Source organism: Zafaria cholistanensis (assembly GCF_008580665.1).
Classification (GTDB): domain Bacteria; phylum Actinomycetota; class Actinomycetes; order Actinomycetales; family Micrococcaceae; genus Zafaria; species Zafaria cholistanensis.
In genome coordinates this window covers 1-41,102 of sequence record NZ_BKDJ01000019.1, presented here as the reverse complement: position 1 = coordinate 41,102, position 41,102 = coordinate 1, and the positions used below count along the sequence as shown (strand labels likewise).

Sequence of the window (41,102 nt, the reverse complement as noted above, 5' to 3'; positions counted from 1 at the left end):
CCCCGGCGGACGCGCCGCGGACGGGCGCACCGGACACCACCTGGCCCGGCCCCGCGCGGCGCGGCCCCTACGGCGTGCACCCCCTCCGCCGTCGTAGGGGGCTAGTCGGCGATGTAGAAGAGGCGTTTGTTGGCGAATTCGTCCATGGCCAGGGGGCCGAGTTCGCGGCCGAAGCCGGAGCGCTTGATGCCGCCGAAGGGCAGGTCCGCGCCTTCGCCGGCGGCGGTGTTGACGTTGGCCATGCCGGTTTCGAGGCGGGCCGCGAGGCGGGCGGCGCGGTCGGGATCGGTGGAGAACACGGCGCCGCCGAGGCCGTAGGGGGTGTCGTTGGCCAGGGCCAGGGCTTCTTCGTCGCTGGAGACTTTATAGACCACGGCCACGGGGCCGAAGAGTTCTTCCCGGTAGGCGCGCATGTTCTCGGTGATGCCGGTCAGCACGGTCGGTTCCAGGTAGGCGCCCGGGCCTTCGAGGGCGCGGCCCCCCGCGTGCAGGGTGGCACCTTTGTCCACGGCGTCGCGGATCTGTTCGGCCAGGCCCTCAACGGCGGTCCGGGAGGACAGCGGGGCGAAGGTGCCTTCCTTCTCCTGGGCGGGGTCTCCGGGAGTGAGCCCGTTGGCGTGGGCGGTGAGGGCGGCGACGAATTCGTCGTAGATGTCCTCCATGACGATGATGCGTTTGTTGGAGTTGCAGGCCTGGCCGGTGTTTTCCATGCGGGTTTCCCACGCGGCGGCGGCGGAGGCGGCCACGTCGGCCGTGTCCAGCACGATGTAGGGGTCGGAGCCGCCGAGCTCCAGCACGGCTTTTTTCAGGTTCTTGCCGGCGAGTTCGCCGATGGCGGCACCGGCGCGTTCGGACCCGGTCAGGGACACGCCCTGGATGCGCGGATCGGCGATGATGTCCGCGATCTGGGCGTGGGTGGCGAACAGGTTCACGTACACGCCCGCCGGCACCCCGGCGTCGTCCATGATCTTCTGGATGGCCAAAGCCGAACGGGGGCAGGATTCGGCGTGCTTGAGGATGATGGTGTTGCCCAGCACCAGGTTCGGCGCGGCGAAGCGGGCCACCTGGTAGTAGGGGTAGTTCCACGGCATGATGCCCAGCAGCGGGCCCACGGGCAGTTTCTGGATCATCGCGCGCCCGCCCCCGATGGGCTTGATCTCCTGGTCCGCGGCCAGGGCCGGGCCCTCGGTGGCGAAGTATTCGAAAATGTCCGTGCAGAACTCGGCCTCGCCCTTCGACTGGGAGAGCGGCTTGCCCATTTCCCCGGTGATGATGGCGGCCAGTTCATCGGCGCGTTCGGTGAAGAGCTGGCCGATGCGGTGCACCACCTTGGCCCGTTCCTGGATCGGAACTTCCCGCCAGGAACGGTACGCGGCGTCCGCGGCCGCCAGGGCCTGTTGGACCCCCGCGTCGGTGGCCGGGGCAAACTCCTCCACCACCTCACCGGTAGCGGGATTCACGACACGGTAGGGGGAAGTAGTCACGACGAAGGCTCCAATCTGCGGTGGAACGGACGGACGCTGCGGGTGCGGTGCCGCCTGCGTGGCGCACCGCACACCCCTATAGTTGTCCCAAACTGCGGATTTGGAAAGTTGCCCGGCTCAGGAGGGGGCTAATCCGTTGCCCAGCCGCCCGTTTTTCCCGGAATGTATCGAGTTTCCGCAGTACGGCCACCGAATCGGTTGAAGCCGGCACCCGAAGAACTGGATCCAGGCCCACGCCGGCCAGGGATGGCGCCAAGACGGGGCGCTAGGAGTGGCGCTTAATGCGCTCGGCCGCGGCGGCGGCGGCCTCGTTGAGCGCCGCGACGATCTGCGGCAGGCGTTCGCGGTCGTAGCGCGCAGCGGGGATGGCCACCGCAAAAGCGGAGACGGGGCGTGCCCCCGCGGGGATGGCGACCCCGAGTGCGGCCACGCCGGGGCCGATCTCGTCGAAGCTGGTCCCGTAGCCGGTCCTGTGCACCGCCGCCAACTGCCGTTTGAGAGTGGACGGGTGCGGTTCATCCGGGCCCGCCTCCGCGTACAGGGCATCAATGGCTTCGTTGGGCAGCAGGGACAGCAGTGCCTTGCCGGCGGCAGCCTTATGGGCGGGAAAGGTTCCGTCCAGGGGCAGGGAAACCCGCAGGCTCTGCGCGGTGTCCTCGATGGAATCCAGGAACCGGATCGACCGCTTCTGCAGCACCACCAAAGCCACGGTTTCCCCCAGGGCCTCGTGCAGTTGCTCCAAGGCGGGACGGGCCAGGGCGCGCAGCGACGAGTGGGCGATCGCGGTGGGGGATCCCGCGCCGAGCTCAGGCCCGGCCAGATAGCGGCGGTCCCTGTCCTGGACCGCGAAGCCCCGGAAGGTCAGGGCCGTCAGGATGCGGTGGGCGGTGGAGGGGGCGACCCCCAGCAGTTCCGCGGCGTCGGTGACGGTCAGCGCGCCTTCATGGCGCAGGACCTGTGCCAACTGCAGGGCCCGGTCGACCGACTCGATGGGAGGCTGCGGCCCTTCAGGGGCACGCGGGGCCGGTCCCTGGGGGGCATCGCGTGCACCGGCGAGCGCGGCCCGATCGTCCGGTGGAGTGGCAGCGTGGTGTGCAGACCGTGGCATGGTCCAAGAATGCCATGCGGAACGTCCACCGCAACCGTTAGCCGAAGGATTACCCGGCAGGGATTTGGGGGTCCTAAAAGAAGCACCGGCCCCAGCGGATGGCGAACCGACTGCTCCGCTGCGGCCGGTGCTTCAGGGCACCGGCACTTTGAGAAGGTTTTCCAACCCCAGGACTTCCCCTGTGAGCGGGCTGAAAACACTGTTTAAGAGTCTTGGGAAGAAGTCGTGCGGGCAGCCTCAGTAGTTGGACGGCGGATCGGAGGCCGGGAACGATTCCTCCCCCCACTCCTCGACCTTTTCCTCGTCGCTCATCTGCCGGGCGCCGGCTTCCCGTTCCCTGTCGTGGTCGCGTTCGGCGCTGGCCCAGTCCTCGGGCAGGTCCTTCGCGTGCGACAGGACCTCAGTGTCTTCCGGGCTGGTGTCTTCCGGGCTGGTCTCGTCGGGGGCTTCGCTCATGGGGTCCTCCTGGATCGCGTCGCGGTCGTAGTGACACCAGTCTGGCCCGGCCGCCGCGGCCTGTCGAGGGACCGCCTGGCCTCCGGAAGGGCCGGCCCGGGTGCCCGCCTCCGCTGATCAAAGGGGTGAGCACCGCTTAAAGGGGTGAGCACCGGCCGGACGACCCGTTGGGGGGGATGGTCGCTGATTCCGGCCGGTGCTCTCATCACTCGCACCTTCAAGAGGTAGTAATGACTTTAGGAACCGAAGCTGGAGGCAACCTGAAAAACCCTTTAGAGCAGCGTGTGAGTGCGGGAGGGACCCTGGCCCCGGGTGCCCGGAGAGGCCTGCGGGGAAAGGGCGGGGCCCTAAGCTGTGACGGTGCCTTTCGTGACGAACCCCCTGGATGGAACCCCCATCGCATACGACGACTCCGGCGGGGACGGGCCCGCCGTCGTGCTCCTGCACGGTTCCGCCCTTTCCCGCGCCATCTGGCGCGGGCTCGGCTATACGCCCGCGCTTGCCGGCTTCCGCACGGTGCGGATCGACCTGCGCGGCCACGGCCGCAGCGGGAAGCCCCACCACCCCGACGCGTACCGAATGCCGCTGGTGGCCGCAGACGTGACTGCCGTGATGGACGGGCTGGGGCTCGAGGCGGCGCACGTGGTGGGATACTCGTTCGGCGCGCGCGTGGGTTTCACCCTTGCCGCCACGGTGCCCGGGCGCATCCGCACGCTGGCCACGCTTGGGGGCACCTACCGCGCCCAGGCGGGGCAGATTGCGCAGCTGTTTTTCGACGGCTACGCCCAGGCGCTGCGCGATGGCGGGATGCCCGCCTTCGTGGCGGGCCTCCAGGGGGCCGGGTGGACCGTGGACCCGGCCACGCGCGCGGCATTCCTGGCCAACGATCCGCTGGCCCTGGCCGCCTACTTCGAGCGGACCGAGGTGGAGCCGGGCCTGAGCGAGTTCCTGCTGCCGCAGCTGCGCCTGCCCGCCCTGCTGCTTGCCGGGACCCGGGACGGCCAGCGGCTGAGGGAGTCCCGCCAGGCGGCGGACCTGATGCCCAACGCGCGGTTTGTCGAGCTGCCGGGCCGCACGCACGCCGGGACGTTGGCGCCGGCCGGTCCGGTGCTTGGGCACCTGGTGCCGTTCCTGGAAGGGAACTGGCGCCCCAACGGGAACTAACCGGCGAAGGCGGAGATCCCGGTGATGTCCCGCCCAATGATCAGCGCCTGGACAGTCTCGGTGCCCTCGTAGGTGTGGATGGCCTCAATGTCCGCGAGGTGCCGGGCCACGCGGTTCTCCAGCAGGATCCCGTTGCCGCCGAGCAGGTCGCGGGCGTTGGAGGCGATCCGCCGTGCGGCGCGGGTGCAGGTGTACTTGGCGAGCGAGGCCTGGACGGGGGCGAGGTCCCCGGCTGTCTCCAGCCGTGTCATCTGCGCCGCCATCAGCTGCATGGTGGCCAGCTCCGAGCGCATCCGGGCCAGCCGCTCCTGGATGATCTGGGAGGCCGCCAGCGGGCGGCCGAACTGCATGCGCTGGGCGGCGTACTGCACTGCCGTCTCGTAGCAGGCGGTGGCATGCCCGACGGCGGACCAGGCCACCCCCAGCCGGGTGGTGACCAGGATTTTGGCGGCGTCCCTGAAGCCGTGGGCGCCGGGGAGCGCCATGGCGTCCGGCACGAACACGTCCTCCATCCGGATGTGGGCCTGCCAGACCGCGCGCAGGCTTAGTTTGCCCCCGATGGTGGTGCCGACGTAGCCGGGGGAGTCCTGGGGAACCAGGAATCCGCGCACGGCGCCGCCGTCGTCGCGGGCCCAGACGACGGTGAGCGCGGGGATGCCCCCGGCGCCCAGCGAGCCGTTGCCGATCCATTTCTTCTCGCCGCTGATCCGGTACCCGCCCCGGACGCGGACGGCGCGGGTCTCCAGCGAGACGGAGTCGGACCCGTGCGTGGGCTCGGTGAGGGCGAAGGCGCCGAGGACTTCCGCCGCCGCCAGGCGCGGGACCCACTGGGCAACCTGCTCAGGAGAGCCGCAGGTGGCGATCGAGCGCAGCACCAGGCCCGCCTGCACGGCGGCAACCGTGGCGACCGACCCGTCCCCCCGGGAAAGTTCCATGTTCACGAGCCCGGCCGCCAGCGTGCTCATGCGTGCGTAGCCCTCCACCTCCAGGCCGTCGCGCAGCAGGTCCAGTTCGCCCAGCCGGCGGGCCAGGTCCAGCGGGTAGGTGGCGGCATCCCAGTGGGCGTCGATAACGGGGCGCACCTCTTCCAGGCAGAAGCGCCGGGCCCGGTCCCAGTACGCACGATCCGCCTCGGGAACGTCGCGGAAGACTCCGGCGGGATCGGTGTCCACCTCGCCCCAGAGCCGGTACTCCGGTTCGCTGACCCCGGAGGGGAAGCCCCCAGCGGGGCTGTCCTGCGTGGGCATGGGCCGTCCTTTCCCGAAAGGGGCGTGCGCCACCAGCTTCGGCGATACTCGGTACCACCGTCAAGGTATTCGGTTTCAGGGCAGGGCAGGGCAGGGCAGGGCAGGGCAGGGCAGGGCAGGGCAGGGCAGGGCAGGGCAGGGCAGGGCAGGGCAGGGTGTGGGGCGCAGCTACCCGAGGGCTTCGCGGACGGCCTGGAGGATGGATTCGGTGCCCGCGCCCGGATCGAGCACGGCGACCACGACGGCGGGCCGTCCCGGGGTGCCCTGGGGCTCGGCGGGAGCGCCGGCCTGTCCGGGGACCTGCCCGGCCAGCCACGGTCCGAACAGGCCGCACAACTCGTCCAGCCGGGCCTCCAGCTCAGGGCGGATGGTCTCCGCCGGGGTCCGCAGCCAGCGCCGCAGGTGGTCGTTGTGCACGGCGACCACGGCGGCGGCGAACGCCGTGGTGGCCGCCCGGCGTCCGGCGTCGTGCTCCACCCCGCCCAGGGCGCGGCCCAGGAAGGTGCGGAAGGCGTGCTCGTAGCGGTGGGTGCTGACCAGTTCCCGGTCGCGCAGGGCGGGCACCTTCTGCAGCAGCCGGTGGCGCAGGAGCGCGGCCTCGCGCTGGGCCGTGTGGTGGTCGAACACCGCCAGGGCGGCAGCGGCGACGGCGGGGCCGGGGGAGCCGCCGCCGGCGAGCACTTCGCCGACCCGGGAGAGCACCAGCTCCTGGTCGGCGAAGACCATGTCCTCCTTCGAGCCGAAGCGGCGGAAAAAGGTGCTGCGGCTGATGCCCGCGGCGGCCGCCAGCTGGTCCACGCTGGTGGAGTCGAAGCCCTGCTCAAGCAGCAGGCGCAGGGCGGCAGCGGGCACGGCGGGGGCGGCGGTCATGCCGGTGAATCTAACACGGGCCCTTGTCCGCAGCCCTTTCGCCGGGCGCCGGGCGCCTGCAATGATGCACTCGGCGGCGCGGCGGAAAGAGGCGGAATGCTGGACATCAACGAGGTCCTGGCCAAGTACGGGACCGGCGACCACGGAGGCTTCCACGTCCGCGTGAATTTCGTGGCCAGCCTCGACGGGGCGGTCACCCGGGACGGGCTCTCCGACGGGCTCAACAACGAGGACGACCTCATCGTCTTTTCCGCGCTGCGCCGGCTGAGCGACGTCGTGCTGGTCGGTGCCGGAACGGTGCGGGCGCAGAATTACCGCGCGCTGCGTTTGTCCTCCGAGTCCGTGCGCTGGCGGCAGGAGCACGGGTTCCCGCCGCACCCGGTGCTGGCGGTGGTCAGCGGGGACCTGGACCTGGACCCGGGACTGCGGATCTTCGCGAACCCGCCGCACCGGCCCCTGGTGTTCACCACCGCCGCGGCCCCGGCCGGGCGCGCCGCCGACCTCGCCGACGTCGCCGAGGTCATCCGCTGCGGGGAGCCGGCCGGGGGCATCGACGTCGCGGCCATGCTGGGAGAACTGGAGCGGCGGGGGCTGCGGCGGGTGCTGTGCGAGGGCGGCCCGCGCCTGTTCACCTCGCTGCTGGCCGCGGACCGGGTGGATGAACTGTGCCTGACGCTTTCCCCCTTCCTGGAGGCGGGGACGGCCGGGCGGATTACCGCGCCCGGCCCCCATGCCGGCTGGCCGATGCGGCTGGGGCATTGCTTCGCAGCCGGCGACATGCTCTTCCTGCGCTACTTCAGGGACAGGTCGGCTGGGCCGGCCTAGCTGTACCGACCTAGCCCCGCGGCTGGACCGGCGCCTCGGCAGCCCACCGGGTGCGCGCCACCTGGACCGCCTCCGCCAGTTCGGCCAGGCGGTGGGCGCGGGCGGATTCGGCGGGCGTGAACGGCTCTCCGGGACGGTGGGCCAGCAGCGGTTCCCCGCTGGCCGTGGGCAGGCTCAGCAGCGTTCCGGCCGCCCGGGCGGCCGCAAGGTCTTCCGGGCCGGGAAGGGGCCCCGGCGTCACGGCCGGCGCGGTGGGGGACACGGCGATCCCCGGCGCGTGGATGCGGGCGCCCAGCAGCTCGGCCAGCGCCTCCGGCAGTGACTGCGGTTCCGCCGCCACGCGGGCGGCCAGCCCCAGGCTGCGGGTCTGCGCGTCCCCAAGTGCCATCGGAGAGGTTGGCCAGGCGGCCCCGTCCCGCGCCCCCGCCCCCCGCAGGGCTCCGAGCAGGTCTTCCTCCCTCAGCCCTGCCGGGGCGGACAGGACCAGTTCATCGAGGACGTGGGCGGTTTGGCCGCCGAGCGGATGCACGTGGATGACCAGGATGTTGGCACCGACCACGGCCAGGCCGTGCGTCACCCGCTCCAGCGCCCCGGCCCGGTCCGGCAGGGTGAAGCGTACGCGCCACAGGGCCTGCGCCTCGTCGATCTCCTGGCGCCGCTTCAGTTCCGGGGCGTGGAGGAACCCGCGCAGCAGGCGGGCCGCGGACGGTTCGGCAACCCAGATGGCCAGCACCGTCGCGGTGACGGTCAGGAGCAGGACCTTCAGGAGCAGGGGCAGGTGCAGCCCGACGATCAGCGCGTGGACCGCCAGTTCCACGGGCAGGACCGCCGCGACCAGCGCCAGGGTGCGGCGCAGCTGGGCCGGTTCGGGCAGCTGCCCGCAGTCCGGGCAGGCGAGTGGATGGCCGTGGTGGGGGCGGGAGTGTCCGGTGAGCCGCTTCATGGCTCCAGCCTGCCCCGGCAGTGTCACCACCGTGTTGCGTGCCGGTCACGCCCCTGTGAGGGTTCCGTTCCGCCCGCGCGGCAGCGTGCCGGGGATGGCAGCGTGCCGGGGATGGCAGCGTCGCGGGGGCGCCCCCGGCGGGCCGCGCTCCCTACCGGGTGCGCACCTTTCCCTCGATGCAGGTCACGGCCTGCCCGGCGACCCAGATGCCTTCGGTGTCGGTGGACACCTCGATGAGGCCGGCGCGCCCCAGGCGGGTGCCCTGGCGCACGGTGTAGTGCTCCGGGGCGAGTCCATCGCGGGTTAGCCAGACGGCGAACCCGGCGTTGAGGCTGCCCGTGGCCGGGTCCTCCGGGAGCCCCTCGCCCGGAACGAACGCACGCACCTCAAAGTCGGCCGGGGCGGAGGCGACGACCGACTGGAAGGCAGTGCCGGCCGGCAGGCCGGGAGCTTCCGGGGCAGGCAGCGGCTCGAGTTCGGCCCGCGCGCCCTTGCGGCGCACGGGGCGGGGGGACTCCCGGTAGGGGACCGCGTGCGCTCCGTGGGAGGCGTGCGGGCCAATCACCCCCACCTCCAGCCCTTCCAAAACCGCGAAGTCCGGTTCCAGCGCCAGCACCAGTTCCGCGTCGCGCAACAACAGCCCGGCCCATTGCGGGCCGTTGGCAATCCACTGGTGGGCCACCACGTCGGTGCGCGCCAGGCCCAGCCCGGCCAGGGCCCACTCCAGCACGTCTTCCTCGAGCGGGCCGGTGCGCACCAGGGGCGGTGCCTTCAGCGCCAGCCGGTGCCCGCCGCCGTCGTCCGCGGCTTGGGCCCGGACCTCGATCAGGCCTGCCGGGCATTCCTGGACCACGACGCCGGGGCGGGCCGGCGCGCCGCCGGCCTCCAGCCAGGCGTGGGCCGTGCCGAGCGTCGGGTGGCCGGCGAAGGGCAGTTCCGTGGTGGTGGTGAAGATGCGCACCCGGTAGTCCGCGCCCGGCTGCGTGGGCCGCAGGACAAAGGTGGTCTCCGCCAGGTTCATCCAGTTGGCGAACCGGAGCATCTCCTCCTCGGCCATCCCGTCCGAATCCAGGACGACGGCCAGGGCATTTCCGAAGTACGGGGTCGCGGTGAAGACGTCGACCTGTTTGTAGGGGCGCAGGCTCATGGGAGCCATCGTGGCACATCCGGGGCGGCCGGTTGGACCCGTGGGCCCGGGTCACCCGACGCAACCGGCTTCCGGCCCGGGGAGGGGTTTGGCAGGCTGGGTCCATGAGTGTCATCAAGATCAACGCCATCACCGTCCCGGCCGACTCCGGCGACGAGCTTGCCCGCCGCTTCGCCGCACGCGCCGGCGCCGTCGACAATGCCCCCGGCTTCGAGGGATTCGAACTGCTCCAACCCACCGACGGGCGCAGCGTCTGGCTGGTGCTCACGCGCTGGGCCGACGAGGAATCCTTCGAGGCATGGACCAGGTCCCGCGCCTTCGCCCACGGCCACGAGCAGGGCGCCGGCCGCGGGCAGGGTGCCGCCCACGGTGCGGAGACCCCCAGCGGGGAAGATTCCGGTGGCAAAGGTCACGGGGGCGAGGGCCGCGATGGGGCACGCAAGCCCCTTGGGCTGGCCGCCGAACTGTGGTCCTACCAGGTGGCCGACCTCTCCGCACCCCGCGGCGAGTAGGGGGAATTCGGCTCCGGAAGCACCGGCCGCACAGCGGCAGGTGCTTCCGGGCACCTTCCCTTCAGAAAAGCTTTGGTTACGTTTCGATTAAGGTTTTACTCAGATTCGTGTGGAACGCTGGAAAAATGCTTGCCCTTGCTCCCACCCCCGCGCCGCCCACGCCTGCGCCGTCCGGGGACTCCCTGATGCCAGAAGACACCCTGACGCCCACGGTCAATGACGTCGTGGGAGACCTCACTCAAGCCGCCGGTACCGATGCGCTGCCCGAACCGTTCCGGCCGTGGTTTGCGGTCATCATCGCGGTAGTCGCCTCCGTCCTCATCGTGACTATCGCGTTTACGGCCCTGGGCGGGGTCCTGCGCAAGCACCCGACGCTGCGCAAGGACACCGCAAAGGCCCGCGTGCCCGCGACCCTGGTGCTTTCCTTCGTCGGGTCGCTGAGCGCACTGGAGGTCACCACCCCGGACGCGGACTGGCGCCGACTGGTGGATTTCCTGCTCCTGTCCGGACTGATCTGCAGTGTCGCCTGGCTCATCACGGTGCTGCTGCGCCTGCTTGAGGCCGAGCTGCTGGCCAAGCGCCGCACCAGCATCGCCAACGACCGCCGCCTCGCCAAGGTGCGCACCCAGGTGTCGCTGCTGCGGCACGTGGCCAACGCCGTCGTCCTGGTGCTTGCCGGGGCGGCGATCCTGCTGCTCATCCCGCAGGTGCGGGCCTTGGGCGCCGGTATCCTCGCCTCCGCGGGTCTGATTTCCGTCGTCGCCGGTCTGGCGGTGCAGAGCACCCTGGCCAACGTCTTCGCCGGCCTGCAGATCGCCTTCACGGATGCAATCCGGGTGGACGACACCGTGCTGGTGGAAACCCAGCAGGGAAGGATCGAGGAGATCACGCTCACCTACGTGGTGGTCGCCATGCCGGACGGACGGCGCATGATCCTGCCCTCGACCTACTTCACCTCCACCCCCTTCGAGAACTGGTCCCGCGGCACCGCCGAGCTGAACGGCAACGTCCTGCTTGACCTGAACTGGAACGCGCCGGTGGACATGATCCGCCAGCGCCTCAAGCAGCTGTTGGATTCCACCGACCTGTGGGACGGGCGCGTGGGCGTCCTCAACGTCACCGACGCGATCGCGGGCGTGCTCAAGGTGACCATTACCGTCAGCGCCCGCAACCCCGCGGACCTGTTCGACCTGCGCAACTACGTGCGCGAGAAGCTGGTGCACGACCTGCAGACCAAATATCCAGAGGCGCTGCCGGCGCCGGTGGCGCAGGTGGCGGGCGCGAAGAAATAGCCCCCGCCCGGGGGAGGAAGGCGGCGGGGGTGCCCGCCGCCTTTGCCGTTCCCGGGTACCGACGCGGCACGGGTTCAGTATCGGTGCGGTTCAGGCTGGGTGCGGTTCAGGCTGGGCACGGCCCTGAGCCGGCACGGTGTCAGTACCGGCTGAGGGCCGCGGGGCGGTAGTCCTCGCGCTCGCGGGCACGGGCGGTGCGCCGGCGCAGCTCCTGGACCAGCCGGTCCGCCATCTCCACCAGGGTGCGGATCTGTTCCTCGTCGCGGTCCACCCAGCGGCACCGGGGTTCCCCGTGGACCGGGACGAAGTCCTCGTGCTCCTCCCAGACCACCAGCGTGCGTTCGGCGCCGAGGACATACTGCTGCCACCACACCTGGCGCAGGTAGTGGCGCGGGATGGACCGCCAGGGCTTGTTGGTGGTCTTGATTTCGGCCAGTTCCAGACGGCCGCCGGGACGCAGCGCGATGCCGTCCGGGGTTGCCAAATGCAGCCGTTGCCCGGGCGCGTGGAAGAGTTGGGTGCTGGGCACGATCCCATGCTGTTCGCGGACCCACGCGGCGATCACCGGTTCGCGGGCCTTGCCGTGGTCCGTCCAGGGGTTGCCGGAGAAGCCGGAGCCGTGGAGCTTCGCGTAGGCCGCGGCCTCGATGCTGCGCGGGGTGGACAGTTTGGCGACGTCGGTGGCGGTAATTCCCTGGGAACGGGCCCGCAGCCACCCGACGCGGTCGCTGGAGTCGGCCACGATCCGCAGCCTGAAGTCCGCGGCAGCCGGAGCGGGGGAGGGGGCGGGGAGTTCAGGCTGCACGGAAGACACCGGCCCATTCTTCCTTCCCGCCCGGCGCCGGGCCAATCGGCGGTCTCCGCCGTGCCCCGCCGTGCCCCCGTCTGCCCCGCCGTGCCCCCGTCCGCCCCGCCATGACCGCCGGTCCGCAGCATCTTCTATCACCAAGCCGCGGCGGCGCCGGCGGCCAGGGCCGCGCCGGATCAGGCGAAATAGACGCCGATGCGGTTGCCCTCGATCTCCTCGATCCGGATGTCGATCTCATAGATGTCCCGCAGCACTTCCGGGCGCATGATCTCCGCGGGGGAGCCCTGGTGGAGCAGCCGGCCCCCGCGCATCGCCAGGATGGTGTCCGAATAGCAGGAGGCGAAGTTGATGTCGTGGATGACCACCACCACCGTCTTGCCGAACTCGTCCGCGAGCCTGCGGACCAGGCGCATCATCTCCACCGAATGCCGCATGTCCAGGTTGTTCAGCGGCTCGTCCAGCAGCAGGTACCGGGTGTCTTGGGCCAGCACCATGGCGATGAATGCGCGCTGCCGCTGGCCGCCGGAAAGCTCATCGACGAACCTGTCCGCCATGGGCAGCAGGTCCAGCTGCCCCAGGGCCCGTTCGATGTGTTCCTTGTCCTCGACCGTGGGCCGGCCCCCGGAATGCGGGAAACGCCCGAACGCGACCAGGTCCCGAACCTTCAGGCGCATAGTCAGGTGGTTTTCCTGGCGCAGGATCGCCATGGTCCTGGCCAGTTCGCGGCTGTCCGTGCGGGCAACGTCGAGGCCGCCCACCTCCACCACGCCGGCGTCCATGGCCTGCAGCCGGGAGACCAGGCCCAGGAGGGTGGACTTGCCGGCCCCGTTGGGGCCGATGATCGAGGTGACGCCACCGGCCGGAATCGTGGCGTCGACCCCGTCCACCACGCGCGCGGAGCCGTAGGACTTGGTGACTCCGGAGAGCGTAATCACTTCAGGGATCCCTTCAGCAGCAGGTACAGGAACAGGAGGCCCCCGGTGAACTCGATGATGATGCTCAGGGCGGTGGCGAAACCGAAGACCTGCTCCAGGAGCAGTTGGCCTCCCACCAGCGCCACCACCCCGAGCAGGATGGTGATCGGCAGCAGCCAGGCATGGGAGAAGCTGCGGCAGAGCTGGTAGCCCAGGCTCACCACCAGCAAGCCGAAGAACGTCACCGGCCCCACCAGGGCGGTGGACACGGCCACGAGCACCGAGCACATGACCAGCACGGCCGTCACCGCGCGCCGGTGGTCCACGCCGAGGTTCACTGCAGTGTCCCGGCCCAGGGCAAGCACGTCCAGCGTGTGGCGCATCCGCCACACGCCCGCGGCGACGGTGCCCACAACGGCGGTGGCGGCTGCGAGCAGCGAAGGCTCCACCTGGTTGAAGGAGGCGAAGAACAGGTCTTGCAGAATAAGGAACTCGCTGGGTTCCATGAGCCGCTGCAGCAGGCCGGAGAAGCCCCGGAACAGGGTGCCCAGGACGATTCCCACCAGCAGCATCAGGTGCAGCGACCGGGCGCCGCCGGTGAACAGCCAGCGGTAGAGCAGTCCGGAGAGGACCACCATCAGGGCGACCTCCGCCGCGAACTTCGCCGCCGGGGGGAAGGTGTTCACTGTGGACGCGCCCACAACGAAGACCAGCGAGGTTTGGATCAGCACGTACAGGGCGTCAAAGCCCATGATCGAGGGAGTCAGGATGCGGTTGGCGGTCACGGTCTGGAACACCAGGGTGGAGATTCCGACGGCGACGGCCACCAGGACCATGGCGCCGGCTTTCACGGCCCTTCGGGGCAGCACGTAGCCAAGGTTTCCCTTCAGGTCCACGGACATGAACAGGGCCACGGCAACCAGGGCGGCCGCGGCCAGAAGGGCGGTGGCAACGGCGGGCGAAAGATGCAGGGGTGCCCGGCCGCGTAGGTATGCGCCGGGTTGGGGGCGGGTGGGGGCCTCAGCCACGGATTTTCCTTCCGCGCAGCAGCATGAACAGGAACGCGGCGGCGCCCAGGACAGACATGACCATGCCGACGGGGACCTCGTAGGGATAGCGGATAGTGCGTCCGATGATGTCGCACACCAGCACGAATCCGGCACCGAAGACGGCTGTCCACGGGACGGCGCGGCGCAGGTTGTCTCCGAAGACCAGGGACACGATGTTGGGGACCACCAGGCCCAGGAACGGCACTGCGCCGACGCTGGTGACGACCACGGCGGAGATCAGCGCGACGATCACCAGGCCCAAGCGCATGATCGCCTTATAGTTCATGCCCAGGTTGGTGGTGAAGTCCGCGCCCATGCCCGCGACTGTGAACCGGTCGGCGGCGATGTAGCCGGCCACGGTCAGCGCAGCCACGATCCACAGCAGTTCGTAACGGCCGCGCAGGACCCCGGAGAAGTCCCCGACCATCCAGTTATTGAGGGTCTGGAGCAGGTCGTAGCGGTAGGCGAAGAAGGTGGTGACGGCCGCGATCACGCCGCCGAGCATCATTCCGACCAGGGGGACCAGCAGGGTGTTGCGGGCGGGCAGGCGCTGCAGCACCGCCAGGAACAGGGCGGTGCCCAGCAGCGCGAAGAGGCTCGCGGTCCCCATCTTGGCCAGCGGCGGGGCTGCCGGGGCAGCGACCGTGGCCACCAGGATGCCGAGCGTGGCCGATTCGACGGTGCCCACGGTGGACGGCTCCACGAAGCGGTTGCGGGCCATGAGTTGCATGATCAGCCCGGCCACGGCCACGGCGGTGCCGGCCAGGATCACCGCCAGGGTGCGTGGGACGCGGGAAACCCAGAAGACCTGCCAGGCGGCTTCGTCGCCCTCGAGGAGGTTCGGGAGTGAGACGTCGGAGACGCCGACGAACATGCTGCCCGCGGCCAAGGCAAGGATGCCGAAGGCCGCCAGGGCCAGAAGGAGGGCCTCGCGGGCCGGAAGGGCCGGGGAACGGCCACGGGCCGCCGCGGAGGGATCCGCGGCGGCTGGCCGTTCGACTGGTGCTGCTGCCATGGGTGGCGTTCGGGACGTGCCGCGTGCGCTAGAGGGCGTCCGCGACCGCGCCGATCATGTGCGGCAGGTTGTTCAGGCCGTAGCCCACCAGGTACCAGGCGGAGGAGTCCAGGCTGACGATCTTGCCGTTCCTGGCGGCGTTGGTGGAGGCGACGAGTTCGTTGTCCAGGACGGCGGAGGCTGCCGCGCTTCCGGTGCCGACGGCGGTGTCGCGGTCCACCACGAACAGGAGGTCGGGGTTGGTTTCCTTGACGAACTCGAAGGAGACCGACTCGCCGTGGGGCCCCTCGGACTTTACGTCCGCGGCGGTTGGGACGCCCAGGACGTCGTGGATCAGTCCGAAGCGGGAGCCGGCGCCGTAGGCGGTCGTCTCGCCGCCGGAGGTCAGCAGGATCAGGCCCTTGCCGGCGCCGGCGGCCTTGGCCTTGGTGGCTTCGATCTGCCCGTCGATCTCCTTGAGCTTCCCGGCGACGGCCTCCTCCTGGCCGAAAATCCGCCCCACGGTGGTGGCCTGCTCGGTGAAGGATTCCATCGGCTGCGCCGGATCCACTGACAGGTCGACCGTCGGGGCGATCTGCGACAGTTCGCCGTAGGCGGCCGCGGTGCGTCCGGAGATGATGATCAGGTCCGGATCGCCGGCGGCGATGGCTTCGAAGTCCGGCTCGTTCATGGAACCGATCTTGGTGTAGTCGCCGCTGGCGTACTTGGAGAGGGACTGCGGGTACTGGGCCTCCGGCACGCCGTCGGCCTCAAGGCCCAAAGCCTCCAGGGTGTCCAGCACGCCCAAATCGAAGACGAAGACGGTTTCCGGATTGACCGGGACGTTCTCGGTGGTTCCCTGGGCGTGCTCCACAGTGATCCCCGCTCCGGCGGCGTTGGAGGAACCGGCGGAGGCTCCGGCCTCCCCGCTGCAGGCGGTCAGGGCAAGCAGGGTGGCGCCGGCGGCGGCGCTACCGAGGACGGTACGCAGGAAAGTCTTCACAGTCACAACTCCGGGAGGAAACGATGGATGGAATGCCCGTGAAATAGGGAATAAAGCCGTTTCCTATCCCGAGGGCCTTTCGGCACGCTATAGGCAAGCCTTACCTAAGCGCAAATCCACGCGGCCGCATCTTTTGTGCCCCGAAAGGCATAAGGGCCCGGGAAGCGCGGATTTCCGGGCCCTTCCGGGCCCATGGTGGCGCCTTCGCATGACGACACATGTCGAGCGGGGCGGGGCGGCCAGGTCGCCCAAGCTCCTGGCCCTTCCGTCAACGGCTGCGCCGGACCAGGCGCTCCACCACCGTGTCGGGAGCCAGCCGGGCCACCAGGGCCATTGCCTTGTACCGTGCCGAGGGAATGGATACCGGCTTGCCGGCATTGGCGTCGGTGAGTCCTTCCCGCACCACATGGTCCGCGGTCAGCCACATCCAGCTCGGAATGCTGCGCTTGTCCAGGCCCATACGGTCATGGAACTCGCTGTGCACCAAGCCCGGGCAGAGCGCCGTGACGGAAATCTGGCGGTCGCGGTAGAAGACGTTTGCCCAGCGGCTGAAGTTCACCAGCAGCGCCTTCGCGGCCGAGTACGTGCCGTTGGGGGTGAAGGCGGCCACCGAGGCGACGTTCACGATGCGCCCGCCCCCGGTCTGCGCCATTGCCTGCAGGGCCGCGTGCGCCAGCGCCAGGGGGACTTCGGCGTGGATGCGCAACAGGTCCAGCTCCTCCTGCAGCCCGTTGTCGGCAAAGTTGCCGGCCAGCCCGTGCCCGGCGTTGTTCACCAGCATATTCACCGGGTTGGCCGTATCCCCGAGGCGCCCGGCCACCTCGGCAACGCCCTCCGGGGCGAGCAGGTCCGCGGCCAGGGTCTCCACGGGAACCGCGTACCGGGCGCGCAGTCCTGCGGCGACGTCGGCCAGGCGGCGCCGGTCGCGGGCAACCAGCACCAGGCCGTGCCCCCGGGCAGCCAGCTGCTGGGCGAACTCCGCGCCCAAGCCCGAGGTGCCTCCCGTGATCAGTGCCGTGTACGCGGGTTCGGGAGTGAAATGTGCCTCGGGATGCGCGGAAGTGCTGGCCATGCCCTGACCCTATCGAAGTGCCCGCGGGCCACCAAGGTGGAGGACGGGTTGTCCACTGTGGGGTGCCTTGTTAAGCCTGTGCCGGCTGCCCGGCCCGGGCACCGGGTCCTGCGCAGCCCCCACTTTCCGCTACCGGGTGGCGGAGAAAAGGGCAGGGGCGGGCGTCCCGTCGGCGAGGTCGGCCAGGACCCGGCCGACCGCGGGCGTGAACTTGAACCCGTGGCCGGAAAATCCCGCGCCGACAACCACCGGCCCTACCCGATCCAGGACGAAGTCCTCGGACTCGGTGGAGGTGTAGGTGCAGCTGATGGGTGCGCAGTCGTCCGCATCCAGGCCCGGCAGCCATTCGCGCACGTACCGGCGAAGGGCCTCGAGCTGGACAGGCTCCGGGGCGAAGTCCCGGGCGTCCGGGTCGACGACGGGCCCGACGCCGTGCCAGCCGGCCTTGACCCCCTCGCCGGGGGTCAGCATGCCGTAGACCGGGCTGTACCAGTACGAGTCCGCGGCGGTGCCCGGATCCGGAAGGTGGTTGAAGCTGGGCCATTCGTGGGACGGATCCACGGCCCGGAAGTGGGCCGGCTGCTCCTGGGTGACCACCAGCCGGGGCAGCTGCACGAGGCCCTCCAGGAGCTTACGGCTCCATGCCCCCGCGGTGACGATCACCCGCCGGGCACGGTACTCCTCCGAGTCGGTGAGGACGGCGACGGAATCCTCGCCCAGCACCGTAATCTCCCGCACGGGGGTCGAATAGTGGAACCGGGCGCCCCGGGCCTCGGCCGAGGTCCGCAGGGCGGCGAGCGCGTCGGCTGCCCGCACGCGGCCGGCCTCGGGGACGTAGAGGACCTCGCTGCGGAAGCGCATCCCCGCCCAGCGCTCGGCCGCCTCGGCGGGGGAGAGGAAGGTGCTGCGGATGCCGCGCGCGGCATGTACCTCGCGGACGTGCCGCAGCGGCTCCAGGTGGCCGTGGTTGACGAGTCCCACCAGGTCGAGCAGTTGGGTGCCGGTCTCGGCCGCCAGCACGTCCCACAGGGCGCGTGCCTCGGTGACCAGGTCCAGGTACTCCGCCTGGTGGTAGGCGGTGTTGAAGTTCCGGGTGGCCCCGTGGGAGGCGCCCAGGTGGTGGCCGGCCTCGAACCGTTCGAGCAGCGCAACGCTCTGCCCCCTGCGCGCCACGTTCCATGCCGCGGCGGAACCCATGGCTCCGCCGCCCACCACCACGACGTCGATCGGGGTCACCATGCCTGCGCCTCCCCGTCCTGGGTGCGGGGCGCCCGGGTGCCCGCCGCCGGTCCGTCGGGCTCCTCCTGCTCCGAGCGCATGAACTCCTCGGCGGCGCGCACCTGCTCCGGCGTCGGGGTGGTCCCGGTGTACAGGACAAACTGCTCCAAGGCCTGCAGGGTTCCGATCTCAGCCCCGGTGACAACCTGTTTTCCGGCCGCCCGCGCGGCGCGGACCAGCGGCGTTTCGGCGGGCACGGCCACCACGTCGATGACCACCCGCGCCGCCTGGACCTGCTCCGGGGTGAAAGGCAGCCGGTCCGCCCCGTCGCCGCCGGCCATGCCGAGGGGGGTTGCGTTGACCAGCAGTTCCGCGCCCCCGCCGTACTCGGGCGCCCAACCGAAACCGTACTGCCCGGCCAGGGCGCGGCCGGATTCCCCGTTGCGGGCGACCACTGTCACGTCGAGGAAGCCGGCGTCGCGCAGCGCCGCGACCACGGCCTTGGCCATGCCGCCCGAACCGCGGACGGCAGCCCGGAGTCCCGCAGGCACCCCGCGGCTGGCCAGCAGGCTTGTCACGGCGGAGTAGTCCGTGTTGTGCGCGGTCAGCACGCCCTGATCATTGACGATCGTGTTGACCGACCCGATGGCGGCGGCCGACGGGGCCAGGTGGTCCACCAGCGGGATCACGGCCTCCTTGTAGGGCATGGAGACGGCCGCGCCGCGGATCCCGAGCCCCCGGATACCGGCCACCGCCTGGGCGAGGTCCGCGGGCGCGAAGGCCTTGTAGATCCAGTTCAGTCCCAGCTGGCCGTACAGGTGGTTGTGGAACCGTGTGCCGTTGTTGCTGGGCCGCGCTGCCAGCGAAATGCACAGGGTCATGTCCTTGTTCAAGATCGGCATGCCTACCAGCCTAATCCGTGGCCCGCCTGCCGGGGACGGAGCTCCCCTTGAGGGACCGGCGCGGGGAAACTAGCCGGTGGGCTTCCCTCCGGGGCCGGGAAGCTCACCGGAACCCAGCAGGTAGTGCAGTTGGGCCGCGACGCCGTGCTCGACCGCGGGCCGCTTCGAGGCCTCGATGCCGGCGTAGACCAGGTCAGCCACCGCGGAGACCGGGGGCTCCCCGGTGCCGGTTCCTCCCAGCGTGGCCAGCGCGGCCCGCACCTGGTCCAGGCGCTCCAGCCGGTGTGCCCGGTAGGAGCGGACAGTGGCGGACAGGTCGGGGACCAGCGGTCCGTGGGCGGACAGGCCCGGGGCGGCACCGAACTCCTCCAGGCGGTCCAGGGTGGCGAAGAAGTCGGCCAGCGTGCCGTCGGGGTAGCCCAGGCTGGTGGTGCCGCGGCCGAGCACCGTGTCCCCGGTCAGCACCGCCCCGCGGGGGCCGTCCTCGGGCAGGAAGAAGCAGAGCGAATCCGCGGTGTGCCCGGGGGCCGCCACGACCCTGGCCTCCAGGCCCGCCGCATGCACGACCTCTCCGTCAAAGAGCGGATCCGCCCCCCGGCAGTACTCCGGCAGGGCGGCCCGAACGGGGGCTCCGGTCAGCTCGACCAGCCGGTCGATGCCCCCGGTGTGGTCCCGGTGCCAGTGCGTGACCAGCACCAGTTCGACCGGGCCCTCGGCGGCCAGGGCGCGCAGGTGGCCCTCATGGTCCGGCCCGGGATCGACGACGACGCACGATTCCCATCCGGGGAAACGCAGCACGTAGGAGTTGGTGCCGTCCAGGGTCATCGGTCCCGGGTTCGGGGCGGTGAGCACCGAAGCGAACGCGGACACCGCCACCGCACCGGCGGAACCGGGCGCGTTCGCCGGCCGTGGCGCTTCGGAAGAAGGATCGGGGGGCATCGAGCCAGTCATGGACCCAGTCTAGGAGCGTGCGCCGCAGCCCCGGAGACGGACCCGGCCGGGGGGGTCCATTTTGGGGATGCGCACCCCCCCAAACGCGGCTTATCGGCCACCCGGCCCCTCGACAGGATGGGGCTATCCGTTGAGGGGAGACGCACCATGGAGACACAGGTGGCAGCTGTTGTGCCGGGGACAGCAGCGGTGGGGACAGCATCGGGGAGCGCGCCGCAGGAAGGGCTGCGGCAGCCCGCGTTATCGGTGGAGATCATCGGCGGACTGGTCGTCCGGCGGGGGGACACCGTCCTGACGGCGCACGACCTTGGGGGACCCAAATCCCGCCAGATCCTGGAGATTCTGCTGCTCCAATTGGGAACGCCGGTCTCCAAGAACCGGCTCATCGAGCTGCTGTGGGGCAACGCGGCACCGAAGGGGGCCGTTCCCACGCTGGAAAGCTATGTCAGCGTCCTGCGCCGAAGCCTGCAGCCAGGCCTGGGCAAGTCCGGGCCCCTGAAGACCACGACCGGTGGCTACTGGCTGGACCGCGCGATGGTCGACCTCGACCTGGACCGCTTTGAAGCGCTGCTGCGCAAGGCCGAGCAGGCTGCCCCTGCGGAGGCGTACCCGCTGCTGCGGAGGGCGCTGGATATGGCGGGGGCCCCGCTGCTTGGCGACGAACTGCTGAGCGACTGGGCAGAGAACGAGCGGACGTTCCATGCCAGCCGGGTAACCGCGGCGCGGCTCCTTGCCGCGGAGTCCGCCGCCCGCCTTGGCCGGCTGGACGAGGCCGCGGCCTTGGCACAGGTGGTCTTGGCCGGGGAACCGCTGAACGAAAGCGCGTGGTCCATCCTGATCCTGGCCCTGGAAGAGGCGGGGCGCCCGGTGGAGGGCCTCCAGGCCTACGAGCGGTGCCGGAGGGCCATGGCCGCCGAACTCGGGTGCGCCCCCGGGCCAGGCCTGCAGCAGGCCCAGGAACGGATGTTGCTGGCAACGGCCGGGAGCGAGGACGAGTTCGGCCAGGTCCTTGGGGCACTGCTGGACCTGCACCGCCATGTCGCCGGCGGCAGGAGCCGGAGCGCCGGAACCCTGCGCACCGGGCCGGGCCGGTCCGGGGGGCCGGCGGAATCTGCGGGCCTGGCCGAGGCCGGAAACATTGTCCAGCGTTACCTGCGCCTGGCGTTGGCGGCCGTCTGATCCGACGCCGCGCCCCCCATGACTCCAGGGATTGTCCCCCAGTCCCTGGACCAAAAGCCCCGCCAAACGGTCACCCCCATGGCCGGTTGGCGGGGCCTTTTGCACAGGATCGGGGGGAGTCGCCAGTCCCGGGCAAACTCCCGCCCGCGTTTCAATCCCCAGAATTAGGCCCTCCACCTATAGCCGAACCGGCAAAGGAACTGAATACTAGGCGTACGCGTGCAGCTGGCTGGGGGGACGGAAGCACGGCTTAGGCAATTCATGAATGATGGGGGACAGCTCATGAGCATGAGTCATGTGCAGTTACAGAGCGGGACGCGGACTTTGGGGATCATCGTGGTGGACGACCACACGATTTTCGCGGAACTTTTGGTGGGCGCGCTGGAGCGCGAAGCGGATCTGGTGAGCCTGGGAACTGCGGCCACCGTGGCGGACGGGGTCCGCTTGTGCCGGGAACTCCGCCCGGACCTGGTGGTGATGGACTACCACCTTCCCGACGGGGACGGGCTCCGTGCGGCGGCCCGCATCCTGGCCCACGCCCCGGAAACCCGGATCGTGATGCTTACCGGTGACCCGTCCCCGGAGGCGTTGGAGGCCGCCGCCGCCATCGGCATCTGCGGCTTCCTGCCCAAGGACGGCTCGCTCTCAGCCATGCTGGATACGCTGCGCCACGCGCGTCCCGGAAGCATGACGGTCCACCCCGCGCTGCTAGCCGACTCCCGAAACCGGGCCAAGCGGGCCGCAGTGCCGTCCGTAGTCCTGACGCAGCGCGAGAGCGAAGTGCTGCGGCTCCTGGCACAGGGCAGTGACGTCCAGGCCAGCTCCAGAGTCCTGGGAATTTCCCCGAACACCTGCCGCGGCTACGTCAAGGCCATCCTGGCCAAGCTGGGGGCCCACTCCCAGCTTGAGGCGGTCGTGAAGGCAACCGACCTGGGTCTGCTGGGCGCCGGACGTGATGCCCGAGATGCCCGAGATGCCCGAGATGCCTAGCCCGGGCACCGGGAGGCGCAGCGGCGCCTCGGAAGGATCGGCCGTCCGGGCGGAGGTCTGGCGTTTCCTGGCCGCCGGCCTGGTGGTGCTGGCGGTCATCGCCATTCCCGCCGCCTTCTGGGTCCGGGCCATTGCCGAGCGGATCGCCCTGGACAGCATTCTGGCGACCACCCAGCGGATCGCCGACTATGCCTTGGGTCCGCTGGCGACGGAGAAGCTGCTGGAGCAGGATCCTGCCTCGCTGGACAGGGTGCGGGAAACGCTGGACCCGTGGATTGATAATTCCCACATTGTCAGGATCAAGATGTGGACCGCTGACGGCCGGATCGTGTATTCCGACCAGGCCGAACTCATCGGCCGGACGTACGAGTTGGAAGGATGGGCGCAGGGCCTCCTGGCCGGGGGTCCGGGCCAAGCGACCTTCGAGGCCCAGGGTGGAGCGGAGAACACCTACGAGGCCGGACGGGGAGAACTGGTCGAGGTCTACGTCACCTCATCGTCGCCCTCCGGCGTTCCCCTGATCTTCGAGGCCTACTTCGACGACAAAGTGGTGAGGGACATTCAGGGCAAGGTCCTGGCGGGGGTGGCGCCCGCCTTCCTGCTGGCCCTGGCCGCGCTGCAGCTGGCGCTCCTTGTTCCGGCGGTACGCCTGGCCCGGAGGGTCAACGAGCACCAGGAGGCCCGGCGCCAGGCGCTCCAGCACGCGGTGGAAGCCAGCGAGCTGGAGCGTGCCCGGATTGCACGGGACCTCCATGACGACGTCATCCAGGACCTGGCCGGGCTGTCCTACGCATTGGAGGCCGAGGAACCCGGCGACGGCGCCGGCGGGCTGCGAACTTTGGCGCCGGCCCGGGAAATCGTCCAGGGAAGCATCCGCACCCTGCGTGAGATCACCGGCAAGCTCTACTCCCCGGAGCTCGACTCCGACAGCCTCCCCGAGGCCCTCGGCCTTCTGGTCGATCCGCTGGCCGCACGCGGCATCCATGCCACCCTGCGCCTGGAAGGCCACCCCCGCCTGGCCCCCCGGCAGGCCACCATGCTCTACCGCGTGGCCCGGGAAGCGCTGGCAAACGTCACCAAGCACGCCCTTGCCGATACCGTCCTGATGGTCCTGGCCACTGACGGGCGCCACACCGCACTGATTGTCCGGGATAACGGGCAGGGTTTCGACGCCGCCCAAGGGGCGCCCCAGGGACACTTGGGCCTGCGCATCATGCGCGATACCGCGGCCACCGTCGGCGGCACGGTCGACATCCAGTCCTGGCCGGGTGCCGGAACGACGGTCACCGCGACCGTGGCCGCCGGCTCCCCGCGGCCCAAGCCTCCGGCGCCCGTGCCCCGGCAACCCTAAGTTTTTCCCAAGAACGGCGGAGCATGCTCGCTACACGCACGCTTTAGGGAACGTCGTTCATAGGGAGCAGGGATCATGGCAGTTTCTCGGCGGCAGGTTCTATTGTTGGGCGCCGCGGGCGCCGTCGGGGCGGGCGCGATGGCGCTGCCGCTCAAGTCGGTCGAGGCCAAGTCGGCCAGCCGCTTGCGCGATGCGGACATGCCCCGGCCCTACCGCACCAGCCTTGTCCAAGCGCCGGTCCTGCAACCGGACGGGGAGCCGACGATCGACCCGGAGGACGGGAAGCCGGTGCAGCGCTACACGGTGACCCAAAGGGTGGGGACGGCGAATATCCTGCCGCGGCTGGCGACTCCCGTCCTCGGCTACAACGGGATCTTCCCCGGCCCCACCATCAGCGTCGACCAGGGCACCAAGGTGGTCCTGCGGGTCCGCAACCAGCTGCCGGCGGCGCACCCGCAGTATGGGCACGTACTGGGGACCTCCACGCACCTGCATGGCGCGGCCTCGCTGCCCCAGTACGACGGCTATGCCAACGATGTGAGCAACCCGGGGTTCTACAAGGACTACCACTATGAGAACTCCCAGAACGCCCGCACCATCTGGTACCACGACCATGCCGTCCATCACACGTCCCTGAACGCCTATTCCGGACTGCTGGCCCAGTACCACCTGCACGATCCCCTGGAGCGGGAACTCCTGCCGCAGGGCGAGTTCGACGTGGCCCTGACAGTCTCCGACGCAATGTTCGCCCGGGACGGTTCCCTGGGTTACGACGACAACGACCACTCGGGGCTCTGGGGCGACGTCATCCTGGTCAATGGCCGGCCCTGGCCGGTCATGAAGGTCAAGAAGCGCATCTACCGCTTCAGGATCCTGAACGCCTGCATCTCGCGCTCGTTCCGGCCGAGGCTGAGCACCGGGGACCCGGTGACGGTCGTAGCCACCGATGGAGGCCTGATGCCGAAGGCGCAGCAGGTTGCGTCGTGGCGCCATGCCGGCGCCGAACGTTACGAGATCCTCATCGACTTCCGGAAGTACAGGACGGGCCAGCGCATCGAACTGCGTAACCTGTCCAATAGGAACAACGTCGACTACGACTACACCAACAGGATCATGGCCTTCGACGTGGTGGATGACGGGTTCGACAAGACCGATCCGACGTGGAACACCCTTCCCACGGTGCTGGACCCGGAGAACGAGGTCATGGCGCTGAAGAGGTCCCAGTCGACCAGGAAGCGCCGGATGCGGCTCAAGCACGACGACGTCACGAACATCTGGACGCTCGACGAAAGCACCTGGGCCGACATCATCGCCAGCGGGTTCCAGCAGGTGTTCGCCGACGTGGACCTCGGGGCGGTGGAGATCTGGGAGTTCGAGAACAAGTCGGGCGGCTGGTTCCACCCCCTGCACATTCACCTGGTCGATTTCCAGATCCTCAGCCGCAACGGCCGGGCCCCCTTCGCCTACGAACTGGGTCCGAAGGACGTGGTCTACGTCGGCGAGGGAGAGAAGGTGGAGGTCCTCATGAGGTTCGGCCCCCACCGGGGCCGCTACATGATCCATTGCCACAACCTGCCCCATGAGGACCACGACATGATGACGCAGTTCAGGGTGGGCAAGAAGGCGTTCGAGCCCGACGAGAACGACCCCATCGAGGCTGCGCGGCCGGTATGGGACGAGTGAGCGTCCCGCGCCTCGTAGGGCGGGGGCGACCGCCGGTAACCGCGGGGGCGGGGATACCCGGAGCCGCCCCTGCGCGCCGGCTGCCCGCCGGAGTTCGCGCGCCTGCCGGGGTGCGGGCCGCGGGCTGGGTCCTGCTGGTGGTCCTGGTCCTGCGGCTGTGGGTGGTCGAGCCGTTGACCGTGGCCTCGGACAGCATGGAACCGGCCGTGCCGCAGGGAAGTTCGGTGCTGATGTTCAAGCCCGGTCCGGCCCTTGGCGGGGTGGGACCGCGGTCCCTGGTGGTCTTCGCCCATCCCGCGGACGGGTCCCTGACCCTCAAGCGCGTCGTGGCCACCGCGGGCCAGGCCGTGGCCATTAAAGACGCCGTGCTGGTCGTGGATGGTGCGCCCGTCGCGGAACCGGGGATCGACCTCAGCCGCATCGACGCCACGTACTTTGGGCCGGTCACGGTCCCCGAGGGCCATGTCTTCGTCCTCGGCGACAACCGGGGGGTCTCGATCGATTCCCGCGACTTCGGCAGCGTGCCCCTGTCCTCCATCCGGGCTACCGTGCCGCTGCCATGGATCAGGTAGCCACGGAAGTTCCGGCCCCACCCCGCCCAAGGTTTCCCCATGGCTGCGCCGCCACAATACCGTCCATGGACGCTCCTGGACATACCCCGCAGCCCGGCCGCACCCCGCACCTTGGCCTGACCCGGGAAGCCGGCACCCGGGAAGCCGGCACCCGGGATGCCGGCACGCCGGCGCCTGCGACTAAACCCGGCTGGGCGGGCAGGGCGCGCCTGATTGTGCCGCTGGTGCTGGCCCTGCTGGTCGGGGCGGGGTTCGGCGCCGTCCTGTTCCAAAAGGAGCGGCCCGCGGCCACCATGTTGGGGGCCTCGGGCGCCGTCGAGGGAGGACTGATCCGCATCAACGGCATTCTCCCCCTGGAGGCCGACGGCTGGCTGCCCCCGGAGGCCGCACCCGCGCTCGAGGCCCCGGTTCCCGAGGGCGCCCACCGGGTGCGGGTGCTGCTGGAACTGACCGCACTGGACCGGGAGGGCCTGGACTTCAGGGCGGGAGACTACGGCGTGGAGTATCTGGGGTCCCAGCGGCAGGAGGCGCTATGGGCATCGGTTGCGTCCACGGACCTGCAGCAGGGAGGGACCCTGGTGGCCACGATGGTCTTCGAGATCCCGGACCGGGCCGTGGAGATGGTCCTCGACGGCCCCGGCTCGACCCGTCTTTCGCTGGGCACCGAACACCACTCCGGCACCCGCTAGCGGCCCGGCGGGCTAGCCGCGGACGACGGGGATCTTGGTGTGGCCACCGGCGGGCTGTTCCGGCACGTGGACCCGGACCTCCAGCACCCCGTCCCTGTAGGAGGCGGACACATCGTCCTGCGACGCCCCCGGCGGAAGCGCGATGGTGCGTGTGACGGATCCGTAGCGGAACTCGGAGCGGTAGCCGGACTTCTCCTTGTGCTCGCTCTTCTCCTGCCGTTCGGCCGCGATGCGCAGCGCGCCCTCGGCCACGGTGATATCCACGTCCTTTTCCGGGTCGATGCCGGGCAGTTCGGCCCGGACCACCATGTCGTTGCCCTCCTGGTATTCCTCCACGCGCAGCCACGACGACTCCCAGTCGCCCTCGAGGAAGCGGCGGAAGGGTTCGGGAATGATGTCGAACCGATCCCGTTTGGCAATTCCAGCCATGATCAATCTCCTCATTGAGATTTGTGGATGAATGGCATCAGGATACGTCTGTGGCCGCGCCGGAAACAGGGCTGTGCAGGACCAGGGGCTGGGCCGGAGTGACCGGTCCCTGCACCGGATGCACCGGGCCGTGCAGGACCGGTCACTCCGGCGTGCCGGTGGCCTGAAGCAGCCCCAGCAGCCGGGCGAGTTCGGTTCGGTCGGCGGGGGAGAGCGCGGCGAAATACCGCTCGGACTGTTCGCGCCGGGCCGCGGAGACCTCGGCATGCAGCCGCCGTCCCGCGGGAGTGAGGAACACGTGCGTTGCGCGCCTGTCGGCGGGGTCGGGCCGGCGCACCACCAGCCCCTTGGCCTCGAGCTGGTCCACCACCTCGGTGGCCGAGCGCGGGGCGATCCGCAGGCGTTCGGCCAGTTCCTTCAGCCGCAGCCCGCCGCCGGGGTTTCCGGCGTCGTGCGGTCCGGCGTCGTGCAGTCCGGTGTCATGGTGACCGGCCGCCTGCAGCGCGCGCCACTGGTGCGGGGTCAGCCCCCAGGGGGAGAGTTGTTCCATCCAGCCGCGCCGCAGGCCACGGAAGGCGGCGTGGAAGAGATTGCCGAGATCGGGCGTTGCATCGGAGGTCACTCCACCAGTCTAGTCTTTGTCCGGCAACCGCATGGTGAGGTAGCCTCTCTATTGGGTGGCGCACCGCGCCGCCGTCCCTTCCACCCCGGAGGTGCCCATGACCCACATGGATGGCCCGCACGGAGGCCGCGGCCCCGGAGGAGCCGCCCGGATCAACCCGGCCGACCGTTCCCAGCTTGCCGAGCACCCCGCGGACCTGCGCCGCATCGCGGCTCTGTTCGCCCCGCACAAGGGGGCAATCGCCGTCGTCGTGCTCCTGATCGCGGTCTCCAGCGTGGTCTCGCTCGCCCAGCCCTTCCTGGTCCGCGCGGCCATCGATGAGGCCCTGCCGCAGCACAACGTGCCGTTGCTGGCCGCGCTCGCCGGGGGCATGGTGGCCGTCGCGGTGGCCACGGCCGTCATCGGGGTGCTGCAGACCTGGATCGCCACTGCCATGGGCCAACGCGTGATGCACACGCTGCGGACCGGACTGTTCACGCACCTGCAGCGCCAGTCGCTCGCCTTCTTCACCCGCACCCGCGGCGGAGAAGTGCAGTCGCGCCTGACCAACGACATCAACGGCATGCAGTCCGTGGTCACCACCACGGCCACGGCCATTGCGGCGAACCTGACCACCGTCGTCGCCACGGCGGTGGCCATGGTGGCCCTTTCGCCCGGCCTGAGCATCCTGTCCCTGGTGGTGGTGCCACCCGCGGTGTGGCTGTCCCGCCGCGTGGCGCTGCTGCGCCGGGACATCACCGCCGTCAAGCAGCGCGAGCTCGCCACGCTGCACACCCAGGTGGAGGAGGGCCTCTCCGTCTCCGGAGTGCGCCTGGCCAAGACGCTGGGCACCGGACCGGGCGACGCCGCGCGGTTCGCGGCCACCTCCGAGAAGCTGACCGGGCTGGAGCTGCGCTCCCAGCTGGCCGGGCGGTGGCGGATGGCCACGATGCAGGTCGTCTTCGCCGCCATCCCCGCCCTGGTCTACCTCTCCGCCGGGTTCCCGGCCCTGACCGGCACCCTGAGCATTGGCACCCTGGTGGCCTTCACGGCCCTTCAGGGCACCATCTTCCGGCCGATCATGGGGCTGCTGAATGTCGGGGTCCAGTGGGTCACGGCGCTGGCCCTGTTCAGCCGCATCTTCGAGTACCAGGACCTGGTGCCGGACATCGTGCCGCCGGCGCGGCCGGTGGCCGTGGAGAAGTCCGCGGTGCGTGGGGAGTTGAGCTTCACGGCGGTGCGGTTCGCTTACGACGCCGACGGGCCGGCGGAGGGCGGGTCCGCAGATGGCGGGGGGACGGACGGCAGGCCGGCGGTCCGGCCGGAAGGGCCCGGCGGGGGTCTCCGGGCCGGCGCCCGGCGCGAGGTGCTGCGCGGCATCGACCTGACGGTGCCGGCCGGAACCACCACGGCGATCGTGGGCGCCACGGGGTCGGGCAAGAGCACGCTGGGATCCCTGGTGCCCCGGCTGTTCGACGCGACCGGCGGCCGGGTCGCCATCGACGGGATCGACGTCCGCGACTACGCCCCGGAAGACCTCGCCCGAATCGTGGGCGTAGTGTCCCAGGAGACCTACCTGGTGCACGCGAGCGTGCGGGAGAACCTGCTGCTGGCAAACCCGCAGGCCAGCACCGGCCAGTTGTGGGAGGTGCTGGCCGCGGCGCGGATCGCGGACCTGGTGGCCGCGTTGCCCAAGGGCTTGGACACCATGGTGGGCGCCCGCGGCCACCGCTTTTCCGGGGGCGAGCAGCAGCGCATCGCCATTGCCCGGACCATGCTGCGCAACCCGAAGGTGCTGGTGCTGGATGAGGCCACCTCGTCGCTGGACAACACCACCGAGGCCGAGGTCCAGGCAGCATTGGACCGGTTGTCGGCGGGACGGACCACGTTGATGATTGCGCACCGGCTTTCCACCGTGGCCAACGCCGACCAGGTGGTGGTGCTCGACGCCGGCCGGATCGCGGAGCGCGGCACTCCGGCCGAGCTGCTGGCCGCCGGCGGGTCCTATGCCCGGCTCGCAGCGGCGCGGTCAGCCGAGGGGCAGCCGGCGGCGCGGGGCTAGGTGGCCACAGGACCGGCCCGCCGGGCGGGAACCGCCGGGCCCGGCAGGGAGGGGCGCGCCGGCGGGGGAGGGTGTACCGGCGGGGGCGGCACCCCTTGCGCCGGGCGCTTAGACTTAAGGCATGGAAACGCGTGAATATTCAACTAAAGGTGTCTATGTGACCACGGGTACCGAGTTCACCCGAGACACCCAATACATCGAGGACCGCATCGTTGCGGACCCGGAGGCCGTGCGGGCCTCCGGCGGCCCCGTCGGCGGCAGCATCGGCAACCCCTACGGCGGCCTGTCCGAAGGCGCCCAGGCCTGGCCCGTGGAGGCCGGCCGCTACCGCCTGGTCGCCGCCCGCGCCTGCCCCTGGGCCCACCGCACCATCATCGTGCGCCGCCTGCTGGGCCTTGAGGACGCCATCTCGCTGGGCACCCCCGGCCCCACCCACGACGTCCGCTCGTGGACGTTCGACCTGGACGAGGGGGGAGTGGACCCTGTGCTGGGCACCCAGCGCCTGCAGGAGAACTACTTCAAGCGCTTTCCGGACTACCCGCGCGGAATCACCGTCCCGGCGATCGTCGATGTGCCCACCGGTGCCGTGGTCACCAACAACTACCCCCAGATCACCCTGGACTTCTCCACCGAATGGAAGGCCTTCCACCGCGAGGGCGCCCCGGACCTGCTGCCGGCGGACAAGCTGGAGGAGATGCAGCCGGTCATCAAGCGCATCTTCACCGAGGTCAACAACGGGGTCTACCGCTGCGGCTTCGCCGGGTCGCAGGAGGCCTACCAGGCCGCCTACGACCGGCTCTGGGCCGCCATGGACTGGCTGGAGGAACGCCTGGCCGGCCAGCGCTACCTGATGGGGGACACCATTACCGAGGCCGACGTGCGCCTGTTCACCACCCTGGTGCGCTTCGATCCGGTCTACCACGGACACTTCAAGTGCAACCGCAACAAGCTCACCGAGATGCCGGTGCTTTGGGCCTACGCGCGCGACCTGTTCCAGACCCCCGGCTTTGGCGACACCGTGGACTTCGACCAGATCAAGAAGCACTACTACGTGGTCCATGAGGACATCAACCCGACCGGGATCGTCCCCGCCGGTCCTGACCTGTCCAACTGGCTGGAGCCGCACGGCCGCGGCGCGCTCGGAGGCTCCCCCTTCGGCGCCGGCACGGCCCCCGGCCCGGTGCGCCCCGGGGAGGAAGTCGTCCCGGGCAGCAACCCGCTCTACCCGGCCTGACCTCCGCCGGACCAGGCTGTACGGGGCTACCGCGCCGGACCGGGCTGTACGGGGCTATCGCCCCGGGCTGGGCGGGAGCCGCCGGGTCCACAGGATTTCGACGTCGCGGCGCACCAGCCACCGGCCGAAGGCCGCACAGGCGCCCGTCAGCAGGCCGGCGGCCAGGTGGAACGCCGGACCGCCCGCCGGCAGGTACAGGGCGGAACCGGCGTACCCGAACGCCGCGAACACTGCGGCGAAGGCGGCAAGGTGTGCGGACAGTGCCCCGACCCGGCGCAGGGACAGGCCCAGCAGCAACGCCAGCGGCATGCAGAAGATCAGGGCAAGGGTCCCGCCGAAAGTGGCAATCAGCCACCAGTCGTCGAAGGCCGACGGAGTCCGCAGGACCGTGGCGAAGAACGCGGCCACGGCAAAGCCCGCGGCGAGCCAGGCAAGGTAGGCTGCCACGACACCCTTGAAGTAGGCGCGCGGCCCGTACCGGATCCGCAGCCGCGGCCCGTTCGGCCGGCCGTTGTCCGCCGGCGCCGGTCCGCTTTCCATCCTTCCACGGTACGCCCCTTCCATGTCCTGCGCCGACCCTGCGCAGGAACGGCTCCTGCGCAGCAACGGCTCCTACACAGCAACGGCGGCGCCGTCCTGTCGGGGCAGCGTGGCAGGATTGACGACATGACGATCACTGCTGCCGCAGACGGCTCCGCCCTCGGAAACCCCGGACCCGCAGGGTGGGCCTGGTACGTGGATGAGGGCTGCTGGCGCGCCGGCGGGTGGCCCCACGGCACCAACAACCAGGGCGAGCTCATGGCCGTCCTGGACCTGTTCCGCTCCACCAGGCACGTCCCCGACGAGCACCTGCGCATCCTCTGCGACTCCCAGTACGTCATCAACTGCATCACCAAGTGGATGCCGGGCTGGAAGCGCAAGGGGTGGAAGAAAGCCGACGGCAAGCCGGTGCTCAACGTCGACCTGCTGAAGCAGATCGACGCGGAAATCAAGGGCCGCGACTACAGCTTCGAATGGGTCAAGGGCCACAACGGCCACGACCTCAACGAGGAGGCGGACGATCGCGCACGCGCGGCCGCCACGGCCTTCCAGGCCGGCCGCGCGCCCGCGGAGGGCCCCGGATTCACGGGCGCCTCCCCGGGCAAGCGTGCCGAGGCGGTCCCGGCGGGCGAGGCGCCGGCGGGCGAGGCGCCGGAGCACACGACGACGGGAGCCTCCCCGGAGGCTGAACCTTTCCTGGAGGAACCGGCGCTCTTCGGCGCGGGTCCCGGCGACGACTTTCCGGACGCGGCGGAGGACACCGACGCCGGCGAGTCCGCGGCGCAGATCGCCGAACTGGGCCTGGGCGCGGGAACCGGCACCGGGGAACCGGACGAGGACTTCTTCGCCGCGCTGGGCGGCGCCGCGGTCCCGGCCCTGCCGTCCTCGGACCTCGACGCCGTCCTGGCGCTCCAGGCCGCGCTGCTGGACCGGGAGGTCCGCACGGACACCGCCGCGGTGCTCTACCTGCTGGCCCCGGACTTCCGTGGGGTTTCGGCCACGGGCCAACCGCTGGACCGCGAGTACTACGCGCAGCAGCTGGCCGCACGGCCGGGTTCGGCGGAGCTGCAGCTGCTGGAATCGGCGGCTTTGGGAACCGATCTCCTTCAGGTCATTTACCGCCGTTTCGAGGACGGCGCCGCAACCGTCGCCAGTGCGCTGTGGGAGCGGGCCGGCGAAGGGGCCTCCCGCTGGCGGCTGCGCTTCCAGCAGGAATCGCCCGAGTCCTAGCCGGCAACCCCGCCCGACAGCAACCCCGCCCGACAGCGACCCCGCCCGACAGGGAGTCCGCCAGCCGGGGAGTCCGCCAGCCGGGGAGTCCGCCAACCAGGGACCCTTCCGGCGAGGGACCCCGCCAGCCGGCCGTCCATACCGCCGGAAAGCCCGGGGCTACGCTGGGACGGTGACTGCGCAGAATGACAGCCCCGCCCCCGCCGGCCCCGCCCAAGATGGCCCAGCCCAGGATGGATCCTGCGCCGGCGAACCGGCAGCCCAGGATCCCCGCTTCGCCCCGGTCGCCGCGCTCCTGGAAAACTTCGCGGCCGGGGACCCGGACTATTCCGCCCAGCTGTGCGTCTACGTCGCAGGGCGTCCGGTGCTGGACCTGGCTGTTGGCCCCCACTGCACGCCGGATTCGCTGACCGGCGTCTTCTCCTGCAGCAAGGGCGCCGCCGCGATGGTGATGGGACTGCTGGTCCAGGACGGGCTGCTTGACCTGGAGGCGCCGGTGGCCGGCTACTGGCCGGAGTTCGCGGCCAACGGCAAACAGGACATCACCGTCAGTCAACTCCTCAGCCACCAGGCCGGGGTCCTGGGGATCGACGGCGGCCTGCCCACCTCCCACTACCTCGACTCGGAGCTCGGCGCCGGGCAGCTTGCGATGTCAGAGCCCCTGTGGATTCCCGGCCGTGCCCACGCCTATCACGCACTGACCATCGGCGTGCTGATGGAGGAACTGGCCCGGCGCATCACGGGGGAACGCCTCCAGGAAATTTATGAGCGGCGGATCCGCGTTCCCTTCGGCCTGGACTTCCACTTGGGGCTGGCCGCGGCCCACGAACCGCGTTACCGCGACGTCCTGCACCCGCTGGAGGCTCCTCCGCTGCCCTTCACCGATCCCTTCGGCCACCTGGGCATTGCCGTGAACTCCGCGGCCGGGTTCGACGGTCCCGGCGGGCGCACCCACAACATCATCGATGTGCCCAACGCCCGCGAGGTCCGCGAAGCCGGCATCGCCGCGGCCGGCGGGACCGCTTCCGCCCGCGGCATGGCGCGGCTGTACGCGGCGGCGAGTACCGGCGTCGTGCTCCCGGACGGCACCGCGGCGGGGCCGTTCCTTTCCGAGGCGACCCGCGCCGCGCTCTCCCGCGAGCAGGTGTTCGGGATCGACCGCGCGAGCGGGCTCACCGGGGCTTTTGGGATCGTTTTCATGAAGTCGCAGCCGCGCAACGATTTCGGTTCCTGGCGCGCCTACGGGCACGACGGCGCCAACGGCGCGCTCGCGTACGCCGACCCGCTCTACGGAATCGGTTTCGGCTACGTTCCGGCCCGCGCGGAGGCGACGGGCACCGGCAGCCGCGGGGGCCTTCTTTCCGTGGCGGTCCGGCAGGCGCTGCTTGCCGGGTAGCGCTGCTTGCCGGGTAGCGCTGCTTGCCGGGTAGCGCAGCGCCGGCGCCTCGACAGGACGGCGCGTGCGGCTATGCTCGGGACATGCGCAACCAGGACGGGATCCCGGGCCCGGAGGACCTGCGGGAGCTGGCCCGCCACTCCTTGGGGTGGGACACGTTCCGCCCCGGGCAGCTCGAAGCGATCAGGGCCGCCGTGTCCGGCCGCGACGTGCTGGCGGTGCTGCCCACCGGGGGCGGCAAGTCGGCGATCTACCAGCTGGCCGCGCTCCTGCTGGAGGGGCCGGCCGTGGTGGTGTCCCCGCTGATCGCATTGCAGGCGGACCAGCTTGAGGACCTCAATGCCCTGCCCGGAATGCGTGCGGTGGCGGTGAACTCCGCACTCGGCGAGGCGGCGCAGGCCCGCGCGTGGGAGGCGGTCGCCGCGGGGGAGGCGAAGTTCCTGTTCCTGGCCCCGGAACAGCTGGCCAAGGACGACGCCGTCGAACGCGTCCGCGCCCTGCACCCGAGCCTGTTCGTGGTGGACGAGGCGCACTGCGTGTCCGCCTGGGGCCACGACTTCCGGCCGGACTACCTGCGGCTGGGCGCCGTTCGGGAACGGATCGGACGGCCGGTGGCGATCGCGCTCACCGCCACCGCATCCACTCCGGTGCGCGCCGAGATCCTGGAACAGCTGCGCATGCATGACGCGCAGGTGGTGGTGCGCAGCTTCGACCGGCCCAACCTGCGGCTGGAGGTGGTGCGCCACCACGGCGTGAAGGCGAAGGAAAAGGCGGTCCTGGACCAGATTGCGGCCCTGCCGGTGCCCGGCCTGCTCTATGTCGCCACCCGCGCCGGCGCCGGGAAGTACGCCCGCGGGCTGGAGGAGCGGGGCCTGCGTGCCGCCGCGTACCACGCCGGCCTCCCGGCCTCCGAGCGCGAACGCGTCCACCAGGACTTCCTTGCGGACCGGCTCGACGCCGTCGTTGCCACCACCGCGTTCGGGATGGGGATCGACAAGCCCAATGTCCGGTTCGTCGTGCACGCGGACATCCCCGGGTCGCTGGACAGCTACTACCAGGAGATCGGGCGGGCCGGGCGTGACGGCCGGGATGCCGTCGCGACCCTGCACTACCGCTCCGAGGACCTGGGCCTGCGCTCCTTCTTCGGCACCCACCACGCCGACGAGGATGCGCTGCGGGCGGTGCTCCAGGTCCTGCGCGGGGCCGGCGGACCCCTGCAGCTGTCGGCACTCAGGAAGCGGCTGGCCGGGAACCGGCCGGGAGGCGGGGACGCGGGAGACGGCCGGCCGGAGGGCGGTGCCCAGGAGCTCCCGCCCCGCAAGGTCACCAGCGTGGCGAACCTGCTCGAATCGGCCGGCATCGCCGCCAGCGGTCCCGCCGGGATCTCCGTAGATGCCTCCATCAAGGTCTCCGACGCCGTGCGGCGGGCCGTGGAGACCGCCGAGTCGCGGGCCCGGATTGAGCGTTCCCGCATCGACATGATGCGCGGCTACGCGGAAACCGACGGCTGCCGGCGCCAATACCTGCTGGGCTACTTTGGGGAGGAGCTCGCGGACCCGTGCGGGAACTGCGACAACTGCCGCGCGGGCACCGCGGAGGACCTGTCGCGCGCGGAGCACGGCGCGTTCGTGCTGCACGGGCCGGTGGTGCACGCGCAGTGGGGAGCCGGCGTGGTCATGGGCATCGAAGAAGACCGGCTCACCGTCCTCTTCGACAGCGAGGGGTACAAGACGCTGTCCCTGCCCGCGGTCGAAGACGGGCAGCTGCTGCGCCCCGCCTGAGGCCCGCCGGGGCGCGGTTGCCGCTACGCTGGGTCGGTGGAATTCGCGAAGCGCTTTGTGGCCCTGGGGGACTCGTTCACCGAGGGCGTCGGGGACCCGGATCCCGGACGCCCGAACGCGGTGCGGGGCTGGGCGGACCGCGTCGCCGAGCAGCTGTGCGCCGCCGACCCCGAGTGGGGCTACGCGAACCTGGCCGTCCGCGGCAAGAAGATCCGCCAGGTCTTGGACGAACAGCTCGACGCCGCGCTGGCGCTGCGCCCCACGCTTGCGTCCCTTTACGCCGGCGGGAACGACATCCTCCGCCCCAGTGTGGACATCGACTCCCTCATGGAGGGGTACGACTCCGCCGTGGCCTCCCTGAGCGCCTCCGGTGCCGCCGTCGTGCTCTTCACCGGGTTTGATTCATCCATCTCCGCGGTCTTTGGCAAGACGCGCGGGCGGACCGCCATCTACAACGAATGGGTCCGCGAGATCGCGGACCGGCACGGCGCCGTGATCGCCGATTACTGGCGCTGGCGCGAATTCCAGGACCTGCGCTATTGGGCGGAGGACCGCCTGCACATGGGCCCGGCCGGCCACGCCCTCATGGCCAAGAAGGTGCTGGCCGTGCTGGCCGCCACCGATGCCATCGACACCCCGGAGCTGGAGCATCCGCGGGTGCTCACCCGCTTCCAGCGGCTGCAGGCCGATGCCGCCTGGGCGCGCGACCACGTGGCCCCCTGGCTCAAGCGCCGCCTTACCGGCACCTCCTCCGGCGACACCTTTGGAGCGAAGTACCCGCAGTACGTCCACCTCCGGCCCTGAGCAGCCGCGAAGCCGGTGCCGTGCTGCAGCGAGGCCAACGCCGTGCGGCCGCGGCGACGGCGCCGTGCGGACCTGACCGCGCCCGGCCGGCCGCCCCCCTGCCGGGGCGCCCGCGGGGGTGGTGCCCCACTTGTGGCCGCCCGCGCCGGCTGGTCCAATGGGCGCAGGAACATGACGGCGGGGAAATCCTGCGAGGAAGGACTCCGGTGGGCTCATCATTGGTTTTCGGCGCCGTGGCCTCCAGCGCGCTGCTGATCGGCGCGGTGGCGGGAGTGCGCTTCGAGTTGCCCAAACGGCTGCTGGCCATGCTGCTTTCCTTCGCCGCCGGCGCGCTCATCACCGCGCTGTCCTTCGAACTCTTCGAGGACGCCCATGAGCAGGGCGGCATTTGGCGGGCTGCGGTGGGCCTGTTCGCGGGAGCGCTGGTCTTCACCGTCCTGAGCGCCCTGCTCGACCGGTGGGCGCAGCCGGGCCGCGGCGCGGTTCCCTCCGACGAGTTCCGCGGAAGCGCCAAGCTGGATACCGACGCGGCCGCCGCCGGAAAGGCCCCGGGCCGGACCTCGACGCGCGGGGCCGCCGGGTTGGCCCTCCTGGCCGCGGTGACCCTTGACGGGGTGCCGGAAAACATGGCCCTGGGGGTGTCGCTGGCCGAGGGCACCGGAGGCCTGGCGCTGCTGGCAGCCATCTTTGTCTCCAACCTGCCGGAAGCGCTGGTGGGCGCCGCCTCCATGCGCAGCCAGGGGAAATCCGCAGGCTACGTGATTGGGCTCTGGGCCGGCTGCGGCGCGCTGTTGGTCTTCGCGGTCGTGCTGGGCGCGGGACCGCTCTCCGGGGCAGCGCCCCAAACCATCTCCCTGCCGCTGGCCTTCGCCGCGGGGGCGGTCATTGCGTCCCTTGCGGACACCCTGATGCCGGAGGCCTTTGAGCATGGAGGACCGGCGGTCGCCCTGAGCACGGCGGCGGGATTTGTCCTCTCCTACGCCCTGTCCCTGGCCTAGCCGAACCGGTGCGGGGACCCGCCGGCCGGCCGCCTGCCGGTGGCGGCAGGACGCGGGTTGGCCGCTGTGCCGGAAGCGAACTACCATGGTGTGTGTGCGTGCCTTTGCGGGCATGCAATGCCATTGACATGCGGCGGGAGAGCCCCGTCAGAGCCACTGGCGGGCGCCGTAGGAGCAATTTCCTCCCCGGGAATCTCTCAGGCCCCCGTACCGCCGCGAAGAGGCAACTCTGGAAAGCAGCCGGCCGTGCCCTGCGGTCCCGGATCCCCCGGGACGCGCAACCACGGTGCGGCTCACCGACGGTGCAAGCAGCACCCGGGCAGCCGCCCGCCGCTGCGGAAACTCTCAGGTCCAATACAGAGTTGGGGAGGAACCGAAGTTCATTCGGCGTGCGCGCGCCGACATACCTTGGAGTTCTCCCATGACCGCGACACCAGTCCGCACCCCCGCCCGCACCACCGGCGAGGTCGCCTTCGCCGACCGCCACATCGGTCCGCACGGCGAAGCCTCCGAGGCCATGCTGCGCCAGCTCGGCTACGCCAGCCTTGACGAGCTCGTCGACACCGCCGTCCCGGCGGATATCCGCCAGGAGACGCCGCTGGAACTGCCGGCCGCCCGCTCCGAGGCCGAGGTCCTCGCGGACCTGCGCGCGCTTGCCTCCAAGAACGTCCTGAAGACCCAGATGATCGGGCAGGGATTCTACGACACCTTCACCCCGCCGGTGATCCTGCGGAACATCCTCGAAGACCCGGCCTGGTACACCGCCTACACCCCGTACCAGCCGGAGATCTCCCAGGGCCGCCTTGAGGCCCTGCTGAACTTCCAGACCCTCGTCGCGGACCTGACCGCGCTGCCCATCGCCAACGCCTCCCTGCTGGACGAAGCCTCCGCCGTCGCCGAGGCCGTCCTGCTGATGCGCCGCGGCAACAAGGCCAAGGGCAACGGCAAGACCGTGCTGGACTCCAATGTCTTCCCGCAGACCATCGCCGTGGTCAAGGGCCGGGCCGAGGCACTGGGCTTCGAGGTCGAGGTCGCCGACCTCACCCGGGGCCTGCCCGAAGGCGACATCTCCGGCATCGTGCTGCAGCAGCCCGGTGACAACGGCCGCGTCATGGACCACTCCGGCCTCATCGCCGCCGCCAAGGAGCGTGGCGCCATGGTCACCGTGGCCGCCGATATCCTCTCCCTGACCCTGATCACCGCTCCCGGCGAGCAGGGCGCCGACATCGCCGTCGGCAATACCCAGCGCCTGGGCGTCCCGCTGTTCTTCGGCGGCCCGCACGCCGCCTACATGGCCGTCCACAAGGGTCTGGAGCGCCAGCTTCCGGGCCGCCTGGTAGGCGTGTCGAAGGACGGCGCAGGCACCCTCGCCTACCGCCTGGCCCTCCAGACCCGCGAACAGCACATCCGCCGCGAAAAGGCGACCTCCAACATCTGCACCGCCCAGGCGCTGCTGGCGATCACCGCCTCGATGTACGCCGTCTACCACGGCCCCGCCGGCCTGAAGGCGATCGCCCAGCGCATCCACCGCCACGCCCGCACCCTCGCCACGGTGCTCTCCGGGGCCGGCATCGAATTGGCCGCCGACCAGTTCTTCGACACCGTCACCGCCCGCGTCCCCGGCCGGGCGGGCGCCGTTATCGCCGCAGCGGAGGAGGCCGGCATCAACCTGCGCCGCGCGGGCGCGGACACCGTGGGCGTCTCCGTCGACGAGATCACCACCACCGCGCACGTGGCCGCCGTCGCCGAGGCCTTTGGCGTGGCCGACGCGGCCGCCGCGGTTGCCGCCGGCCCGGCGGGCTACGAGCTCGAGGCCGGCGTCGTGCGCACCTCGGACTACCTGACCCACCCGATCTTCAACACGATCAAGTCCGAGACCCAGATGCTGCGCTACCTGCGCCGCCTCTCCGACCGCGACCTGGCCCTGGACCGGACCATGATCCCGCTGGGCTCCTGCACCATGAAGCTGAACTCGACCGCCGAGATGGAGTCGATCTCCTGGCCCGAGTTCGCCGGCATCCACCCGTTCGCCCCGGCGCACCAGACCATCGGCTGGCGCGAGCTCATCACCGACCTCGAGGACCGCCTGTCCACGATCACCGGGTACGCGGGCGTCTCCCTGCAGCCGAACGCCGGATCCCAGGGCGAGTACGCCGGCCTGCTGGCCATCCGCCAGTACCACCTGGCCAACGGCGGCGAGGACCGCGATGTCTGCCTGATCCCGGCTTCCGCGCACGGCACCAACGCCGCCTCCGCGGTGCTTGCCGGCATGAAGGTGGTGGTGGTCAAGACCGCCGACAACGGCACCATCGACGCCGCCGACCTGGACGCCAAGATTGAGGCCAACCGCGAGAAGCTGGCCGCCATCATGATCACCTATCCGTCCACGCACGGCGTGTACGACGCCGACGTGCGCGAGGTCTGCGAGAAGATCCACGCCGCCGGCGGGCAGGTCTACATCGACGGAGCCAACATGAACGCTTTGGTGGGCCTGGCCCAGCCGGGCAAGTTCGGCGGCGACGTGTCCCACCTGAACCTGCACAAGACCTTCTGCATCCCGCACGGCGGCGGCGGCCCGGGCGTCGGCCCGGTGGCCGTGGCCCAGCACCTGGTGCCGTTCCTGCCCGGCGATGCCACCGGCGCCACGCACGAGCGCGAGGGCACCCCGGTCGCGGCCACCGCGTTCGGGTCCGCGGGCGTGCTGCCCATCTCCTGGGCCTATGTGGCGATGATGGGCGGCGAGGGGCTGACCCAGGCCACCAAGCACGCGCTGCTCACCGCCAACTACGTGGCTTCCCGCCTGAACGAGCACTTCCCCGTGCTCTACACCGGCAACAGGGGACTGGTGGCGCACGAGTGCATCCTGGACCTGCGCGAACTGACCAACAAGACCGGGGTCACCGCCGAGGACGTGGCCAAGCGCCTGATCGACTACGGCTTCCACGCCCCGACCCTGGCCTTCCCGGTGGCCGGCACCCTGATGGTCGAGCCCACGGAGTCCGAGGACCTGGGGGAGCTGGACCGCTTCATCGACGCGATGATCGCCATCCGCAAGGAAATGGACCAGGTCCTGGCCGGCGACTTCACGGTGGAGGAATCCCCGCTGCGTAACGCCCCGCACACCGCCGCGGCCGTGGTGGACAGCGCCTGGGACCGCAGGTACTCCCGCGAGCAGGCCGCCTTCCCGGTGGAGTCCCTGCGCCAGGACAAGTACTTCCCGCCGGTGGGACGGATCGACGGTGCCTTCGGAGACCGCAACCTGATCTGCTCCTGCCCGTCCCCCGAGGCCTTCGAAGGCTGAGTCCGGGCAGGTGCGGGTCCCGGGCCTGCCCGGGACCCGCACCTGCCGCGGCGCTCCCTCTCAGGGACCGCGCCGCCCCCTGCCCTGGCAAACCCCTGCCTCGGCCATCCCCTGCCCGGCAATGCGCCCGGCATTCCTGAACTTTCGAAAGGCAGATGCCACGATGGAGACTGTTTTTCCGCGCCGGACCGCGTTGTATGGGGCGCATGCGGCGTTGGGTGCCTCGTTTACCGATTTTGGCGGGTGGGACATGCCGCTGAGGTATGGTTCGGAGTTGGCCGAGCACCGTGCGGTGCGCTCGGC

The 41,102-nt window shown here is 70.7% G+C and carries 37 protein-coding genes and 1 riboswitch; of the genes, 18 read left to right on the top strand and 19 right to left on the bottom strand.

All coding sequences use genetic code 11. The features are described from left to right. Positions 1–101: 101 nt before the first annotated feature. The 3 genes from NCCP_RS13800 to NCCP_RS13790 form a co-directional block, all read right to left on the bottom strand. Positions 102–1,484: an NAD-dependent succinate-semialdehyde dehydrogenase gene (locus tag NCCP_RS13800; protein ID WP_149957864.1), complete on the bottom strand. Its 1,383-nt coding sequence runs from the start codon at positions 1,482–1,484 to the stop codon at positions 102–104. A 265-nt stretch (positions 1,485–1,749) separates the two neighbouring features. Then, a complete protein-coding gene (locus NCCP_RS13795; RefSeq protein ID WP_149957863.1) occupies positions 1,750–2,592 on the bottom strand; it encodes an IclR family transcriptional regulator in 843 nt (280 codons plus the stop codon). Between the two features lie 237 nt (positions 2,593–2,829). Further along, positions 2,830–3,048 carry a hypothetical protein gene (locus tag NCCP_RS13790; protein ID WP_149957862.1) on the bottom strand — a complete coding sequence of 73 codons (219 nt, stop codon included), beginning with the start codon at positions 3,046–3,048 and terminating at the stop codon, positions 2,830–2,832. Between the two features lie 360 nt (positions 3,049–3,408). Here NCCP_RS13790 and NCCP_RS13785 point away from each other — a divergent pair, with 360 nt between their 5' ends. Continuing rightward, a complete protein-coding gene (locus NCCP_RS13785) occupies positions 3,409–4,212 on the top strand; it encodes an alpha/beta fold hydrolase (protein WP_149957861.1) in 804 nt (267 codons plus the stop codon). Here the strand turns inward: NCCP_RS13785 and NCCP_RS13780 are convergent. Further along, on the bottom strand, positions 4,209–5,459 hold the full coding sequence (locus NCCP_RS13780) for an acyl-CoA dehydrogenase family protein (RefSeq protein WP_149957860.1): 1,251 nt from the start codon (positions 5,457–5,459) through the stop codon (positions 4,209–4,211). The two genes, NCCP_RS13785 and NCCP_RS13780, sit on opposite strands and share 4 nt — an antisense overlap. A gap of 168 nt (positions 5,460–5,627) precedes the next feature. Beyond that, entirely contained in the window at positions 5,628–6,329 is a 702-nt protein-coding gene (locus NCCP_RS13775) for a TetR/AcrR family transcriptional regulator (RefSeq protein WP_149957859.1), read from the bottom strand. Positions 6,330–6,425: 96 nt separating this feature from the next. Here NCCP_RS13775 and NCCP_RS13770 point away from each other — a divergent pair, with 96 nt between their 5' ends. Beyond that, positions 6,426–7,154 (top strand): pyrimidine reductase family protein, encoded by a 729-nt coding sequence (locus NCCP_RS13770; RefSeq protein WP_149957858.1) that lies wholly within the window; start codon positions 6,426–6,428, stop codon positions 7,152–7,154. Positions 7,155–7,164: 10 nt separating this feature from the next. Here NCCP_RS13770 and NCCP_RS13765 read toward each other — a convergent pair whose 3' ends face one another. Then, positions 7,165–8,097, bottom strand: a complete 933-nt coding sequence (locus NCCP_RS13765; protein ID WP_149957857.1) for an ACT domain-containing protein — start codon at positions 8,095–8,097, stop codon at positions 7,165–7,167. Positions 8,098–8,248: 151 nt separating this feature from the next. Next, on the bottom strand, positions 8,249–9,244 hold the full coding sequence (locus tag NCCP_RS13760) for a PhzF family phenazine biosynthesis protein (RefSeq protein WP_149957856.1): 996 nt from the start codon (positions 9,242–9,244) through the stop codon (positions 8,249–8,251). Positions 9,245–9,348: 104 nt separating this feature from the next. Here NCCP_RS13760 and NCCP_RS13755 point away from each other — a divergent pair, with 104 nt between their 5' ends. Together NCCP_RS13755 and NCCP_RS13750 are read left to right on the top strand one after the other, a co-directional pair. Next, positions 9,349–9,756, top strand: coding sequence for an antibiotic biosynthesis monooxygenase family protein (locus NCCP_RS13755; protein WP_149957855.1), 408 nt, complete (start codon positions 9,349–9,351; stop codon positions 9,754–9,756). Positions 9,757–9,941: 185 nt separating this feature from the next. After that, the gene (locus NCCP_RS13750) at positions 9,942–11,048 is read left to right on the top strand and encodes a mechanosensitive ion channel family protein (RefSeq protein WP_149957854.1); all 1,107 of its coding nucleotides are present in this window, start codon (positions 9,942–9,944) and stop codon (positions 11,046–11,048) included. A 139-nt stretch (positions 11,049–11,187) separates the two neighbouring features. Here the strand turns inward: NCCP_RS13750 and NCCP_RS13745 are convergent, their stop codons facing one another. From NCCP_RS13745 to NCCP_RS13705, 9 genes are all read right to left on the bottom strand, one after another. Next, positions 11,188–11,853 (bottom strand): YqaJ viral recombinase family protein, encoded by a 666-nt coding sequence (locus NCCP_RS13745; RefSeq protein ID WP_172627412.1) that lies wholly within the window; start codon positions 11,851–11,853, stop codon positions 11,188–11,190. 179 nt (positions 11,854–12,032) lie between these two features. Continuing rightward, complete coding sequence (locus NCCP_RS13740) at positions 12,033–12,791, bottom strand: iron ABC transporter ATP-binding protein (protein ID WP_149957852.1); 759 nt, start codon at positions 12,789–12,791, stop codon at positions 12,033–12,035. Continuing rightward, entirely contained in the window at positions 12,788–13,798 is a 1,011-nt protein-coding gene (locus NCCP_RS13735; RefSeq protein ID WP_479688383.1) for an iron chelate uptake ABC transporter family permease subunit, read from the bottom strand. Before NCCP_RS13735 ends, NCCP_RS13740 begins: the two co-directional genes overlap by 4 nt. Continuing rightward, positions 13,791–14,834, bottom strand: a complete 1,044-nt coding sequence (locus NCCP_RS13730) for an ABC transporter permease (RefSeq protein ID WP_149957851.1) — start codon at positions 14,832–14,834, stop codon at positions 13,791–13,793. The genes NCCP_RS13735 and NCCP_RS13730 overlap by 8 nt, the downstream gene beginning before the upstream one ends. 28 nt (positions 14,835–14,862) lie before the next feature. Next, the gene (locus NCCP_RS13725) at positions 14,863–15,816 is read right to left on the bottom strand and encodes a siderophore ABC transporter substrate-binding protein (protein ID WP_149957869.1); all 954 of its coding nucleotides are present in this window, start codon (positions 15,814–15,816) and stop codon (positions 14,863–14,865) included. A 268-nt stretch (positions 15,817–16,084) separates the two neighbouring features. Further along, entirely contained in the window at positions 16,085–16,888 is an 804-nt protein-coding gene (locus NCCP_RS13720) for an SDR family NAD(P)-dependent oxidoreductase (protein ID WP_149957850.1), read from the bottom strand. Between the two features lie 129 nt (positions 16,889–17,017). Continuing rightward, positions 17,018–18,127, bottom strand: a complete 1,110-nt coding sequence (locus NCCP_RS13715; RefSeq protein WP_149957849.1) for an FAD-dependent oxidoreductase — start codon at positions 18,125–18,127, stop codon at positions 17,018–17,020. Then, a complete protein-coding gene (locus NCCP_RS13710) occupies positions 18,121–19,008 on the bottom strand; it encodes a shikimate 5-dehydrogenase (RefSeq protein ID WP_172627411.1) in 888 nt (295 codons plus the stop codon). Before NCCP_RS13710 ends, NCCP_RS13715 begins: the two co-directional genes overlap by 7 nt. Before the next feature lie 69 nt (positions 19,009–19,077). Next, entirely contained in the window at positions 19,078–19,959 is an 882-nt protein-coding gene (locus tag NCCP_RS13705) for an MBL fold metallo-hydrolase (RefSeq protein WP_225873843.1), read from the bottom strand. Positions 19,960–20,118: 159 nt separating this feature from the next. On the opposite strand from NCCP_RS13705, the gene NCCP_RS13700 reads away from it, so the two are divergent. The 6 genes from NCCP_RS13700 (at position 20,119) to NCCP_RS13675 (ending at position 26,423) form a co-directional block, all read left to right on the top strand. Further along, positions 20,119–21,138 (top strand): AfsR/SARP family transcriptional regulator, encoded by a 1,020-nt coding sequence (locus NCCP_RS13700; RefSeq protein WP_225873842.1) that lies wholly within the window; start codon positions 20,119–20,121, stop codon positions 21,136–21,138. 282 nt (positions 21,139–21,420) lie between these two features. Then, the gene (locus NCCP_RS13695) at positions 21,421–22,128 is read left to right on the top strand and encodes a response regulator (RefSeq protein ID WP_225873841.1); all 708 of its coding nucleotides are present in this window, start codon (positions 21,421–21,423) and stop codon (positions 22,126–22,128) included. Then, positions 22,112–23,479, top strand: a complete 1,368-nt coding sequence (locus NCCP_RS13690; RefSeq protein WP_149957846.1) for a sensor histidine kinase — start codon at positions 22,112–22,114, stop codon at positions 23,477–23,479. The genes NCCP_RS13695 and NCCP_RS13690 overlap by 17 nt, the downstream gene beginning before the upstream one ends. A gap of 75 nt (positions 23,480–23,554) precedes the next feature. After that, entirely contained in the window at positions 23,555–25,162 is a 1,608-nt protein-coding gene (locus tag NCCP_RS13685) for a multicopper oxidase family protein (RefSeq protein ID WP_149957845.1), read from the top strand. Positions 25,163–25,272: 110 nt separating this feature from the next. Further along, positions 25,273–25,734 (top strand): signal peptidase I, encoded by a 462-nt coding sequence (lepB, locus tag NCCP_RS13680; RefSeq protein ID WP_225873840.1) that lies wholly within the window; start codon positions 25,273–25,275, stop codon positions 25,732–25,734. Positions 25,735–25,799: 65 nt separating this feature from the next. Next, a complete protein-coding gene (locus NCCP_RS13675; RefSeq protein WP_149957843.1) occupies positions 25,800–26,423 on the top strand; it encodes a hypothetical protein in 624 nt (207 codons plus the stop codon). Positions 26,424–26,435: 12 nt separating this feature from the next. Here the strand turns inward: NCCP_RS13675 and NCCP_RS13670 are convergent, their stop codons facing one another. Both NCCP_RS13670 and NCCP_RS13665 read right to left on the bottom strand, forming a co-directional pair. Then, complete coding sequence (locus tag NCCP_RS13670; RefSeq protein WP_149957842.1) at positions 26,436–26,852, bottom strand: Hsp20/alpha crystallin family protein; 417 nt, start codon at positions 26,850–26,852, stop codon at positions 26,436–26,438. Between the two features lie 142 nt (positions 26,853–26,994). Continuing rightward, a complete protein-coding gene (locus tag NCCP_RS13665; protein WP_225873839.1) occupies positions 26,995–27,474 on the bottom strand; it encodes a MarR family winged helix-turn-helix transcriptional regulator in 480 nt (159 codons plus the stop codon). Positions 27,475–27,571: 97 nt separating this feature from the next. On the opposite strand from NCCP_RS13665, the gene NCCP_RS13660 reads away from it, so the two are divergent. Both NCCP_RS13660 and NCCP_RS13655 read left to right on the top strand, forming a co-directional pair. Further along, the gene (locus NCCP_RS13660) at positions 27,572–29,515 is read left to right on the top strand and encodes an ABC transporter ATP-binding protein (protein WP_149957841.1); all 1,944 of its coding nucleotides are present in this window, start codon (positions 27,572–27,574) and stop codon (positions 29,513–29,515) included. 121 nt (positions 29,516–29,636) lie between these two features. Next, on the top strand, positions 29,637–30,749 hold the full coding sequence (locus NCCP_RS13655) for a glutathione S-transferase family protein (protein WP_149957840.1): 1,113 nt from the start codon (positions 29,637–29,639) through the stop codon (positions 30,747–30,749). A 54-nt stretch (positions 30,750–30,803) separates the two neighbouring features. On the opposite strand, the gene NCCP_RS13650 is transcribed toward NCCP_RS13655, so the two are convergent. Beyond that, entirely contained in the window at positions 30,804–31,289 is a 486-nt protein-coding gene (locus NCCP_RS13650) for a hypothetical protein (RefSeq protein WP_149957839.1), read from the bottom strand. Positions 31,290–31,415: 126 nt separating this feature from the next. Between NCCP_RS13650 and NCCP_RS13645 the strand changes: the two genes are divergently transcribed. The 6 genes from NCCP_RS13645 (at position 31,416) to gcvP (ending at position 40,799) form a co-directional block, all read left to right on the top strand. Beyond that, positions 31,416–32,519, top strand: coding sequence for an RNase H family protein (locus NCCP_RS13645; protein ID WP_149957838.1), 1,104 nt, complete (start codon positions 31,416–31,418; stop codon positions 32,517–32,519). Between the two features lie 172 nt (positions 32,520–32,691). Beyond that, positions 32,692–33,915, top strand: coding sequence for a serine hydrolase domain-containing protein (locus NCCP_RS13640; RefSeq protein ID WP_225873838.1), 1,224 nt, complete (start codon positions 32,692–32,694; stop codon positions 33,913–33,915). Positions 33,916–33,998: 83 nt separating this feature from the next. After that, positions 33,999–35,696, top strand: a complete 1,698-nt coding sequence (locus NCCP_RS13635) for a RecQ family ATP-dependent DNA helicase (RefSeq protein ID WP_149957837.1) — start codon at positions 33,999–34,001, stop codon at positions 35,694–35,696. A gap of 36 nt (positions 35,697–35,732) precedes the next feature. Then, positions 35,733–36,500 carry an SGNH/GDSL hydrolase family protein gene (locus tag NCCP_RS13630; protein WP_149957836.1) on the top strand — a complete coding sequence of 256 codons (768 nt, stop codon included), beginning with the start codon at positions 35,733–35,735 and terminating at the stop codon, positions 36,498–36,500. Between the two features lie 206 nt (positions 36,501–36,706). Beyond that, positions 36,707–37,498, top strand: coding sequence for a ZIP family metal transporter (locus NCCP_RS13625; RefSeq protein WP_149957835.1), 792 nt, complete (start codon positions 36,707–36,709; stop codon positions 37,496–37,498). 124 nt (positions 37,499–37,622) lie between these two features. Beyond that, a riboswitch (glycine riboswitch) is annotated at positions 37,623–37,721 on the top strand. 198 nt (positions 37,722–37,919) lie between these two features. Beyond that, a complete protein-coding gene (gene gcvP / locus NCCP_RS13620; RefSeq protein WP_149957834.1) occupies positions 37,920–40,799 on the top strand; it encodes an aminomethyl-transferring glycine dehydrogenase in 2,880 nt (959 codons plus the stop codon). Positions 40,800–41,102: the final 303 nt, after the last annotated feature.

Excerpts from the sequence above, each read along its gene's own strand:
- NCCP_RS13795 (WP_149957863.1), bottom strand. The coding sequence starts at position 2,592 with ATGCCACGGTCTGCACACCACGCTGCCACTCCACCGGACGATCGGGCC.
- NCCP_RS13790 (WP_149957862.1), bottom strand. The coding sequence starts at position 3,048 with ATGAGCGAAGCCCCCGACGAGACCAGCCCGGAAGACACCAGCCCGGAA.
- NCCP_RS13780 (WP_149957860.1), bottom strand. The coding sequence starts at position 5,459 with ATGCCCACGCAGGACAGCCCCGCTGGGGGCTTCCCCTCCGGGGTCAGC.
- NCCP_RS13775 (WP_149957859.1), bottom strand. The coding sequence starts at position 6,329 with ATGACCGCCGCCCCCGCCGTGCCCGCTGCCGCCCTGCGCCTGCTGCTT.
- NCCP_RS13770 (WP_149957858.1), top strand. The coding sequence starts at position 6,426 with ATGCTGGACATCAACGAGGTCCTGGCCAAGTACGGGACCGGCGACCAC.
- NCCP_RS13765 (WP_149957857.1), bottom strand. The coding sequence starts at position 8,097 with ATGAAGCGGCTCACCGGACACTCCCGCCCCCACCACGGCCATCCACTC.
- NCCP_RS13760 (WP_149957856.1), bottom strand. The coding sequence starts at position 9,244 with ATGAGCCTGCGCCCCTACAAACAGGTCGACGTCTTCACCGCGACCCCG.
- NCCP_RS13755 (WP_149957855.1), top strand. The coding sequence starts at position 9,349 with ATGAGTGTCATCAAGATCAACGCCATCACCGTCCCGGCCGACTCCGGC.
- NCCP_RS13750 (WP_149957854.1), top strand. The coding sequence starts at position 9,942 with ATGCCAGAAGACACCCTGACGCCCACGGTCAATGACGTCGTGGGAGAC.
- NCCP_RS13730 (WP_149957851.1), bottom strand. The coding sequence starts at position 14,834 with ATGGCAGCAGCACCAGTCGAACGGCCAGCCGCCGCGGATCCCTCCGCG.
- NCCP_RS13720 (WP_149957850.1), bottom strand. The coding sequence starts at position 16,888 with ATGGCCAGCACTTCCGCGCATCCCGAGGCACATTTCACTCCCGAACCC.
- NCCP_RS13715 (WP_149957849.1), bottom strand. The coding sequence starts at position 18,127 with ATGGTGACCCCGATCGACGTCGTGGTGGTGGGCGGCGGAGCCATGGGT.
- NCCP_RS13710 (WP_172627411.1), bottom strand. The coding sequence starts at position 19,008 with ATGCCGATCTTGAACAAGGACATGACCCTGTGCATTTCGCTGGCAGCG.
- NCCP_RS13705 (WP_225873843.1), bottom strand. The coding sequence starts at position 19,959 with ATGACTGGCTCGATGCCCCCCGATCCTTCTTCCGAAGCGCCACGGCCG.
- NCCP_RS13695 (WP_225873841.1), top strand. The coding sequence starts at position 21,421 with ATGAGCATGAGTCATGTGCAGTTACAGAGCGGGACGCGGACTTTGGGG.
- NCCP_RS13690 (WP_149957846.1), top strand. The coding sequence starts at position 22,112 with ATGCCCGAGATGCCTAGCCCGGGCACCGGGAGGCGCAGCGGCGCCTCG.
- NCCP_RS13685 (WP_149957845.1), top strand. The coding sequence starts at position 23,555 with ATGGCAGTTTCTCGGCGGCAGGTTCTATTGTTGGGCGCCGCGGGCGCC.
- NCCP_RS13675 (WP_149957843.1), top strand. The coding sequence starts at position 25,800 with ATGGACGCTCCTGGACATACCCCGCAGCCCGGCCGCACCCCGCACCTT.
- NCCP_RS13670 (WP_149957842.1), bottom strand. The coding sequence starts at position 26,852 with ATGGCTGGAATTGCCAAACGGGATCGGTTCGACATCATTCCCGAACCC.
- NCCP_RS13660 (WP_149957841.1), top strand. The coding sequence starts at position 27,572 with ATGACCCACATGGATGGCCCGCACGGAGGCCGCGGCCCCGGAGGAGCC.
- NCCP_RS13655 (WP_149957840.1), top strand. The coding sequence starts at position 29,637 with ATGGAAACGCGTGAATATTCAACTAAAGGTGTCTATGTGACCACGGGT.
- NCCP_RS13650 (WP_149957839.1), bottom strand. The coding sequence starts at position 31,289 with ATGGAAAGCGGACCGGCGCCGGCGGACAACGGCCGGCCGAACGGGCCG.
- NCCP_RS13645 (WP_149957838.1), top strand. The coding sequence starts at position 31,416 with ATGACGATCACTGCTGCCGCAGACGGCTCCGCCCTCGGAAACCCCGGA.
- NCCP_RS13635 (WP_149957837.1), top strand. The coding sequence starts at position 33,999 with ATGCGCAACCAGGACGGGATCCCGGGCCCGGAGGACCTGCGGGAGCTG.
- gcvP (WP_149957834.1), top strand. The coding sequence starts at position 37,920 with ATGACCGCGACACCAGTCCGCACCCCCGCCCGCACCACCGGCGAGGTC.